Origin of the sequence: Saccharothrix deserti (assembly GCF_009769385.1) — a bacterium.
Lineage (GTDB): Bacteria > Actinomycetota > Actinomycetes > Mycobacteriales > Pseudonocardiaceae > Actinosynnema > Actinosynnema deserti.
This window is the reverse complement of record NZ_VKAB01000017.1, coordinates 229,014-285,243: the sequence shown is the minus strand read 5'-3', so window position 1 is coordinate 285,243 and position 56,230 is coordinate 229,014. Positions and strand designations below refer to the sequence as shown.

Sequence of the window (56,230 nt, the reverse complement as noted above, 5' to 3'; positions counted from 1 at the left end):
CCCGCCTGCCACACCGGCGCACCGCCGAGGAGCATCCCGACGAACGCGCCGGGCAGCGTGACCAGGCCGACCGTCCGGGTCTGGTCGAGTGCGGGGATCAGGGCTTCGGCGGCCGGGCGGCGCACCAGCTCGCGCACGGCGACCGGTTCGGTGAACCCGAGCGCCAGCGCGGCCTCGTACTCGCCGTGCCGGTCCCGCAACGTGTCGAGCGCACGCCGGACGGACAACGTGGTGGCGGTCATCGCGCCGCCGATGAGGATGCCGCCGACCGGCACCAGCGCGATGCCCCGCAACGGCACCAGACCGCTCGCCACCAGGCCCGCGATCGCCGGCACTGTCCCGGCGAGGATCGCGGCGGCCACCCAGATCCCACGCCTGCCGGTCTTGGTGCGCGCGGCGGACGTGCCCGTGGCCACGCCCGCCATCAGCACCAGGAACGCCGACGTCAGCGGCAACGACGCCAGCACCACCGTGATGACGGCCGACACGGCGGCCAGCTGTGCCGTCGCCCGCAAGGCGGCCCGGACCACCGGTTTCGGCGACGCCAGCCCGGCCCACCAGACGACCGCGGCCGCGACGGCGGTGAAGACCAGACAGACGACGAGCAGCCGGACCCAGTCCGTTGCGATGACCACCAGGCCATTGTCAGACGCGGGAGCGGCGGCGCAGAGCCAGGCGGTGCACCGGCAGCGCGAGGCCGCCCCGCCGGGCCAGCACGATCCCGCCGACCACGGCCGCCAGGATCGACACCACACCGCCCACGACCAGCGGCGACCGTGCGGTGAAGTGCTCGGCGAGCCAGCCCATCACCGGCCCGCCCACCGGGTTGCCGCCCAGGAAGACCAGCATGTACAGGCCCATCACCCGGCCGCGCATGGCGGGCGACACGGCCAGCTGCACGGTCGCGTTGGCCGTCGTCGTGAACGTCATCATCGCGATGCCGGTGGGGATCAGCGCCAGCCCGGACAGCCACATCGTGGGCATCAGACCGACCACGACCTCCAACGCGCCGAACGCCAGCGCACCCAGGATCAGCAGCCTCAACCGCGGCTTCCCGCGGGCGCTGCGCCGGGCCGCCAACGTCGCGCCTGCCAGCGTGCCGACCGCGAGCAACGTGGACAGCAGCCCGTACGCGGAGGCGTCGCCGCCGAACGTGTTGCGCGCCAGCACGGCCAGCGTGACGTAGAAGTTCAGCCCGAACGTGCTGATGAAGAACACCAGGAACAGCAGGATCACCAGGTCAGCGCGCTTGCGCACGTACCGCAGGCCCTCCCGCAGCTGGCCCTTCGAGCGCGGCACGGGGTCGCCGCGGTGCAGTTCGGCGGCCCGCATGAGCAGCAGCCCGGCGATCACGCCGAGGAAGCTGATCGCGTTGAGCAGGAACACCCAGCCGGTGCCGACCACGATGATCAGCACGCCCGCGACGGCCGGGCCGACCATCCGGGCCAGGTTGAACGTCATCGCGTTCAACGCGACCGCGTTGGTGAGCTGGTCGCGGCCGACCATCTCGACCACGAAGCTCTGCCGCACCGGCGTCTCCACCGCGGACACCGCGCCGAGCAGCAGGCACAGCAGGTAGACGTGCCAGAGCTGGACCACGCCGGTGACGTCGAGCAGGCCGAGGGTCAGCGCGCAGAGCCCGAGCCCGGTCTCCAGCACGAGGAGCAGCTTGCGCTTGTCCATCCGGTCCGCGAGCACGCCGGCCCACAACGACAGGAACAACGTCGGCGCGAACTGCAGCGCGGCGGCGATGCCGAGGGCGATCGGCGAACCGTCGGACAGCTCCAGGACCAGCCAGTCCTGGGCGACGCGCTGCATCCACAGCCCGACGAGGGAAACGACCTGGCCGGAGGCGTAGAGGCGGTAGTTGCGCACGCGCAGCGAACCGAACATGCGCCGGCGCGGCGGGGGTGCGGCTGTGTTGCGATCGCGTTGATCGGTCTCTGCCCCACCCGCGTACGCCGGCACGTCGTTACTGCCCCGCCATCCTGTCGATTATCTCGGCGGCGCGCGACAGCACGCCCCGTTCCTCCGGTGTCAGCTCGGCCAACCGCTTGTCCAGCCAGGCTTCCCGGGCGGACACCTCTTCGTTGATGTAGTTCAGCCCCGCCTCGCTCAGCTCCACGATGGCCTGCCGGCCGTCGGTGGGGTGGGGGCGGCGCGTGGCGAACCCGAACTCCTCCAGGGCGGCGATCACCCTGGTCATCGACGGTGGCTGGACGCCTTCCTTGGCGGCCAGCTCGCCCGGCGTCAGGGGTCCGCACTTGTGCAACGTGGACAGCGCGGACACCTGGGTGAGCGAGATCGCGGAGTTCACCCGCTGCGCGCGGAGCCGACGGGTCAACCGGACCACGGCCAGCCGCAACCGGCTCGCCAATCCCGCTTCCGCCTCGGTCTCCACCACGTAGTTAGCATACCTCACGATCTCTGCGCCCATCATGTGAACTTGCCCATCACCCGGCCAGAGCAGCCTGGATGGGGCCGATCGCGAAGTAGACGACGAACGCCGCCGCCACGATCCACATGAGCGGGTGCACGCTGCGCGCCCGCCCGGTGAGCGCGCGCAGCACCACGTAGCTGACGAAGCCCGCGCCGATGCCGTTCGCGATCGAGTAGGTGAACGGCATGACCACGATGGTGAGGAACGCGGGCAGGCCGATGGAGAAGTCGGTGAAGTCGATCTCCTTGATCTGGACGATCATCAGGGCGCCGACGATGACCAGCGCGGGCGCCGCCGCCTCGACCGGCACGACCGCGTACAGCGGGGTGAGGAACATGGCGGCGAGGAACAGCAGACCGGTGACGATGTTCGCCAACCCGGTCCGCGCGCCCTCCGCGATGCCGGACGCCGATTCGATGTAGACGGTGTTGGACGACGAGGACGCCGCACCGCCCGCGACCGCGCCGAGACCGTCGACGAACAGCGCCTTCGACACGCCGGGCAGCTGGCCGTCCTTGCCGATGAGCCCGGCTTCCTTGCCCAGGCCGGTCATCGTGCCGACGGTGTCGAAGAAGTCCGTGAGCACCAGCGTGAACACCAGCAGCGCGGCCGTCAGCGCGGGCACCCTGGTCCACGCGCCGAACGAGACGTCACCCAGCAGGGAGAGGTCGGGCAGCCCGAACACCTGCTCCGGCAGCGCGGGGTAGCCGAGGTTCCACCCGGCGGGGTTGACGCCGCGGGACGGGCCCGCCTTGACGATCGCCTCGATCACGATGGACAGCACCGTCGCCGACAGCACGCCGATCAGGATCGCGCCCTTGACCCTGCGGGCGACCAGGATGCCGGTGACGACCAGCCCGACCACGAACACGAGCGTCGGCCACGACGCGATCGACCCGTTGATGCCGAGTCCGACCGGCACGGTCGTGCCCGCCGCGTCCGGCAGCCGCCGCACGAACCCGGCGTCGACCAGCCCGATGAAGCAGATGAACAGGCCGATGCCGACCGCGATGGCCGCCTTCAGCTCCGCCGGCACCGCGTTGAACACCGCCGTGCGGACACCCGTGACGACGAGCAGCAGCACCACCAGCCCGTTGACCACGACGAGGCCCATCGCCTCGGGCCACGACATCTGCGGCACGATCGTGACCGCCACGAACGAGTTGATGCCGAGGCCGGTGGCCAGCGCGAACGGGTAGTTGGCGACGAGTCCGAACAGGATCGTCATGACGCCCGCGACCAGCGCCGTCACCGCCGCCACCTGCGGGATGGTGAGGATGTTGCCGAGCACGTCGACCTTCGCGTTCGGGTCGTCGGCCGCGAAGCTGCCCAGGATCAGGGGGTTCAGCACGACGATGTAGGCCATGGTCACGAACGTGACCAGCCCACCGCGCACCTCCCGCCCGACCGAGGAGCCGCGTTCGGAGATCTTGAAGAAGCCGTCCAACTTGGAGCGCGGCGGGCCGGGCTTCTGAGTGGCTGGTGTGTCGGCGGTGGCCATCTCATCTCCTTGATCGGTGTGGCGGGGCAGGCAGAGCGTGCCCCACCTGTGTTTCGGGCAGGTAGCCTGCCCGACGTGGCCGAACAGGACGCGACACCCCTCCCAGCCCCGCCGCCGCTACCGCCGAGGCTGGCCGATCCCGTGCCCGCGATCGTGGTGGGGACGGCCCTGTGGCTCGTGGCGTTGGCGGGCGTGCTGGTGTTCGGGGACGACACGATCCTGGTGTGGACGTGCCTGTCCGGCGGCCTGCTGGGGATCATCGGCTACGGCATCTTCAAGTGGCAACGCTCCGCCGCGCGCCGAGGCAGCCGCACCGCCCAACGCGGGCTGGACTGAGCGGTACCGCGGACCACCCCGGCAGCCGCACCGCCCGATGCGGGCTGGACTGAGCGGTACCGCGGGCCGCCCTCGGCTGGTGGTCCCTCGGCTGAAGGTGGGGGCCGGGGCGCCGCGCCTTCATTTTTCCGGCAACAAATCCGGGGTTTCCATTCATCCCCGGATCCGGCCGGTTCGCGCGTTCGGGTGATCTTGGCGGCGCGGGTCCGGGGCTGTGATCCAGCCGGTCATCCGTAGGTCAGCCGAGCAGGACCGACGGTGTCGGGTCGGCGATCAGGGCGGCGAACGTGTGCCGGTCGCCCCAGCGTCCCGTCGTCCACGCCAGAGCGCGCGCCAGCCCTTCGGGGGTGTCGGCGGCGTGCACGACCGAGTCCTCCACCCACCACGACACCGAGTGCTCGGCGCCCTCGGCGGCCACGACCAGGTCGTCGTGCACGGTCAGCGAACCGTCCGGCAATTCGACACCGAGCAGGTCGCACGCCAGCCGCACCGCGCCCAGCTCCGACCAGACCACCTCGTCGCCCTCGCCGACCACCGAGCCGGACACCTCCTCGGAGGCGAGCGGCAGGGCCAGGAGTTCGGCCAGGTCGGACGCCGAACCCGACGCGGCCAGCACCTGGGACGGCGGCAGCACGCCGAGCAGCCAGGGCAGGTCCAGCACCAGCACGTCGTCCGCCGACTCGGCCGCACCGGTCAGCACCCGCACGCGGTCCGGTGGTTCGACGCTCACCGAGTCCGCCACCTCGGCCAACAGCGCGTGCACGCGCAGCACCAGGGCGTCGGACAGCTTGCGCGCCGGGTCGCCCAGGCGGGCCAGCAGGTCGGTGACGTCGTCCTCGTCCACCACGCTCAACGACGTGCGCACACCCGCGGCGGCCAGCACGTGCGGCGGCAGGTCCACCGACGGCACCACGTCGTACAGGCCGTCCAGAGCGTCCGCGTCGGGCAGCCGCCACGACCCGAGCGGCACGCCCTCGATCGTCGCGTACCGGGCCAGCCACCAGGCCGTGTAGCCGTCCGGCTCGGCCACCGCCCGCCACACCACGGGGTCGGCGGCCATCATCGCCAGCGCCTCGGGCCACTTGTCCCGCGCCACCAGGTCCAGGTCGCGGATGCCGAGCACCCGCGTCGGCGGCACGTCGAACGCGTCCCACCAGTAGCCCTCGTCGGCCAGGTCGTGGTCGGGCTCGGTGGGCGAGTCGTCCTCGACCACGGTGAACCCGTCGATCACGCCGACGTCGGTGAGCACCTGCCGCGGCCACTCCTCGGCCACCGACGCGTCCAGCACCCCGAACGGCGCGTCCGCCTCCAGCACCGACAGCAGCGCCGAGTCGGGCAGCACGAGTTCGTCCGCGCGCCGCCACTCGCCGTCCGCCGACGGCAACGCCAGCTCCGCCAGCCACGGCCGGCCACCGGCCCGCGACACCAGCCGCAGCACGGTCCGCACCAGCTCCGGCCCGTCCAGCGCGGGGTCGTCCAGGCTGCGGTGCACGGCCTCGCGCACCGCGTCGGAGTCCAGCAGCTCCGCCGGACCGGCCTCGGTCGCGCCGAGGCGCAGCAGCAGCGGGTGGGCCGCCTCGGGGTGCGCGATCCGCAGACCGGACACCGAGAACAGCTCCGAGTCCGTGCCCACCAGCACACCGCGCGGGCTGCTCACCAGCCGCCCGTCCACCAGCGGCACGGGCAGGCTGCCCATCTCCTCGCGCGCCGTCGAGTCGACGTCCGCGATCGGCGACAGGGCGGCGTACACCTGGTGCCACCACGACGGGTCGCCGCCGACACCGGCCAGCGCGGCGACCACTTCGGACACACCCAGCCTGGGCACTTCCAGCGCCGCGAGCGCCTTCGCGTGCGGCGGGAGCGTCAGCTCGTAGTCGAGCAGGCCGGGGATCACGTCCTCCAGCAGCTCGACCAGCTCGAACGACGCGAGGTCCAGCACCTTCGCGGTCGACGGCGCGGCCCACTCGCCGTCCGCCAGCGGCAGCCAGGGTGCCGTCCGCAGCGCCTTGAGGATGCCCGTCCGCAGCCGGTCGTCCACTTCGGACAAGGGGAACCCTGGCAGCGGCACCAGCGAGGTCCGCTCGATCGCGGGCAGCGAGGCGACCAGCTCCGGGTACGCCAGGGTGGCCTGCTCCAGCACGAACGACGCCGCCGCACCGGCCAGCACCCGTCGCCGGGACGGCTCGACCGGCAGGGTCGCGATCAGCCGCGCGGGCAGCGACAGCTTCTCGTCCGTCGGCGTCGGCGCGTGCAGGACGTCACCGGACAGCGGCTCGTCCATCGGCCACGCCCAGCACACCGACCACTGCGGGCGGGACTCCACGCCCGCGACCAGCGACGCAGGCAGCTCGCCGCCGACCCGGTGCACCAGCCACCGCTGCGCGCCGGACGGCCCGGTCAGCACCACGACCCCGTCGGACTCGGACCGCTCCCACGCGTCCGACCCGACCTCGATCCGCCGCAGGCCGGGCAGCGCCAGCAGCAGGTCCGGCACCTCCGCCGCGAACTCCGGAAGCAAGGACGCCGCGGCATCTGTCCGGTTGTCGGCTCCGCCGACGGCCTTCAACGGCAGCCGCACCTCGGTGTCGAACCCGTCCGGCAGATCCGCCTCATCGGAGGGCCACACCAGCCGCAACACCGGCACGTCACCGCCGCGGGCGGACGCCAGCGACGGCACCGCCTCACGCGTGCGGGCGGCGGAGAACGCCACCGAGCCGGACCGGGACACCACCCGCGGCTCGTCGGTCACCGCCAGCACGGCCGCGAAACCCACGCCGAACTGCCCGACCGTGTCCGCGGCCTTCGACGACGCCCGCAACGACGCCAGCGCCGCCACACCGGCCGCGTCCAGCGGCGCGCCGGTGTTCGCCGCCCGCAGCTCACCGTCCACAACGGACAGCCGCAGCACGCCGGGCGTGGCGCCGGCCGCGTCGGACGCGTTCTGCGCCAGCTCCACCAGCAGCCGGTCGCGGTACCCGCCGAGCCTCAGGTCCTCTTCGGCGTTGGCGTCCTCGCGGAACCGCGTCGGCGAGCCGCGCCACGCGGCCAGCACCGACTCACGCAGCGCCTCGGTGCCGAACGGGTCCACCGGGTCCGCGCTCACTTCCCGCTCTCGTCAGCCGACGTCTCACCCGACGGGTTCGCCTCCACGTCCAGCACCGCGTCGTCGTAGACGACCTCGGCGACCGGCACCAGCGGCCCGCCCTCGACCTCGACCTCGGAGTGCGCGCCGCACCCGTACTCCACGTGCACGACGTGGCCGTCCGCCGGCGTCAGCTCGTTCGCGCACACCCCGAAGGCGGCGCCCAGCGAACCGGCGACCCGGACGTAGAACCCGCACGTCCCGCAGGTGGCGGGCGCGCTGCGGGCCATCTCGCTGCGTGGCCCGAAGTCGCCGCCGTGCCAGCGCTGGGCGGCGTCGAGGACGCCCTCGCGGGACAGCACCCGCACCCGGCCCAGGCCGATCTCCATGGCGACCTCTTCGACCGCCGGGTCGTCCGAGCCCACGTACCCGGGCGCCAGGCGCGGGTCGTCCTCGGGCGTGGGCAGCAGGTCGCCGACACCGAGGTCGCCCGCGCGGACCCGCTCGTGCCACGGCACCCAGTCCGGCGCGACCAGCGCGTGGTCGCCGGGCAGGAGCACGACCTCGCTCACCGACAGCGGCGTGCCCTCGCCCGCGAAGGCGACGGTGACGGCCCAGTTCCAGCCGCGGTAGCCCGCGTGCTCGGCCTCGAACAGGTGGGTGACCGACGCCTCGTCCTCGGCGACCGTGCCCACGTGGTCGCCCACGCGGTCCTCGCCCGCCTCCTCCTGCGCGGCCGTCCGGGCGAGCCGGATCGCGGCGGGGTCGGCGAGGGCTGGATCGGGCTGCTGGGTCGGCGTGGCGGTCACAGGTGGATTGTGCCGCACGGCTTCGCGGCGCCGCGCACACGTGCCACCCTTACAGGTGGATTGTGCCGCACAGCTTCGCGGCGCCGCGCACACGTGCCACCCTTTCGGACATGCGGTGGCTCCTGATAGCAGTGCTCTTCGTCCTGTCGGCGGCTTGCGCGACCCCGCCCGACCCGCCGGCGGCGGCGTCGCCGGCCGGACCGACGCGGGTCGAAGTGCTCGGCACGGTGCCCCACGACCCCGAGGCGTTCACCCAGGGGTTGGAGCTGGTGGACGGCGTGCTGTACGAGGGCACGGGCCTGGAGGGGCAGTCGTCGCTGCGCCGAGTGAACCCGCGGACGGGCGAGGTGGAGCGACGCGTCGACCTGCCGGACTCGCTGTTCGGCGAGGGCATCACGGTGGTCGGCGACCGGATCTGGCAGATCACCTGGCGGAACGGCGTGGCCATGGAGCGGGACCGGACCACGCTCGAAGAAGTGAGGCGCGTCACCTATGAGGGTGAAGGCTGGGGGCTGTGCCATGACGGCGACCGGCTGGTGATGAGCGACGGGTCGGACCGGCTGACGTTCCGCGACCCGGAGTCGTTCGCCGAGACCGGCACGGTGGCCGTGCGCCGCGGCGGGCAGCCGGTCACCCGCCTGAACGAACTGGAGTGCGTCGGCGGCCAGGTGTGGGCGAACGTCTGGCAGACCGACAAGGTGGTGCGCATCGACCCCGCCAACGGCAAGGTCACCGACACCGTCGACCTGAGCGGGGTCCGGCCGGCCGACGTGCCGAAGAGCGACGTGCTCAACGGCATCGCCGCCGTGCCGGGCACCGACGAGTTCCTGATCACCGGCAAGAACTGGCCGACGATGTTCCGGGTCAGGTTCCCCGGGAGCTGATCCGCGGTGCTCACCGGCCCCAATGTGTGCGACAGCCCGCACCCGGTGAGGCAGGATTGGGGTGTGACGCCCCCTCGGCCGGAAGATCAGTCGCGGCGGTACCCGTGGGAGGACGACGAGTACAAGCCGCGCACCCGGCCGTACCCGACACCGGGACCACCGCCGACACCGCCGCGCGGTCAGCAGGCGCCCCCGCCACCACCTCGAAACCCCCGAAACCGGCCGCGTGACGACCGCGAGTCCGCGCGCTTCACGCCACGGCCGGACGACGACAAGCCGACCGTGCCGACGCTGCCGAAGAAGCTCACCGTCACCCGGGTCGTCTGGTTCCGGACCAAGCAGCTCAGCAGCCAGGCACTGGCCGCGTTCCGCAAGGCCGCGCACGCCGACGGCGCCAAGCAGTCCGGCCTGTCGTCGCTGACCTACGCGGTGATGCTCAACTACGCGGCCGACGCGGCGATGGCGGTCGCGCTGGCCAACACCCTGTTCTTCTCCGCCGCTTCGGGCGAGAGCCGCGGCAAGGTCGCGCTCTACCTGCTGATCACGGTGGCGCCGTTCGCGCTGGTCGCGCCGGTCATCGGGCCGGCGCTGGACCGCATCCAGCACGGCAGGCGGGTGGCGTTGGCGGCGGCCTGCGTGCTGCGGATCTTCCTGTCCATCGCGATGGCGCTGAACTTCGACAACTGGGGCCTGTACCCGGCGGCGCTGGGCAGCATGGTGCTGTCCAAGTCGTTCACCGTGCTCAAGGCCGCGATCACACCGCGCGTCCTGCCGCGTGACATCACGCTGTCCAAGACCAACGCCCGGATGACGGTGTTCGGCCTGGCCGCGGGCGGTGTGTTCGGCGCGGTCGCGGCCGGGTTCGCGAACCTGTTCGGCTCGCCGGGCGCGCTGTGGTTCACCGCCGTGCTGTGCCTGGCCAACGCCTACTACTGCCTGCGCATCCCGTCGTGGGTGGAGGTCACCGAGGGCGAGGTGCCCGCGTCGCTGCGGGCGAAGCCGAAGCCGAAGCGGCAGCCGTTGGGGCGCACGGTCGTGGTAGCGCTGTGGGGCAACGGCTCGATCCGGATGCTGACCGGGTTCCTGATGCTGTTCGCCGCGTTCGTGGTGCGCGCCCAGACCGAGGGCGACGCGTTGATGCAGGTGCTGCTGCTCGGCGTGATCGCGGCGGCGGCCGGTGTCGGCAGCTTCCTCGGCAACGCGGTGGGCGCGCGACTGCACTTCGGGTCACCCGATCAGGTGGTTATCGGGTGCCTGATCGCGGCGCTGACGTCGGTGGTCCTGGCGGCCGTGCTGCCGGGGCTGGTGACGGCGGCGGTGGTCGGGCTGGTCGGCGCGACCGCGAGCTCGCTGGCCAAGGTGTCGCTGGACGCGGTCATCCAGGACGACGTGCCGGACGAGTCGCGGGCCTCGGCGTTCGGCCGGTCGGAGACGATCCTGCAGCTCGGCTGGGTGTTCGGCGGCGCGCTCGGCGTGCTGCTGCCGACCGAGTACTGGATCGGGTTCACCGTGCTGTCGGTGCTGCTCGCGGTGGGGCTGGCGCAGACGGTCCAGACCCGGCGCGGCGCGACGCTCATCCCCGGCCTGGGCGGCGACCGCCCACTGCGCACCGCTCCCGTCGTGCCCCGGCCGGGCACGTAGGCTCGACCGCCGTGCGCCGAATCCTGCTCGCCCTCTCGCTGCTGGTCCTGACGACGGCCTGCGCCGCTCCGGCACCTCCCGAGGTGACCTTCTACGCCAACGGCAGGACGATCAACCTCACGCCGGTGGACGACTGCGACCTGGACGTGGAGAACTGCCGCAAGGACCCGCAGGCGGAAGGCACGTTGCGAGTGCCGCCGGGCAAGCCGGTCCAGATCTCCGTGCCGGGCGAGGTGGCCGAGTCGGCCTGGGGCGTGAAGTTCCGGTACGTCGACGCCAACGGCGTGGAGCAGGAACCCGGGCGTGGCGAGGTGTTCACCGTGCGGGACCCGAAGTACGCCTACACGCTGGTGCTGCCGAACCCGGACGACCGCTTGCTGTGGATCGAGGTCCACCAGCTCAGCAGGCGCATCGAGTCCAGCGGCACCAGCGCGTTCGACTTCGTCGCCCGCCGGGTGTGGGCGGTCGACGTCACGAGCTGACCTACGGGTCGAGCTCCCTGGCGACGGCCCGGACCACCTCGGCGATCAGCTTGGTGTTCTTCCGGTCCGGGTACCGGCCCCGGCGCAGCTCGGGCTGCACCTTGTTCTCCAGCAGCTTGATCATGTCCTCGATCAGGCCGTGCAGCTCCTCCGCCGGCCGGCGGCGGGCCTCCGCCACCGAGGGCGCCGGGTCGATCAGCCGCACCGACAGCGCCTGCGGGCCGCGCCTGCCCTCGGCCATGCCGAACTCGATCCGCTGACCGGCTTTCAGGCCCTCGACACCCGGAGGCAGCGCGGATTTCCGCACGTATACGTCTTCGCCACCGTCCTGTGTGACGAAGCCGAAGCCCTTCTCCGAGTCGTACCACTTGACCTTGCCGGTCGGCACCGCGCTCACCAATCCTTAAGCAATCACACGACGAACGCGCCCGGGGCGTGCCCAGGGCGCGTCCCTCCAGACTAGCCAGAACACCGCCACCGGGGCACCTCCGATCGCGCGACTAGGCTCCCCCTCATGTCGAACTCGAAACTGATGCCACTGGCAGTGGCGTTGTTCGCGCTCGGCGTGGTGGCCATCGTCGCGTTGTTCATCGCGGGCGAACGCGGCCTTCCCGCCTGGGTGTTCGCGATGGGCTGGCTGCTCGCGCCCGCGGGGCTCGCGCTGGGCGTGCTCAGCGCCGTGAAGAGCTCCCGGCCCCGGCGCTGAGCCGGTCCGCGTTCGCCCGCAGCCAGTCCGGGAACGCGGTCAGGTCCGGCAGCACCACGTCCGCGCCCTCGTCGGCCAGCTCGTCCGCGCTGCACGGCCCGCTGACCACGCCGACGGACACCGCACCGGCGGCCTTCGCGCCCCGCACGTCACCCACGTGGTCGCCCACGTACACGGCCGCGCCGTGCGCCTTCAACGCCTCGGCCTTGCCGGTCGACCACAGCTCGCCGAACAGGTGGTCGACCTCCCAGTCCAGCGCGGCCAGGTGCAGCGCCGCGTTGGCCCGGTACTTGCCGGTGACCACGATCGTGGTCCCGCCCAGCTCACGCACCACCGCAAGCGCTTGCGCCGCGCCCGGCAGGGCGACCGTGGCCGGGATGACGACCTCCGGGTACAGCGCGCGGAACCGGGTGATCAGGTCCGGGATGTCCGCCTCGGCCACGCCGAAATCGCGGTAGATCATGTCCAGCGGCGGGCCCAGGTTGGCCGCGAAGTGCGCCCCGTCCAGCGGGTAGCCGCTCTCGGCCGCCACCGCGTCCATCACCGCCGCCATGCCCGGCCGGGGGTCGATCAGGGTCATGTCCAGGTCGAATCCGACGGTCAGCGGCACGAATCGCACTTTATGCGCTGTGCCAAGCTTTGCGCCGTGACGGAACTCACCCGGTCCCTGCTCGACGCGGCCGCGGAGTTGCTGGCGGCACACGGTTCCCGCGGCCTGCGCATGGCGGAGGTCGCCGCCAAGGCGGGTGTGAGCAGGCAGACCGTCTACAACGAGTTCGGCAACAAGGAACGGCTCGTGCAGGCCGTGGCGCTGCACAAGACGGCCGAGTTCGTGGCCGGCGTCCGCGAGCGGCTGCTCGGCACGCCCGACCCGGTGGAGGGGCTGCGGCTGGGCGTCGAGTTCGCGTTCGACCTGGCCGAGCGGGACGTGCTGGCCAGGTCCGTCCTGACCGGCGCGAACGCCGAGGACATGCTCCCGCTGCTCACCACCAGGGGACGACCGGTGCTGACGCTCGCCACCTCGGTGATCGTCCAGCACCTCCGCCGGCACCGGCCCGAGCTGCCCGACGCGCGCGTGCACCTGATCGCGGACACGATCGTGCGGGTGGCGTTGAGCCACCTGCTGACGCCGGACAGCCGCCGGGTCGAGGCGGTCGTGCACGTGGCGGAGGCGTTGCTGGGCGCCGGTGACCGCTAGCCGGGCGTCACGTCGTCGTAGGTCAGGCCCACCTGCTCGGCGGCCCTGGTCATGGTGCGCAGGATCGCCAGCGACTCGGCGTGCCGCATGGACGGGCTCTCCGTCTCACCCGCCCGCACCCGGTTCACCACCTCGCGCAGCTGCGGCACGTAGCCCGCGCCCTCCTGCTCGTGCCGGTGCTCCACCCCGTTCACGACGATCCGGCTCGGGTTGAAGAGGGCTTCCGGCAGCTCGACCAGGCCACGCGTGCCGTACACGACCGCCCCCGACCTCAGGGGGCTGACCAGCGACGCCCCGAGCAGCGCGTGCGCGCCGTCCGAGTAGCCGAGCAGCATGCCGATCTCGGCGTCCACGCCCTCGACCATCGAGCCGTGCGCGGCGACCGTCGCCGGCTCGCCGAGCAGCAGGTGGGCGAACGACACCGGGTAGATGCCCAGGTCGAACAGGGCGCCGCCGCCCAGGGCCTTGCTCCACAGCCGGTGCGCCGGGTCGTGGTCGAGGGTGAAGCCGAAGTCCGCGTGGATCGACCGGACGTCACCGATCTCACCGGCCGCGATCAGCTCGCCCAGCCGCACGATGAGCGGGTTGAAGCGGGTCCAGATGGCCTCCATGAAGAACAGGCCGCGCTCGCGCGCCAAGTCCACCACGTCCTGCAGGTCCGGCAGGGTGAGCGTGGCGGGCTTCTCGCACAGCACGTGCTTGCCCGCCTCCAACGCCGCACGCGTCACCGCGTGGTGCTGGGCGTGCGGCGTGGCCACGTAGACGACGTCCACGTCGGGGTCCGCGAGCAGGTCGGTGTAGTCGCCGTAGGCGCGCGGGATCTCGTGCTTGGCCGCGAACGCCTCGGCCTTGGGCAGCGCGCGGGACGACACCGCGAGCACTTCGACGTCGGGCAGCAGGCGGAGGTCACCGGTGACGACGTCGGCGATCCAGCCGGTCGCCACGACACCCCAGCGGAGTTTGTTCGACACGGGACGGCAGCCTAATCGCCGAGCCGATCGGGCAAGATGAACCGGTGAGGATCCTGCTGAACCTGATCTGGCTGGTCCTGAGCGGCTTCTGGCTGGCCGTCGGGTACGTGGTCGCGGGCATCGTGTGCTGCGTGCTGATCGTCACCATCCCGTGGGGGCTGGCGGCGTTCCGGATCGCGAACTACGCGCTGTGGCCGTTCGGGCGCACGGTCGTGGACCGGCCCGGCGCGGGCGCGCCTTCCCTGCTCGGCAACATCGTGTGGATCGTGGTCGCGGGTGTCTGGCTCGCCATCGGCCACGTCGTCACCGGTGTCCTGCTGTGCGTGACGATCATCGGCATCCCACTCGGCATCGCGAACTTCAAGCTGGTGCCGGTGTCGCTGATGCCGTTGGGCAAGGAGATCGTCGCGCTGCCCTGAGCGTCGGGCGGTGACGGTCAGCGGACGGAGCCGCCCTCGTGCAGGCAGAGGATGTTGCCCTCGCTGTCGTGGAACCAGGCGGCCTTCTCCGAGCCCATCACGGCGATGTGGTTCTCCGTCTTCAGCTCGGGGAGGTCGTAGTCGTCGAACCGGACGCCGCGCCGCTCGAGTTCGCGGATCTCGGCCGCCACGTCGTCGACCTCGAAGCTGAGCACGGTGTGCTCGGTCTGCGCGCCCGCCTCGGCGGGCATCAGGCCGAGCGCGTCACCCTGGCCGAGTTGGAACGTGAGGGTGCCGTCCGCCTCGCGGCCGAGCGGGGTGAGGCCGAGTTGCTCGGTGTAGAAACGGCTGGCCCGCTCCGGGTTGGACACGGGCAGGATCGTCGTCGTTCTGGTCGCTGTCAGCACGGTGTGCCTCCTCACTTTCACGGTGAGGTCATGCTGCGCCTACTCCGATTGCTTCGCCAGTCGGACTACCAGGCACGGGCCGCCGCTGTAGAGGCCCGCGTCGACGGCCAGCACCTTGCCCTCGGCGTACCTCAGCGGGCCGTCGATCTCCTCCGGCGGCACGCCGAGCTGGTCGGCGATGACGCTGTGGCCGTGCACCACCTCGTGGCCGCCGAGCACGTCGAGCAGTTCGGCCGCCACCTCCGCGCCGTCCGGGCCGCGGAAGGCGTAGCGGGTGGTCATCTTGCGCCAGCACTCCCACCAGTGCTCCAGGTCGTCGCCCTTGAGCACGTCCCGGACGGCGTCGTTGACCTCGTCGATCGTGGCGCCCCACTCCAGGTAGGCGAGGGTGTCGGAGTGCATCAGCAGGTGGCCGTCGACCTCGGTGAGGACGGGGCGGGTGGTCAGCCACTCGATGTGGGCGTCGGTGAGGCGGTCCTGGTCGCTGCGTCTGCCGCCGTTGAGCAGCCAGCTGCGGGCGAAGCTGCGCGGGGTCGGCGCACCCGGAACGTTCCGGTCTCCGAACCGGTGCATGCCCAGCAGCAGGACCTCGTGGTTGCCGACGAGGGCGTCGACCCGGCCGCCGCTCTGCTCGGCCAGGCGCATGACGAACTCGATCACGCCGATGCCGTCCGGGCCGCGGTCGACGAAGTCGCCGAGGAACCACAGCTCCGCGTCACCGCCGCACCAGTCACCGTCGGCGTCGACCAGGCCCGAGGCGTGCAGGGCGCGGGTCAGCTCGGCGAGGTGCCCGTGCACGTCGCCAACCACGAAGAGCGGTCGTTCCACACCCGCGACGATAAGCGACGCGGGGGTGTGGTGCGCAAAAGTCGATCAGCGCTTCGCGGTGCCCTTGGGCCGGCCGGCCCACGCGACTCCCCCGGCGGGGGGAGGCGGGTGGTCAGACCTCGTCCGGGAACGGGTTGGCCGAGTTGCCGACGAGGTCCGCGATCGACTTGACGACCCGCGTCGGCCGGTACGGGTACAGCTCGGCCGTCGACTCCGCCGAGATGCCGGTGAGCACCAGGATCGTGCGCAACCCGGCCTCCAGGCCCGACCGCACGTCGGTGTCCATCCGGTCGCCGATCATCAGCGTGTTCTCCGAGTGCGCCCCCAGCGCGCGCAGCGCCGACCGCATCATCAACGGGTTCGGCTTTCCCACGTAGTACGGCGCACGGCCGGTGGCGCGTTCGATCAGCGCGGCGATCGAGCCGGTGGCGGGCAGCGAACCCTCGCGGGACGGGCCGGTGGCGTCCGGGTTGGTCGCGATGAACCTCGCGCCCTCCTCCACCAGCCGGATCGCCTTGGTGATCGCGGTGAAGCTGTAGGTGCGGGTCTCGCCGAGCACCACGTAGTCCGGGTCGCGGTCGGTCAGCACGTACCCGATCTCGTGCAGCGCCGTGGTCAGGCCCGCCTCGCCGATCACGAACGCCGAACCGCCGGGCCGCTGGGAGTCCAGGAACCTCGCGGTGGCCAGCGCGGAGGTCCAGATCGCGGCCTCCGGCACGTCCAGGCCCGTGCGGACCAGCCTGGCCCGCAGGTCGCGCTGCGTGTAGATGGAGTTGTTCGTGAGCACCATGAACGGGATGGCGTTCGCGGTCAGCTCGGCGACGAACTCGCTCGACCCGGGGATCGGGTGCTCCTCGTGCACGAGCACGCCGTCCATGTCCATCAGGTAGTTCCACTGAGCGGCCATGGCGGACATGCTGCCGGCTCAGGCGTCGACGACGCGCCGGCGGAACGTTTCGATCAGGGCCCGGTTGTAGCGTTCCAGCACGTCACGCTCCTCGGGCGTGAAGCGCGACAGCACCTCGCGCAACGTCTCCTGGGCGCCGACGAACAGGTGCGCGAGCTTGTCCCCGTCGTCGATGGTGACCTCGACCAGCACCTTCCGCCGGTCGTGCGGGTCGCGCACCCGCCGCACGTACCCGGCGCGCTCCAGCCGGTCGATCACGCCGGTCACCGCGCCGGTGGACAGGCCGGACAGCTCGGCGATCCGACCTGCCGTGATCGGGCCGTCCGCGCGCATGGCGAGGTCGAGGCACTTCTCGTCGGTGGGCGACAGGCCCATCCGCTCGGCCACCCGGCTGTGGAACAGGACGGTGAGCGCGCTCGTCTCCCTCGCGTAGAGGCTGAACCGCTCCAGCACGTCGGCGGGCACCTCGTGCTCACTCGTCATGTCAGGCAATTTAGCGTCCGGGAGACCGGGGTCGGCATCCTCGTCCGACTCACCGCGCGCCGCCGGCCGCGATTTCCGTGAGCACCCACAAGTGTCAGCCGATTACCCTGGTTGGGGTGACAGCTGTCGAGTTGGGCCTACCCGTCGTGCGCGGCAACCCGGACGTCTCCGAACGTCCGGACTCACCGCTGCTGGTGGACCGTTTCGGCCGGATCGCCACCGATCTCCGCGTGTCGTTGACCGACCGCTGCAACCTCCGCTGCACCTACTGCATGCCCGCCGAGGGCCTGGACTGGCTGCCGAAGCCGGACCTGCTCACGGACGACGAGCTGACCAGGCTCATCGGCATCGCGGTGACCCGCCTGGGTGTGACGGACATCCGGTTCACCGGCGGCGAGCCGCTGCTGAGGCCCGGACTGGACGAGGTGATCGCGGCGACCGCGGCGCTGGAGCCCCGACCCCGCATCTCGATGACCACGAACGGGTTGACTTTGGCGCGGCGGGCGGCCGGGTTGGTGGCCGCGGGCCTCGATCGGGTGAACGTCTCGCTGGACACCCTCGACCCGAAGCGGTTCCTGGAGCTGACCCGGCGGAACCGGCTGTCGGACGTGTTCACGGGCCTGGAGGCGGCGCGGGAGGCCGGGTTGGCGCCGGTCAAGGTGAACACGGTGCTGATGCGCGGGGTGAACGAGGACGAGGCCGTCCCGCTGCTGCGCTACTGCCTGGAGCACGGCTACCAGCTGCGGTTCATCGAGCAGATGCCGCTGGACCCTCAGCACGGCTGGAACCGGGACGAGATGGTGACCGCCGAGGAGATCCTGGCCTCCCTGCGCACCGAGTTCACCCTGACGCCCGAGCCCGGTGAACGCGGCGGCGCGCCCGCCGAGCGGTGGCTGGTGAACGGCGGTCCGGCCGTGGTCGGCGTGATCGCGTCGGTGACGCGGCCGTTCTGCGCGGCGTGCGACCGGACCCGGCTCACCGCGGACGGCCAGGTGCGGAACTGCCTGTTCAGCCAGTCGGAGACGGATCTGAGGTCGCTGCTGCGCGGTGGCGCGTCGGACGAGGAGATCGCCGACCGGTGGCGCGGCAACTCGTGGGCGAAGGCGGCCGGGCACGGCATCAACTCGGCCGGGTTCAGCCAGCCGGACCGGCCCATGAGCGCGATCGGAGGGTGAGTTGCGGCTGACGGTGCGGTACTTCGCGGGGGCGCGTGCGGCGGCGGGGGTGACCGACGAGAGCTTCGAGTTGTCCGCTGACGCGGCGACGGTGGCGTCCGCGATCGAGGCGGTCCGGGAGCGGCACGGGGACCGGTTGGCGCGCGTGCTGCCCGCGTGCAGCTTCCTGTTGGACGGTGTGGCGGTCAGGAATCACGACACTCCCGTGTCGTCCGGAGCGCAACTGGACGTGTTGCCTCCGTTCGCCGGAGGGTGAGTGTGCCCCACTCGGACGGATTAGACACGTGAGCTAGCCCTCACTTACCGTGATAAATCTCGGCGGATCTCGGAACGGAAACAGACCGGTAACGGTGCCCTGAGCTGGCTAAACGCGAGGGTCGAAGTGTCACCCACCCGCGTTACAGTGACGTGCGTCACATGCGAGATCGTTTGGCCCCGACCCTCCCGGTTACGTACCGTCGCTCTTCGGTTGGCCCCGACCGACCAAGAGCACGACCGGGACGCCTCGCACCGAACCTGTCCACCGGCGCCCCGGAACGCCCCCGAGCGAGAGACAACCGCCGGACAGGAGAAGCTGGGCGACGTACCGGGCCCCGAACCCGAGTCGCTCGTGCAGGTGCGGGTGGCAGAGAGGGAAATGGCTTCTTACCGAGGCAAGCACCGCCCGACCACCAGTGCCACCGCCCGGAGCATCGCGAAGGTCGCCGTAGCGGGCGTCATCGTCGGAGCACCGCTGGCCATGGCCGCCGGCACTGCGAGCGCGCAGGGCTCCGGCGTCAACTGGGACGCGGTCGCCGCGTGCGAGAGTGGCGGCAACTGGAGCATCAACACCGGCAACGGCTACTACGGCGGCTTGCAGTTCCTGCCGTCCACATGGCGTGCCAACGGCGGCTCCGGAATGCCCCACCAGGCTTCCCGCGAGGAGCAGATCCGCGTGGCCGAGAACGTGCTGCGCACCCAGGGCATCGGCGCCTGGCCCGTCTGCGGGCCCAAGGGCCTCGGCGGCGCCCCGGCTCCCGCGAGGACCGCGCCTGCCCCCGCCCAGCCCCGCCAGGCCGCGCCGGCCCCGAAGCAGGCGCCGGTCCAGCAGGCGCCCGCTCCGGTGACCGTGGCGCTGCCGTCGACCAACCCGAACGGCGACTACGAGATCAAGGCGGGCGACAGCCTGTCGAAGATCGCGGAGGAGCTGAAGGTCGAGGGCGGCTGGGCCAAGCTGCACGAGCTCAACAAGGCGTTCATCCCGAACCCCGACCTCATCCTGCCGGGGCAGAAGATCGCCACCAAGTGATCCGTGGTCGGCGCGAGCCGGCGCACGACGGTAGAGGGACCCCGGACCGCCCCCCTCGGCGGACCGGGGTCCCCCACCCGCTTCAGGGCATGTTGACCCACTCGTCGGTGCCGTCGGTGAACACCTGCCGCTTCCACACCGGCAGCCGCCGCTTCACCTCGTCGACGAGTTCCGAGCACACCGCGAACGCCTCGCCCCGGTGCTCGGCGGACACCGCGCACGCCAGCGCCACGTCGCCGATCGTCAACGGCCCGACCCGGTGCGACACGGCGACCGCGCGCACGCCGTCGAACCGGCCCACCACGTCCGCCACCACCTCGGCCACCACCGCGCCGGCCGTCGGGTGCCCGACGTACTCCAGTTCGCGCACCGAACGCCCGTGGTCGTGGTCGCGGACCACCCCGGCGAACGTCACCACCGCGCCCGCCGCCGCGTGCTCCACGAGTTTGGCGTGCTCCTCCACCGACAGCGGCTGATCGCTGACGGTCGCGCGCAGGACCTCGGTCATGCGTGGTCACCTCCGGACACCTGGTCGACGGCGTGCTCCAACAGGGTCGCGAGCACCTCCAGCCCGTCGCGCACCCCGCCGGTCGAGCCGGGCAGGTTCACCACGAGCGTGCGGCCCGCGACACCCGCCACCCCGCGCGACAGCACGGCGGTGGGCACGCGTGGCCAGCCTGACATGCGGATCGCGTCCGCCACACCCGGCACCTCGAAGTCGAGCACCGAACGCGTCGCCTCCGGGGTGCGGTCGGTGGGGCTGATCCCCGTGCCACCGGTCGTGATCACCACCGCGACACCGTCCGCGACAGCCGCCCGCAGCGCCTCCGCGACCGGCTCGCCGTCCGGCACCACCACCGGGTCCGGCACGTCGTAGGACCGCTCCCGCAGCCACTGCACGACGATCGGCCCGCCGCGGTCGGCGTACACGCCGGCGGACGCCCGGTTCGACGCCGTGATCACCCGGGCTGTCCTCGGTGCCGCCTCCGCGGAGGGAAGTACGTCGGCGGGTTTCACGGGCGCACCCACAGGCCGGTCTTGCCACCTTCTTTGCGCTCGACCCGCACCGCGTCCAGGGACGCCGCCGGGTCGACCGCCTTCACCATGTCGTGCAGCGTCAGCCCGGCCACCGACACGGCCGTCAACGCCTCCATCTCCACACCCGTGCGGTCGGTCGTGCGGACGGTCGCCGTGATGCGCACCTCGCCGTCACCCAACTCCAGGTCGACCTTCACGCTCGACAACGCGATCGGGTGACACAGCGGCACCAGCTCCCAGGTGCGCTTGGCCGCCATGATCCCGGCGATCCGGGCGGTGGCCAGCGCGTCACCCTTCGGCAGCCCGTCGCCGGCCAACAGCGCCACCACCTCGTCCGTCGTGCGCAGCACACCGGAGGCAACCGCGGTCCGCGTGGTCGGCTCCTTCCCCGACACGTCGACCATGCGGGCCGCGCCGCTGGAGTCCAAGTGGGTGAACTGGTTGCTCATGCAGCGATGCTAGGCGGTGTTGGATTGCCGCTGCTCCGCAGACGGCGGGCGGCTAGGCGGACTCGGTGGCGGCTTTGCGGACCGCTTCCGCGACGGCCGGTGCTACCGACGTGTCGAACACGCTGGGCACGATGAACGACGCGTTGAGCCGGTCGCCGTCCACCACGTCGGCGATCGCCATGGCGGCGGCGATCAGCATCGAGTCGGTGATCGTCCGGGCGTGCGCGTCGAGCAGGCCCCGGAACACGCCGGGGAACGCCAGCACGTTGTTGATCTGGTTCGGGAAGTCGCTGCGCCCGGTGGCCACGACGGCGGCGTGCTTCTGCGCCTCCATCGGGTCGATCTCCGGGTCCGGGTTGGCCAGCGCGAACACGATGGCGTCGCTGTTCATCGTGGCGACCTGGTCGGCGCCGAACAGGTTCGGCGCGGACACGCCGATGAAGACGTCCGCGCCGACCAGCGCGTCGTGCAGCCGGCCGCTGACGTTGTCCTTGTTGGTGGACGCCGCGATGGACTTCAGGTTGTCGTCCAACCCGGGCCGGTCGCGGTGCACGATGCCGTCGACGTCGACCGCGACCACGTCACCGGGCTCCTGCTTGAGCAGCAGCCGGATGATCGCCGAACCGGCCGCGCCGACACCGCAGACCACGACCTTGCAGTCGGAGATCTTCTTGCCGACCACCCGGAGGGCGTTGCGCAGCGCGCCGACCACGACGATCGCGGTGCCGTGCTGGTCGTCGTGGAAGACCGGGATGTTCAGCTTCTCCCGCAGCCGCGCCTCGATCTCGAAGCAGCGGGGCGCGGCGATGTCCTCGAGGTTGATGCCGCCGTAGACCGGGGCGATCAGCTCGACGGCGCGGATGATCTCCTCGGTGTCCTGGGTGTCCAGGCACACCGGCCAGGCGTCGACGCCGGCGAACTTCTTGAACAGCGCGGCCTTGCCCTCCATCACCGGCAGCGCGGCGGCGGGGCCGAGGTTGCCCAGGCCGAGCACGGCCGAGCCGTCGGTGACCACGGCGACCGTGTTGCGCTTGATGGTGAGCCGGCGGGCGTCGTCCGGGTTCTCGAAGATGGCCTGGCAGACGCGGGCCACGCCGGGCGTGTAGGCGCGGGAGAGGTCGTCGCGGTTGCGCAGCGGCACCTTGGACGAGATCTCGATCTTGCCGCCGAGGTGGACCAGGAACGTCCGGTCGGACACCTTGCGGACCACGATCCCGGGCAGCAGCTCCAGGGTGTCGGTGATGTCCTTGGCGTGGTTGGCCGACAGCGCGTTGCAGGTGAGGTCGATGATCACCCGGTCGGTGTGCGACTCGACGACGTCGAAGGCGGTGATCACACCGCCGGCCCGACCGACCGCCGAGGTCAGGTCGCCGGCGGCCGACGCCGATGGCGGGGCCTCCAGCCGGACGGTGATCGAGTACCCAGGGCCGGGGACCGGCATCGAACCTCCCAGAACGGCACAGCTCAAGCAGGAGTCGAGCCTAGACCGCGCGGGTATACGGAACGCGCGCGGCTCGACCGCCGCGCGCGTCCGGGACTATCGGTTGATCTCGGTCACCGGGTGGTGGTAGCCGAGGTCCTCGACGGGGAGCGGGAAGGCGACCCCTCCGAACGGGGACATGGCGCCCTGCACGTCGCTGGCCAGCTCGGACACCGCGTACTTGCCGTCGGCCGGCGGCTCCGGCCAGTGCGGGTCGATGCGCTCGGGGCGGGCCTTGGCCACGGTTCCTCCTCGGTGATGCCTGCGTCGGGAACAAGTGTGCCTCATCCGTACCGGTGATGATTCGGGGTGGCCTGCCGGGAAAACCGAGAGCCACGTCACCGACGTGATCCTTATCGTTGTGGCGGTGGGCACTTCGGCGGGACTTCTCAACGTGGTCGACATCGAGGCGACGTGCTGGGAGGGCGACCCGCCTCCCGGTCAGGTGAGCGAGATCATCGAGATCGGGCTGACGACGGTCGACCTGGTCGCGGGCGAGCGGGTCGGCAAGCACCGCGTCCTCGTCCGGCCGCGGCGGTCCGCGGTCGGTTCTTTTTGCACGGAGTTGACCGGTCTGACGCAGGCGGAGGTCGACACCGGGGTGGAGTTCGCCGAGGCGTGCCGGCTGTTGGCGGTGGAGCACGAGGCGGGCGGGCGGTCGTGGGCGAGCTGGGGCGACTACGACCGCAAGCAGTTCACGCGGCAGTGCCGGGCCGCGGGGGTGCGGTACCCGTTCGGGCGGCGGCACTGGAACGCGAAGCTGGTGTTCACCGAGGCGCACGGGCTGCGCAAACGGCCGGGAATGGCGCAGGCACTGGAGATCGCCGGTCTGCCGCTGGAGGGCAGGCACCACCGGGGTGAGGACGATGCCTGGAACATCGCCGCCCTGGTCCTGCACCTGGCAGCGCGCGATGCCTGGCCACCGACCCCGACCACCCCGCCCGACGCCTACGCGTGAGGCCTACGAGTGAGGCCTCGGACCGCGCGAACTGCTTGGCTCCGCAAGGGTCCCCGCCCAGGGGAACCCTGTTTTTGATTTTACCGACGGGGTCCGACAATTCCGGGCGGCCGAGGCCCGCCACCACCGAAGGCCGGCCGGCACCGAGGGGTGGGGCCGTGGCTCGGAGCGGACGGGCTCAGGACCGCGGCCGGGGCGGGCGGGCGTCGCACCCGGGCGGGTTTCAGGGGCTGCTCAGCCCCGACTCGGTGGTCGGCATATACCGTGGTGGGGATGTCCGGCACGACCCTCGCCGAGTGGCTGCGGGCGCAGGACGATGCCGCGCTCGTGGCTCTGCTGCGCGCCCGGCCGGATCTCGCGACGCCCCCACCGGCGGACACGACTGTGCTCGCCACCCGCATCGGGTCGCGGGCGTCCGTGGCGCGGGCCTGTGAAGACCTCGACACGCTGACGTTGACCGCCCTCGAAGCGCTGCTCGTGCTGGACGCCGACCTCGCCCCGGTGCCCAAGGCCGCCGTGCAGGAGTTGTTCGGCACCACCGACATCGGCCCGGCCCTCGACGCCCTCCGCTCCCGCGCGCTGCTCTGGGGCGACGACGACGCGATCTCCACCCCGCCGGCCAGCCGGGACGCGGTCAACCCGTTCCCCTGCGGCCTGGGGCGCTCGGTCCCGCGCCTCGCCGACGCCGACCTGACCCCGCTGGAACCGGACGAACGCCGCGTCCTGCAGACCCTCGCGGCCGGCCCGCCGGTCGGGCAGACCAAGGACGCCGCGCACATCGTCTCCCTCGCCAACGCCCGCACGCCGATCCAGAAGCTGCTGGCCCGCGGCCTCCTCGTCCGCCGCGACGCGCTGACCGTCGAACTCCCCCGCGAGATCGGCCTGAAGATCCGGGGCGACCGCCCACTGGGCGCGATCCAGACCACCGAACCGCCGCTGACCACGTTCCGCCGCGACCCGTCGGACGTCGACCACACCGGCGGCGGTGAGGCGTTGGAGCTGTCCCGGCACGTGGAGACGCTGCTCAAGAGCTGGTCGGAGGACCCGCCGCCGGTGTTGCGGTCGGGTGGTGTCGGTGTCCGGGAGCTGCGCAAGCTCGCCAAGGACCTCGACGTGGACGACCGCCGGGCCGCGCTGCTGGTCGAACTGGTCGTCAACGCGGGCCTGGTCGCCGACACCGAGGGCGTCGAGCCGGAGTGGGTGCCGACCACGCAGACCGACGCCTGGCTGGTCGCCGCGCCCGAACACCGGTGGGCGACGCTGGCCCAGGCGTGGCTCGACCTGCCCCGCCTCCCCGGCCTGATCGGGCAGCGCGACGACCGCGACCGCCTGCTCAACCCGCTGGCCCCCGAGCTGAACCGGCCGGGCGCGCCCAGGGACCGCAAGCGCATCCTCGAAGCCCTGGCCGCGCTGGAACCGGGCACCGCCGTGACCGACCCGGACGAGCTGGCCGCCGTGCTGGCGTGGCGGGCGCCGCGGCGTGGCGGACGGCTGCGCGACGAGTTGGTGCGCTGGACCGTGGACGAGGGCACGCAGGTCGGCGTCCTGGCGCACAACGCGATCACCGCCCAGGGCCGCACCCTCCTCACCGAGGGCCCCGGCCCGGCGGCGAAACGGCTGGGTGACGCGTTGCCGGCCCCGGTCGACCACGTGCTGGTGCAGGCCGACCTGACGGTCGTGGCGCCCGGCCGGCTGGACCCCGAGCTGGCCGACGAGATCGCGCTGGTGGCGGACGTCGAGTCGTCCGGCAGCGCCACCGTCTACCGGGTGCGCGAGGGCTCGGTGCGGCGGGCGTTCGACGCGGGCCGGAGCGCCGCCGACCTGCACGAGCTGTTCAAGACCCGGTCGCGCACCCCGGTGCCGCAGTCGCTGACCTACCTGATCGACGACGCGGCCCGCAAGCACGGCCGGCTGCGGGGCGGTGCGGCCGGGTCGTTCCTGCGCTGCGACGACCCGGTGCTGATCACCGAGGTGCTGTCGCACGCGGCGGCGGAGCGGCTGGCGCTGCGCAAGATCGCGCCGACCGTGGTGGTGAGCCCGCTGCCGCTGGCCGAGGTGCTGGACGGGTTGCGCGCGGCCGGGTTCGCGCCCGCCGCCGAGGGCCCGGACGGTCACGTGCTGGACCTGCGGGCCGGTAGTGGCCGGCGGATCACCGGGAAGGGCCGTCGGAAGCCGGTCCAGCCGACCACGCCGTCCGACGAGCAGCTGGGCGAGTTGGTCCGGCTCGTGCGTGCGGGCGACCGCGCCGCGACGACCACGGGCGGTGCGCGGGTCTCGGTTCCGGGTCACCTGGGTGCGGGACCGTCGGCGACGCTCGCCCTGCTGCAACGGGCGGCGCGGGAGGGCCGCAGCGTCCTGGTCGACTTCGTGGACAGCCACGGCACCGCGGCCCGCCGCGTCATCACGCCGCACGTCGTGGGCGGTGGCGTGCTGGAGGGCGTGGACGTCAGCTACGGCGAGGTGCGCCGTTTCCCGCTGCACCGGATCACGTCGGCGGCCCTCGTCGAGGACGACAGAGCGTAGTCACCGGACCGTGGCGCGCTAACACCCGTCGGTGTCGTAACGGCGACCTAGCGTCGAGGCAGGGCGTTTCCCGGACGCCCCTCAGGACGCCGAAGGAGCACCAGGATGGGGATTCTCCGCAAGGGCGCGATCGTCGCCGCCGCGGCCGTGCTGACCACCGGCGGTGCCGCGGCCGCCTTCGCACCCGCCGACGCACCCACCGACAGCGGCACGACCACCACGGCTGCCGCCCATGACGAGGAGTGGGACCCACTGGACGACTGGGACCCGCTCGACGATTGGGACCCCTTGGACGACTGGGACCCGCTGGACGACTGGGACCCGCTGGACGACTGGGACCCGTTGGACTAGCCGGCCTGACAACCCGCCGGGTCGGGCACGCCGAAGGGCGGCCTCCCACGAGGAGACCGCCCTTCGGCGTGAAGTCCGTCGGATCGGACGGGGTGGATCAGCCCACGTGGGGGCTGATCAGCCCGCGCGGACCGACATCCATTGGCGCATGGCGTGCTCGACCAGCGTGATCAGCGTCTGCTTGGTCGACTGCCGGTTGCGCGCGTCGCAAGTCACTATCGGCACTGACTGGTCGATCGTGAGCGCTTCGCGGACGTCCTCGATGCGGTGGTGCAGCAGGCCGTCGAAGCAGTTGACGCCGACGACGTAGGGCAGCTGCCGGTCGTCGAAGAAGTCGATCGACGCGAACGCGTCGGCCAGTCGACGGGTGTCGACCAGCACGATCGCGCCGATGGCGCCGCGCACCAGGTCGTCCCACATGAACCAGAACCTGTGCTGGCCCGGTGTGCCGAACAGGTACAGGATCAGGTCCTGGTCCAGCGACACCCGGCCGAAGTCCATGGCCACCGTGGTCGTGACCTTGTTCGGCGTGGCCGAGAGGTCGTCGACCCCTGCGCTCGCCTCGGTCATCACCGCTTCGGTGGTCAGCGGAACGATCTCCGACACGGAACCGACGAACGTCGTCTTGCCCACGCCGAAGCCACCGGCCACCACGATCTTCGCGGAGGTCGTCGGCTTCTTGGCGCCTTCGGCCGCGTTGGGGCTAGAGCCTGCGAAGCCCACTGAGCACCCTCTCAAGGAATTCAATGGACGGCCGGTCCCCCACGACCAAGCCACCCTGGTGAATCAAAACCAAACCCATGCTCGCCATGTCGCCGATCAACACCCGCACCACGCCGAGCGGGAGCCGGAGGTGAGCGGCGACTTCGGCCACCGACCTGGTGTCGGTGCACAACCCGCAGATCGAACGGTGCTCGGGGAGCACCGCCGCGTCGCGTTCGAGACCGCGTTCGCTGGTGGAGACCAGCGCCTCGATCGCGAGGTCGTAATCGGGCCGGGTGCGGCCACCGGTCCGCGTGTACGGGCGGACCAGCGACCCCGACTCGGCCGCCGGGTTCTCCTCCCGCCGCACGACCGGCTGCGGACCGGTCGTGTAAGGCACCTGTTCCGGCACGCTGTCGGGCAAGCCGTGGGCACCGAACAGATCGGCCCCGGGTCCACCGAACAGCCCGCTGCCGTACCCGTCGATGTCGAACCGGTTGGGAACGTCGTCGTAGTCGTACGACGAGTCGTCAACCTCACGCTGAGACATATCGTCTTGCCCCTGCCCTGTGCCTTCGACTCGTGGTCCCGGCGCCTGCTCCGCCCGGCGGCCCGACCACGAGTTGGGTGCGTCCTCGGCTTCCTCGTCCTGTGCGGGGTCGGCATCCGGCTCAGCGAATTGGAAGCCACCGACCGCCCACTCCTGGTAGTTGAAGTTCCTACCGAAGCGTCGGCCGCCGGCGCCAGATCGTTCAGCCATTTACCTTCACCCCCACGATCTCATGAGGATCTACCGCCGAACCACACCCTGGAGCTGCGCGCGCAGCTCCGGGGTGAGCTGCTGGCCCACGCGCTCGACCAGAAGCGTCATCTCGTACGCGACCAGGCCGATGTCGCAGTTCGGGGCCGCGAGCACGGCGAGGCACGAACCGTCGCTGATCGACATCAGGAACAGGTAGCCCCGCTCCATCTCGACCACGGTCTGGTTGACCGTGCCCGCCTCGAAGCACCGCGCCGCGCCCGCCGTGAGGCTGACGAGCCCGGATGCCACGGCGGACAGCTGCTCGGCGCGGTCGCGGGGCAGGCCCTGCGAGCCGGCGAGCAGTAGCCCGTCCGCCGACACGACCACGGAATGTGCCACACCGGGAACCCGGCGCACGAAGTCGGTGATAAGCCAACCAAAGCTGCCTGGCTGAGCTGCGGTCGTCACTCCTGCTCCTCGTCTTGCCGGCTCGACATGTCACCAGCGTAAGCGTCGATCAAAGCGTGTCGCCCTCGACGGACGCCCTGCTGAAGACTCGACATGCGTCCACGGATCGCGTCAGCCGATCGTGGTGGCAGCGGGGGCCGCTGCGGTTGCCGCTCCGAGGCCTGCGGCTTCGGTGCGGCGGATCCCGGCACAAGCTGAGCCTTGGGCGTCCGTTTGGGCAACCCTGCCTGTGTCGTGGTCTCGGGTGCCTTGCTGAGCAAGGCCTGTGCTGCCTGCCAACCCTCGTCGGCGGGGGACTCCCACACCGACTCGGCGGCGGGTGCGGCCGGCTCGGGTTCGGCGACCGGTTCGGGCTCGGTCACGCGGGGCACCTCCGCGGCGCGCTTGGGCAGGTTGTTGGGCGAACCGGGCTGCCGCTTGGGCAGCCCGCCCTCGGTCAGACTAGTGCCCTCGTTGCGGCCGACCTGAGCCTCGCCCCGCTGGGGCAGGCCGCTGTCGGTCTCGCGCCTGGGCAGTCCGCTGTCGCCCGCGTCGAGCGTGCCGCGCTGCGGCAACGCGTCGTCGGACGTGGTGGGCGCGACCGGCGGCACGGGACGCGGCCTGCGGGTCGGCAGCACCGGCTCATCCCGCACGACGGGCTCCGGTTCGGGCGCGGGCGGCACCGCCTGGGCGGTCGCCGCCGACGTCTCGCTGCCCACGGCCTGGAACCACTGCGAGAGGACCGCCTCGTAGATCGGCAGCCGCTCGGTCGGGGCGTCCAGCTCGTGGTCGGGCGGCCTGGCCGAGACGGGCGCGGCGTGCGGGACCGAGCCGTTGCGGTGCGCGGGCTCGGGTTCGGGTTCGGGTTCCGGGTCGACCAGGAAGCCGCTGTCCAGCGCCGGGGCGAACTGGGTCGTCTCGAAGCCGTGCTCGTAGGCCGCGTCGTGCTCGTCGCGGTCCTCGTAGGCGGTGAACAGGGTCGGTTCGCCGAAGGAGCCCTCGGGCTCGCGTTCGACGTCGCGGTCCTCGCCCACCGGCAGCCACGGCTGCGACATCTCGCCGGACGTCTCGGCGGGCGTCTCACCGAACGTCGGCGTCTCGCCGAAGGACGGCACGCGCGCCGCGTCGTGGTCGCCCTGGCCCTGCACGAAGCTCACCGGGAACGCCGGCTCGTCCTCGACGCGGGGCATGCTCGGGAAGCTCAGGCCTTCATCCGGGTGGGACGCGTCGTCCAGGCGGGACAGGGTGCCGGTGCCGAACGCGCCGGCGATACCGGACGCGCGCTGCGCCGTGTTCGTGTAGCCCGGGTCCCCGAACGGCGAGTCGCCGAACGCGGGCGCGGGCTCGCCGCCCATCGGGGAAGCCACCGCGCCGGGCGACGCGACCAGCGTCTCGGGCACGAGCACGAGTGCGGTGGTGCCGCCCTCGATGTCCTCGTTGGCGCGCAGCCGGACCTTGATGTCGTGCCGCTTGGCCAGCCGCGCGACCACGTACAGGCCCATCCGGCGGGACACGGCGACGTCCACGTCCGGCGGGTCGGCCAGCCGGTCGTTGGCGTCGTTGATCTCCTGCTCGCCCATGCCGACGCCGCGGTCCTGGATCTCGATCGCCAGCTCGCCCTTGCGGGTGCGGGCGGTGCGCACGGTGACCTTGGTCACCGGGTCGGAGAACGCGGTGGCGTTGTCCAGCAGCTCCGCGATCAGGTGCACGAGGTCGTTGACCGCGCGGCCCTGGACGGTGAGCTCCGGGGTCTGGCCGACCTGCACGCGGGCGTACTGCTCGACCTCGGACACCGCGGCGCCGAGCACCTCGGCCGCCGGGACCGGGCGGGTCAGCCGCCGGGACAGGTCCGTGCCGGACAGGACCAGCAGGTTCTCGCTGTTGCGCCGCATGCGGGTGGCGAGGTGGTCCAGCTCGAACAGGCTGGCCAGCTGGTCGGGGTCCTGCTCGTCCTGCTCCAGCCGGTCGATCAGGTTCAGCTGGCGCTCGACCAGGGCCTGCGAGCGGCGGGACAGGTTGACGAACATCGAGTTGACGTTGTCGCGCAGCAGGGCCTGTTCGGCGGCCAGCCGCACCGCCTCGCCGTGCACCGCGTCGAACGCCCGCGCCACCTGGCCGACCTCTTCGCGGGTGGTGACCGGCACCGGCGCGATGGCCGTCTTCGCCGCTTCCTGCGGGTTCGGGTCCGCCAGGATCCGGTTGACCGCCTCCGGCAGGCCGTGGTCGGCCACTTCCAGCGCGGTGCGGCGCAGGACGCGCAGCGGGTTGAGGATCGAGCGGGCCACGAACAGCGCCATGACGATGGCCAGCAGCAACGCGCCCAGCACGATGCCGGAGTCGCGGAACGCCGCGGCACGCGCCGCGCCGGTCAGCTCGTCGGTCCGGTTCTGCAGCTGCTCCAGGAGCAGGTTCTCCACGTCCCGGGTCAGGTTCACCGTGAGCGTGGACGCGATGTCCCACTTCTCCGGGCGCAACGACGTGAGGGGCTGGCCGGCCGAGGCCAGGTTCAGCGCCGTCTCCTGCATGTCGTTCGCGGTGTCGACGATCAGACCCGTGACGGTGTCGTCGTAGATCTTGGCCTGGTCGGCGGTCGCGTTCTTGCGGAAGTCGTTGCGGGCCGCGTCCAGCTCGGCGTTCGCGGCCAGCAGCTGGCGCTCCTGACCCGGTCCGAAGCCTTCGCGCTGGAAGACGTCGAGCATGATGCCGCGCTTGCGCGACTCCTGCTCCTTGATGCGGGCGATCGCGTTGGTGGCCAGGTGCAGCCGCACCAGCTCCGGCTCGTTGATGTCGGCGATGGCCTGGTCACCGAGGTCGAGCAGGCCTTCGACGGACTCGGAGTAGGTGCGCATCACGGCGTCGGACGGGTACTGGGTCTCGCGGACCGCGTTGCGCAGGCTGTTGAGCCGGTCCAGCTGGTCGCGCGCCCGGTTGAACCGGGTCACCACCTCGTCGTCCAGGTCGGCGCTGAGCTCGGTGATCTTGGCGCTGAGCGCCTGCACGGTGTCCTGGACGCGGCGCAGCTGGCGGTCCAGCACGACGCGGTCGAGCTGCTTGCCCGACGCGACGTGGCTCACGCTCAGGTCCCGTTCGCGCTGCAACTGCTGCACCAGGTCGGCGACCGCCGACTCCAGCTGGACCTGGTTCGCCAGCCGGTTCAGGTCGGCGGCGTCGGCGAGGTCGGTGTTGACCCGCAGGCCGCCGAGGACGACCGCGGCGACGGTGGGGATCAGCAGTACGGCGGTCAGCTTGGTGGGCAGCCGCCAGTTGCGCAGCCGCCATCCCGCCGAGCGGGGCTTGCGCTCCCGCCCGGCCGCGGTCGATCCAGCCGTGTCAGGCCCGGCACTACCCGTTGATTCGGTCACAGTTCCATCACTCAACGCAGCCAGTTCGTCACCCGTTCCGGGCCTTTCGGAGCGCGGTGTAATCCCCACGCCTGACTGGCTGGGACCTCTCTCTCGACGGGCCACCCTGGGCTTCCTCTTCCGGCAGCAGTGTTCCCCGGCCTCTCCCCCGCGGACCGAAGCATGGACTCGAAATCGGGCCGAATTGCAGCACAGGAGCGACGGTGCCGGCTAGGCACCCCACCCCGCGCGGGGACACGACGGTCTGCGACGACCTGTGCCACCAGGCGGGGAGCGTAGTGCTCGATCCCGGCCCGGGGAAGACTCCGGAAGCACTCACCGTATCGGAGCAGGGCTGTCGTTTCATACCTCTGGGTGGTTACGATCCCCCGCATCGACAACTGAGTCGAGAAATTCGTTGATCATATAGACCGCTCTGAAGGTCATCCCGGCGAGAGGTGCCATGCCTACCCCAGCGCGTGTTCTGCGACGTGCGGCAGCGTTGTTCGCTTGTGCCATCAGCTTGACGGCGTGCGGACTGCTGCCCGGCACCGACGGGACCGATCGGCCCGAAGTGGAACGCAACACACTGCGCATCGGCGTGCTGCCAGTGGTGGACGTCGCACCCCTCCGCCTGGCCTACAACAACAAGTTGTTCGAGAAGGCCGGCCTCCAGGTGCAGCTCGTCCCGCTGAACAGCGAAAGCGAGGGCATCAAGCAGCTCGACACCACGCTCGACCTGACCTGGTCGACCCACGTCACCCTGTTCCGCAGCTTCGCCGAAGGCACCGAGCTGCAGCTCCAGGGCGAGGCGTACCAGGCGGGCGCGAACACGATGGCGCTGGTCACGCTCGACCCGGCGTACGACAGCCCCGGCAAGCTGCCCAGCCCGCGCATCGCCGTGCCGTCGACCGAGGACGTCGGCGCGCTGACCACCAAGGCCGTGCTCAAGACGGCGGGTGTGGAGAAGCAGCGGATCAAGCCGGTCGAGATGCCGTTCGGGGAGATGATCAACGCGATGCGGGCCGGGCAGGTCGACGCGGCGTGGATGACCGAGCCGTTCATCACCCAGGCGCAGCGCAACACCGGCGCCCGGATCCTCACCGACACGGCGGTCGGCCCGACCAAGGACTTCCCCATGTCCGGGTACGCGTCGAGCAAGAAGTTCGCCGACGGCAACCCGCGCACGCTGGCCCTGTTCCGGCAGGTCCTGCGGGACGCGCAGGAGGCGGCGTCGAACGACAAGCTGTCCGTGCAGAACGCGCTGACCGGCTACATGGACGTCGACCAGCAGACCGCGGCGCTGGTGTCGGTGGGCACGTTCCCGCTGTCGCTCAACCCCGTCCGGCTGCAGCGGGTCGCGGACATGATGGACACCGAAGAGGTGCTCCGGGAGCGGTTGGACGTCGGCGGGATGTTGCCGCCCGGAACCACGAACTGACTCGCTGTCAGTGATCGCGGTGATCGCGGTGATCGCATAAGCGACAGGGGGCCTTCCCAATGCGGGAAGGCCCCCTGATTTTCTGCATTCAGGTGTCGATCCGAACTCGATCGGGACTCGGATCGGGAGTCGGATCGGGAGTCGACTCAGGCCTCGGTCAGACAGATCGTCGTGGCGGGCTGTGAGTAAACCGACACGGTGTCGCCGCTCTCGCACTCGTTCTCGTCGGCACGGCCTTCGACGACCTTGCCCACCTTGTACGTGGCACTCGAATCGCAGGTCACCTTGGTGGTTTTGGCCGCGACAATCGTGCCCTCCTGCTTGAAGCAGTCGCCCTCGGCGGCGTTGAGCATGAGGCACAGCTTGAACCCGTTGCTCCGCCTGCCGCCCCGGTCGGAGTACTCGGCGTAATCGCCGTCGGGGCACGAGTCGGTGCTGCTGTCCAGGTTGGCGGCGACCTTGAACGCGGCCTCGTTCGAGGAGCAGTCGATCTTCTCCACGTCGGCGTCGCTGACGCTGACCGAGATGATCTTGATGCACTCGCCGGGCTCGGCGCCCGACGGGCCGGTGACGCTCGCGATGATGCCGGCGACCACGATGCCCACGATGCCCAGCGCCACCACGGCGATCAGCGCCTTCGCGCCGCGTGACGTGCGCTTGGCGGGCGGGGGCGGGAACTGCTGCGGGTAGCCGGGCCGGCCCTGCTGCGGGTAACCGGGCTGTCCGGGTTGGCCCGGCTGTCCGGGCTGGTACTGGGGCTGCTGCGGGTACTGGGGCGGCTGGCCCTGGTAGCCGGGCATCGGCTGGTAGCCGGGCTGTGCCTGCTGGTCGTACGGCTGCTGGCCGTATTGCGGCTGGCCGGGCTGCGGCTGGCCGGGCTGCTGGTCGTACGGCGGCGTGCCGGGCTGCTGACCGGGCTGCTGGGCCGGGAATCCCTGCGGCGACGACGGCGGTCCCCAGTCCGGCTGCTGGGGTGGCGGGTAGCCCTGCGGCTGGCCGTAGGGCGGCGGCTGGTTGGGGGGCGTGGTCACCTGGTGTTCCTCTCGAATCGGGCGAGCGGAACGTACCCCCGTGCGCTGTCCGGGCGCAGGGAATTCGGGGCAGCGGATTCAGCGCTTGTCCGCGGCGCGGACCAGGCAGAACGTGACGGCGGGCTCCGGGTAGGTCAGTTTTTGGCCGTTCGGGCAGTCCTCGGGTTCCGGAGCGGCACTCGCCACGCGGACCGCCTCGGCGGTCGTGCAGTCGACCTTCCGCATGCCGGCGTTCCGGTCGCCCTGGTAGCAGGCGCCAACGACGAAGTTGGGGATCAGGCACAGCGTGGACGAGCGGGTGAAGACGGTGTACGGCGCGCCGCCCTTGGGGCACTGGGAGGCGTCGTCGACGACCTTGGCGACCCTCACGTTGGCGTGCTCGGACGCGCAGTCCAGCGCGCGGTACCTGGTGCCCTCGTCCGCCCGTTCGATGCTCCCGCAGACGCCCGGCTCAGGGCTCCTGGGACCGCCGTCGAGCAGCGTGTACGCGAACGCGCCCGCCACCACCACCGCGACCGCGCCGACACCCCATCCGATCTTCCGCATGGAACAGGGCATCGGCACGGCCGCGCGAGGGGTTGAGCCGGTTCACCCGCGTGGGTTCACTTCCGGGTAGGGCTCACGGGCCGGGCAGGACTCACAACCGGGCAGGACTCACAGCCGGACAGGGTTCACATCTCGGCGGGTGCCAGGCAGTACGTGACGGGCGGTTCCGGGTAGGACATGCCGGCGCCGTCCGGGCAGGCCTCCAGGTCGGTGGAGCCCTGGACGACCTTGGTGACCTTGATGGTCTCGGGGCCGGTGCACTCGGTCTTGACGAACCCGGTGCCCTCGTCGGGCTTGTAGCAGGCGCCCTCGGCCATGTTCGGCAGCAGGCACAGCTTGTAGCCGTCGCCGACGCTGCCGGCCGGGGCGATCTCGGTGTACAGGCCCTCTTCGGGGCAGGTGGCGTCGGTCGCATCGAGGACCTTGCCGACCTTGAACGAGGCCTTGTCGGCGGAGCAGTCGTGGGTGTCGACCTCGGCGCGGTTGTCGGTCTCGGCGGTGACGCTGACGCAGTCGCCGACCTCGGCGTTGGCGGGACCACTGGTGAGCTGGCGCACGCCGTAGGCGACGACGCCGGCCATCAGGACGGCCAGCACGGCGATGAGGATCTGCCTCGAGCTCGGGCCACTCCGCTTGGCCTGGGGCTCGCCGGGGGCCGCGGTGGAGCCGGACAAGGGTCCCGCGGGCTGTGGCGGCTGGGCCGGCTGCTCGACGGCGGGCGTCGCCTCGGTCGCACCAGCCGCCTCGGTCGGCGTGGTCGGCTTGGTCGGCTTGTCGGCGGCCTCGGGCTGTGCCCCGTCAGGCTGGGGCGCGTCGGGTTGGGGCTTCTCGTCGGGCTCGGGCACGTCGCCGGCGGGGCGGTTCGACTCGTTGCTCATGGATCATCCTCGCTGGACGGGTGCGCGTGACAGTCCCCAGAAAGTACTGGCACAGAAGGTAGCGCCACGCGCACCCGCGAGGTCGGTCAGGCGTTCTCGCCCGGCGCGAAGCAGAGCGTCATCTTCGGCTCCGGGTAGGTCAGCGGGGCGCTCTCCGTGCACAGGGCCTCGTCCGCGGTGCCCTTCACCTGCTTGACCAGCTTGAACGCACTGGACGTGCCGCAGTCGACGACCGGGTAGCCCATCTGGTTGCCCTCGAGCACGTAGCAGCTGCCCTCGACCAGGTTCGGCACCAGGCACAGCTTCGAGTCCGGGCCGCGGCGGGCGGTCTCGGTGTACTCGTCGTACCCGTCGCCACCACAGGCCTCGCCGGGGCCGCCGAGGACCTTGCCGATGGTGTAGTTCGCCTCGGCCGAGCCGCAGTCGACCGTCTTGAACTCCGGTTTGGTGGTGGTGCCGGTGAGGCTGGCGCAGTCGCCGGCCTTGGACTGGGCGGCGTCACTGGTGAAGTAGTTGACGCCGTAGATGACGACACCCGCCACCACGAGGCCGATGATCGCGGTGAGGATGCGGGCGATGACGCCCTTCTTCTTCTTCGGCGGCTCCGGCGGAACCTGCGCGGCCTGCGGTGCGTTCTGGTACTGCGGGGCAGACGCGGGCATGTCCGTGCTCATTAATGACCTTCGTTCATCCGGGTAACCCCTGAACGTCCACGCTTGGTCGCGTGGCGGGGCGCAGGGAAGTTATCGGCTGCGTCACACCGCCGTGTGCGGCTTTACCGAACCGAGTCCGTAAGCGTCGGGTGCGCGCACAGACACCCTCCGCTACCCACTTGCGCGAGGTAGGCACACTGGAGGGACCCCAAGCGACAGGAGCACGTACCAGTGACTGACGGCCCTTTGATCGTCCAGTCGGACAAGACCCTGCTGCTGGAGGTGGAGCACCCGCTGTCGGACGACGCGCGCACCGCCATCGCGCCGTTCGCCGAGCTCGAACGCGCCCCCGAGCACATCCACACCTACCGGGTGACGCCGCTGGCGCTGTGGAACGCGCGCGCCGCCGGCCACGACGCCGAGCAGGTGGTCGACGCGCTGGTCCGGTTCTCCCGCTACCCCGTGCCGCAGCCGTTGCTGGTGGACGTGGTCGACACGATGGGGCGGTTCGGCCGGCTCCAGCTGGCCAACGACCCGGCGCACGGCCTGGTGCTGAACTCGCTGGACCGCGCGGTGCTGGAAGAGGTGCTCCGGCACAAGAAGGTCAAGCCGATGCTGGGCGCGCGGGTCGATGACGACACCGTCGTCGTGCACCCGAGCGAACGCGGCCGGCTCAAGCAGCTGCTGCTCAAGATCGGCTGGCCGGCGGAGGACCTGGCCGGGTACGTCGACGGCGAGGCGCACCCGATCGACCTGGTCGAGGACGGCTGGAAGCTGCGCGACTACCAGCGGCTGGCCGCGCAGGCGTTCTGGGCGGGCGGTTCGGGCGTGGTCGTGCTGCCGTGCGGCGCGGGCAAGACGCTGGTCGGCGCGGCGGCGATGGCCGAGGCCGGTGCGACCACGTTGATCCTGGTGACGAACACCGTCGCGGGTCGGCAGTGGAAGCGCGAGCTGGTCGCGCGCACGTCGTTGACCGAGGACGAGATCGGCGAGTACTCCGGCGAGCGCAAGGAGATCCGGCCGGTCACGATCGCCACCTACCAGGTGATCACCCGGAAGTCGAAGGGCGAGTACCGGCACCTGGAGCTGTTCGACTCGCGGGACTGGGGCCTGATCGTCTACGACGAGGTGCACCTGCTGCCCGCGCCGGTGTTCCGGATGACCGCCGACCTCCAGTCGCGGCGGCGGCTCGGCCTCACCGCGACGCTGGTGCGCGAGGACGGTCAGGAAGGCGACGTGTTCTCGTTGATCGGGCCGAAGCGGTACGACGTCCCGTGGCGGGACATCGAGGCGCAGGGCTGGATCGCGCCCGCCGAGTGCACCGAGGTGCGGGTGACGTTGACCGACAACGAGCGGCTGGAGTACGCGACGGCCGAGCCGGAGGAGCGGTACAAGCTGTGCTCCACGGCGCGGACGAAGCTGCCGGTGGTGCGGGCGATCCTCGACCAGCACCCGGACGAGCCGACGTTGGTGATCGGGGCTTACCTGGACCAGCTGGAGTCGCTGGGTGAGGCGCTGGACGCGCCGATCATCCAGGGTTCGACGAAGAACAAGGAGCGCGAGGCGCTGTTCGACCAGTTCCGGCGCGGTGAGCTGCGGACGTTGGTGGTGTCGAAGGTGGCGAACTTCTCCATCGACCTGCCCGAGGCGTCGGTGGCCGTCCAGGTGTCGGGCACGTTCGGCTCGCGTCAGGAGGAGGCGCAGCGGCTGGGCCGGTTGCTGCGGCCGAAGGGTGACGGGCGGCAGGCGCACTTCTACTCGGTCGTGTCGCGCGACACGCTGGACACCGACTACGCCGCGCACCGCCAGCGTTTCCTCGCCGAACAGGGCTACGCGTACCGGATCGTGGACGCGGACGACCTGCTCGGCCCCAAGCTGCCCGAAATCGGCTGAACCGGCCTCGTCTGATCGACCTCGTCTGATCCGACCTCGGCTGCCCGGAGCTGGTCGAGCGCTCGCCGGTAGTGCTCGACCACCTTCTCCGGGCCGGTCGCGTCGAGATCGCCTCCGGCCTGGCCGTGGTCGGCGTCGGGTGACGGGCGCTGAGCTTCACCCGGAAGGCGTTCGCGTCGTTCGGGGCGTTTCTCGCGGCGCGCTGAGGTGCGCGGATAAGTTGGACTCGTTCTGCGGTCCGACGATCGGGTGGTCATGAACCGGGTGGTGCCGTTACCGCGGTGGTGGATGTGGCGTCCGGGAATGGACGTCGGGCCTGTTCGGCGCGCTGCCGCACGGCGGGCGAGGCGCGAGCGGGTGCGGCCTCTCGCGGCGCTGGCGGTCGTCATGGCGGGGGCGTTGGGGGTGCTCGCGCCGACGTTGTGGTGGGCGGTCGGCCTGGCCTGCGTGCCGGTGCTGGTGGTGGCGTTGGTCGCCGCCCTGCCGGTGCGGTTGGTCGAGTGGGACGTGGTGTCCGCTGCCGAGGCCCGGGATGTCGTGCACTGCGAGCAGTTCACCGACCCGGTGCAACGGCGGCGGGCGGGGCGGTTGTGCGCGCACTTCGATGCCGTTCGTGCGCTGGAGGCCCGACGGGTGGAGCGGGTGGAGCGGCTGCTGTGGCGGGCGCTGGTGGCGTTGCGGGACAGCCAGGCGGTGCGGGAGGCGTTGCGGCGCGCCGAGAACCGGCCCGGTCTGGCGGCCGCGATCGCCGAGCCGACCCGGGAGTTGGCCGAGCTGGACCGCCGCCTCGACCAGTTCGAGGACGCGCTGCGGATCGTCGTGGAGGAGTTGGACCCGGAGCTGACGGACAGCGCGCTGCGCCGGGTCGCCGCGTTGGACCCGCTCTAGGCTGTGCCGGCTCTGGGCTGTGCCGACCCTAGGCTGGTCCGGTGCTGGTCTACTCGATCCCGATGCGCAACCGGTTCCGCGGCATCACGGTGCGCGAAGGCGTGCTGCTGGAAGGGCCCGCCGGGTGGGGTGAGTTCTGCGCGTTCCTCGACTACTCGGACGAGGAGTGCGCGTCCTGGTTGGCGTGTGCGCTGGAGTCCGCGAACGACGGCTGGCCCGCGCCGGTCCGCTCGAAGATCCCGGTGAACTGCACGGTTCCCGTGGTGACGCCGGAGCGTGCGTACGAGATCGTCGCCAAGTCCGGCTGCTCCACGGCGAAGGTGAAGGTGGCCGATCCGGGTGCGCCGCTCGGTGAGGATCTGGAGCGCGTCACGGCGGTGCGGGACGCCCTCGGGCCTTCGGGCGCGATCCGGGTGGACGCGAACATGGCGTGGGACGTCGACACGGCCGTGAAGGCGATCCGCGAGCTGGAGCGTGCGGCGGGCGGGTTGGAGTACGTCGAGCAGCCGTGCCCGTCGATCGAGGAGTTGGCGGCGGTGCGGCGGCGGGTCGACGTGCGGATCGCGGCGGACGAGTCGATCCGGCGCGCCGAGGACCCGTTGAAGGTGGCGGTGGCCGGTGCGGCGGACGTGGCGGTGATCAAGGTCGCGCCGCTGGGCGGGGTGCGGCGGGCGTTGGCGGTGGCGGAGGCGTGCGGGCTGCCGTGCGTGGTGTCGTCGGCGGTGGAGACGTCGGTCGGGATGGCCGCCGGTCTGGCGTTGGCGGGCGCGTTGCCGGAACTGGACTTCGCGTGCGGGCTGGGGACGTTGTCGCTGCTCGACGGTGACGTGGCCACCGAATCCCTGCGCCCCGTGGACGGCTGGCTGCCCGTGCCGGAGCACGCCCCGACCCCCGACCGGTTCGCCTCCTTCGCCGCCGACGAGGACACGACTACCCGCTGGCTCGCCCGACTGGACCGGGTCCGGGGTGCGCTCGAACGTTCGGCTCCGGGCTCCTGAACGTAGAACTCAAGGGTCCTGAGTGTTCGACTCTCGGGTCCTGAGTGTTCGACTCTCGAGGGCTGGAGGTTCGACTCTCGGGGGCTGGAGGTTCGGCTCGCTCGGCGGAGGACTCGGTCAGGGGTGTGCGATGGTCGATCCGAGGCTGCGGACGACGCCGTCGGTGCGGTTCAGGGCTTCCGTGCGGCGTGGGGTGGCGGGGACTCGGGTCAGGTCGACCACGCGGATCGGCGGGCCGAACTCGACCAGGGTCGGCACGTACGACGCCTCCTGCACCGCCCACCCGGACGGTCCCTTCACGAACTTGAACCGGGTGACGATGCCCTCCTCGGTGATGCCGCGCGGCTCGGAGTGGCGGGCCACCTCGTTGCCCATGCCGTAGACGACCCACTTGCCGCCGATCTGCTCGATCGGCTGCACGGCGTGCACGTGCGTGCCGATGATCAGGTCCACCGCCGGGTCGGCGAGCACGGCCCGCGCCATCTCGCGCTGCTGCGGCGTCGCCTCGTGCTGGTACTCGTTGCCCCAGTGCAGGCTCGCGACGACGACTTCCGCGCCGGCCGCCTTCGCCGCACGTGCCGCCGCCAGCACACCTTCGGTCGACAGCTGGTTCGCCATCCACGGCTGCGGCAGCGGGATGCCGTTGAACCCGTACGTGAACGCGATGTGCCCGACCTTCACCCCGCGCACGTCCAGCAGCAGCGGTGTGGCGGACTCCTCCGGCGAGCGGAACGAGCCGGTGTGCTTCAGGCCGGCCGCGTCCATCATGTCCAGGGTCGTCTTGATCGCGGGTGAACCGCGGTCGAGGGTGTGGTTGGACGCGGTGGAGCAGCTGTCGTAGCCGATCTCCTTCAACGCGGACGCGACCTCGGGCGGCGCGCTGAACGCCGGGTAGCCGAACGTCGGCGCGCCGGGCGCGGACAGCGGTGTCTCCAGGTGGCAGATCGACACGTCGGCGTCGATCGCCTCGCGCAGGCCGTCCAGCAGCGGCACGAAGTTCCGCGCGCCGTCCTGGTCGGCCTGCTCGGTCAACGCCGGGTGGATCAGGATGTCACCGCCCGCGGCCAGCGTGAACGACGGCGGCTCCGGTTCCGCCGACGTGGTCGTGGCGGGCGTGGGCCGGGGCGAGGTGATCACCACCGGTGACCCCGTGCACGCCACGAGCAGGCTGAGGCAGGCGACCAGCCCGAGGACCGGCCGCCTGCCGCGCGCGTTCAGCGGTGCCGCCCGCGGAGCCTGCGGACCAGCAGCACCAGCACCAGCAGCCCGGCGGCGATCGGCAGCACCCGCTTGAGCACGGGCACACCGGCGGTGTCGAGCAGGTCGATCGGCTCGTCCGGCACGGCGTGCAGCCGGGGCCGGGTTTCCGGAGAAGTCACCTCCTCAGCTTCCGCCGGCGCGAGCCGCGTCGCCAGGCATTCGGCGAACTCGTTGATGATCCGGCCGCTGACCTCGCTGATCAGTCCCCGGCCGAGCTGGGCCGGACGGCCGGTGATGTTCATGTCCGTGACCACGTACACCTCGGTGCCCGCCGAACCGGACGGGTCCGCGGCGGACGTCAGCGCCACGGACACGGTCGCGGACGCGGTGCCGTTGCCCCTGGTGTCCTTGCCGGACGCCTTCATCACGGCCGCGTGCACCCGTTCGTCGACGGACGTGAACTCGCCGGTCCCCTTGTAGAGCAGCGTGACGGGGCCGAGTTTGACCTTGACCGTGCCGGTGAAGCTCTGCCCTTCGACGCCGGTGAGGGTGGCGCCGGGCATGCAGGGCGCCACCTTCTCCGGGTCGAGCAGCGCCGCCCACACGTCCGGCACGGGCGCGGGCACGGTGAACCGGTGTTCGAGCTTCATGTGCTCACCGCGGCGGTCACCGCCCGTTCGGTGAGCACGCGGGCCAGGTGCGCCCGGTACTCGGCGTCGGCGTTGCCGTCGCTCGGCGGGTCGGCGCCCTCGGCGGCACGGTTCGCCGCCGTGGTGATCGCCTCGGCCGTCGCCGGCTGCCCGACCAGCGCCTCCTCCACCCCGCGCGCCCGCACCGGGGTCGGGCCCATGTTGGTCAGGCCGACCCTGGCCTCGGCGATCCTGCCGTCGGACACCCGCAGCGCGGCGGCGACCGCCACGATCGACCAGGCCTGGGCGACCCGGTTGAACTTCTCGTAGTGCGCGCCCCAGCCGGTCAGCTTGGGCACCTTCACGTGGGTGAGCAGTTCGTCGGGCGCCAACGCGGTGGTGAAGTAGTCGACGAAGAACTCCGCCGCGGGAATCTCCCGCGTCCCGGAAGGCCCGACGCACACCATCACCGCGTCCAGCGCCAACGCGGGCGCGAGCAGGTCACCGGCCGGGTCGGCGTGGGCGAGCGAGCCGCCGAACGTGCCCCGGTGCCGGACCTGCGGGTCGGCGACGGTGTCCGTGGCCAGGCACAGCAGCCGGGCGTGCTCGCGCACCACCGGGTCGCGCTGCACCTCGTAGTGCGTGGTCATGGCGCCGATGCGGAGCGAGTCGCCGTCGTCGTGCACCCCGGACAGCTCGGTCAGCCCGGACACGTCGACCACCAGGGTCGGCGCGGCCAGCCGCATCCGCAGCACCGGGATGAGGCTCTGCCCGCCGGCCATCACCTTGGCGTCCTCACCGCCCGCGGCCAGGGCGCGCACCGCCTCGTCCACGGTGGTGGGCGCGACGTAGTCGAACGCGGCCGGGATCATTCCGCACCTCCCCGCTCGTCGATCGAACCGAGCCCGCCGCCCGCGCCCGGCGTGGTGGGCACGCCCGACGTGGTGCCGCGGTGGATCGCTTTCCACACCCGCATCGGGGTGCACGGCATCTCGATGTCGGAGACGCCCATGTGCCGCACGGCGTCCACGACCGCGTTGACCACGGCGGGGGTGGAGGCGATCGTGCCCGCCTCGCCGACGCCCTTCACGCCGAGCGGGTTGGTCGACGCCGGTGTCTCGGTGCGGTCGGTGGTGAAGTGCGGCAGGTCGACCGCGGACGGCACCAGGTAGTCGGCGAGGGTGGCGGTGGTGAGGGTGCCGCTCTCGTCGTGCACCGCCTCCTCGTACAGGGCCTGCGCGATGCCCTGCGCCAGGCCGCCGTGCACCTGGCCCTCCACGATCACCGGGTTGACCACCTTGCCGACGTCGTCCACGCACACGTAGGAGCGGATCTTCACCTGCCCGGTCTGCGTGTCGACCTCGGCGGCGCACAGGTGCGTGCCGTGCGGGAAGGACAGGTTCTCCGGGTCGAACGTGGCCTCGGCGTCCAGGCCGGGTTCCACGCCGTCGGGCAGGTTGTGCGCGGCGTTCGCGGCGGTCACGACCTCGCCGAGGGTCGTGGTGGTGGCCGTGCCGCGCACGGAGAACGCGCCGTTGGTGAACTCGACGTCGTCCTCGCCGACCTCCATCAGGTGCGCGGCGACCGTGCGGGCCTTGGCCAGCACCTTGTCCGCGGCCAGCACGACGGCCGTGCCGCCGACGGCCAGCGACCGGGAGCCGTAGCTGTCCAGGCCCCGGTGCGAGATCCGGGTGTCGCCGTGCAGCACCTCGACGTCCTCGAACGGCACGCCGAGCCGGTCGGCGACGATCTGGCTCCACGCCGTCTCGTGGCCCTGGCCGTGCGGTGAGGTGCCGGTGACCAGCTCGACCTTGCCGGTGGGCAGCATGCGGATCGCCGCGGTCTCCCAGCCGCCCGCCGCGTACCGCAGGGCGCCCAGCACGCGTGACGGGGCCCACCCGCACATCTCCGTGTACGTGGAGATGCCGATGCCGAGCTGGACCGGGTCGCCGTTCGCGCGCCGCTCGGCCTGCTCGGCGCGCAGCGCGTCGTACCCGAACAGCTCGGTCGCGCGGTCGGTGGCGGCCTCGTAGTGGCCGGAGTCGTAGGTGAGTCCCGCGACGGTGTCGAACGGGAACTCCTCGTGCCTGATCCAGTTGCGTCGGCGCAGGTCGAGCGGGTCGACGCCGAGTTCGGCGGCCAGCTCGTCCATCATCCGCTCGATGCCGAACGTGGCCTCGGGCCGTCCCGCGCCCCGGTACGCGTCGGTCGGCGTCTTGTTGGTGAACACGTTCGTGCAGGTGAAACGGTAGGCCGGGAACTTGTAGATGCCGTTGAACATGAACGCGCCGAGGATCGGCACGCCCGGCGCGATCAGCCGCAGGTAGGCGCCCATGTCGGCGAGCAGGTCGACCTTGAGGCCGGTGACCGTGCCGTCGCGGCGGGCCGCGAGGGTCAGCCGTTGGAGCTGGTCGCGGCCGTGGTGGCCGGACAGCATCGACTCGGTGCGCGTCTCGGTCCACTTCACCGGCTTGCCGATCCGGCGCGCGACCAGCATGGTCAGCACCTCTTCCGGCGTGACCTGGAGCTTGCCGCCGAACCCGCCGCCGACGTCCGGCGCGACGACGCGGATCCGCTGCTCGGGGATGCCGAGCACGGCGGACAGCATCCAGCGCAGGATGTGCGGCACCTGGGTGGACGACCACATGGTCACCGAATCGGGCGACGGGTCGACCACGACCGAGCGGGGCTCCATGAACGCCGGGATCAGCCGCTGCTGGCGGAACGTGCGCTCGACCAGCACCTCGGCGTCGGCGATCGCCTGGTCGACGTCGGACCCGGTGCCCGCCTCGGCGGAGTCGAGCACCCACGTCGCGCTCTTGTTCGTGCCCAGGTCGGGGTGCACGAGGTCGGCGCCGTCCTCGACCGCGCGTGCCATGTCGAGCACGACCGGCAGGTCCTCGTAGTCGACGTCGATCGCGGACAGCGCGTCGTGGGCCTCCGCCGCGCTCCGGGCGACGACGAGCGCGACCGCCTCGCCGGCGAAGTTCACCCGGTCGACGGCGAGCGACGGCGCGGGCGGGGCCAGCATGTCCTCGGTGATCGGCCACACGCACGGCAGGCTGCCCTGCTCGGCGGCCACGTCCTGGCCGGTGAGCACCATGAGCACACCGGGCATCCGCACGGCCCCGGTGACGTCGATCGAGGTGATCCGGCCGTGTGCCACGGGGCTGCGCAGCAGCGCCATGTGCAGCATGCCGGTGAGCTGCATGTTGTCGGTCCACCGGGTCGCGCCGGTGATCAGCCGGGCGTCCTCCTTGCGCCTGCGGGCCTTGCCGATCTCGGGTTCCGCGGTGGCGGTCATTCCCCACCGCCCGTGCGCATCGGGGTGCGGTCGACCAGCGCGGCCTCGTCGACCCGTTCGGCGTCGGGGCCGGCGCCGGGACTCATCCGCCGCGCGGCGTCCCGGACCGCGTTGACGATGTTCTGGTAGCCGGTGCAGCGGCAGAGGTTGCCCTCCAGGCCGTGCCGCACCTGGTCCTCGTCGGGGTCGGGGTTGTCCGCGAGCAGGTCGATGGCCTGCATGATCATGCCGGGGGTGCAGAACCCGCACTGGAGCGCGTGGTTCTGGTGGAACGCCTCCTGCACGGGGTGCAGCCGCCCGTCCCGGGCCAGCCCCTCGACGGTGGTGACCTCGCGGCCGTTCGCCTGCACCGCGAGCACCGCGCACGATTTCACGCTGTGGCCGTCGAGGTGCACCGTGCACGCGCCGCAGTTGCTGGTGTCGCACCCCACGACCGTGCCGGTCTTGCCGAGTCGTTCGCGAAGGTAGTGGACCAGCAGCGTGCGCGGTTCGACTTCGTCGCTGTAGTCCACACCGTCGACGCTGACGGTGATCCTCATTGGCACTCCAGACGTGGTGGCGGTGATGGGGGTCACATGCGAGCCTGCTCCTGGTCGCCCGGCCGGACAACCGTTGTTCGGATGGTCCAATTGTCGAACGGCTGTTCGATCAACGGCAAGATCACTTTCGAGTGAAGCGGATCTTCACTTGTGGATCGAGCCATCGGTCCTGGTCAGGCGCTCACCTCCCCCGCCCCACCGCAGCGCGATGATCTCGGCCGCGATCGACACCGCCGTCTCCTCGGGCGTGCGGGCGCCGAGGTCCAAGCCGATCGGGGACGCCAACCTGGTCAACTCGCTCTCGGTCATGCCCGCCTCGCGGAGCCGTCGCAGCCGGTCGTCGTGCGTGCGGCGGGAGCCCATCGCGCCGACGTAGCCGAGCTTCAGCCTCAGGGCGATTTCCAGCAGCGGCACGTCGAACTTCGGGTCGTGGGTGAGCACGGCGACCACCGTCCGCTCGTCCACCTTCCCGGCGTCGGCCTGCGCGGCGAGGTAGCGGTGCGGCCAGTCCACGATCACCTCGTCCGCCTCCGGGAACCGGCTCTTGGTGGCGAACACCGGGCGCGCGTCGCACACCGTGACGCGGTAGCCGAGGAACGCGCCGAGCTTGGCCATGGCGGCGGCGAAGTCGATCGCGCCGAACACCAGCAGTCGCGGCGGCGGTTCGAACGAGTTCACGAACACCGCCATGCCCTCGCCGCGCCGCTGCCCGTCCGGCCCGTAGTGCAGCGTGCCGCTGCGACCGGTGGCGAGCAGGCCGCGCGCGTCGTCGGCGATCGCGTCCCGCGCCCTGGCCGACGGGATGTCCCCGGTGGCGCGGTCGGGCCAGACGACCAGGCGGCGGCCGACCCACTCGGGGTGTTCCACGATCGTGGCGACGGCCACCGGTTGTTCGGCTTCCACCGTCTCCAGGACTTCGGGCAGTTCGGGGAAGGTGTCGCGGTTGATCGGCTCCACGTACACGTCGATGATCCCGCCGCAGGTCAGGCCGACGGCGAACGCGTCGTCGTCGCTCACCCCGTACCGCTGGAGGACCGGCCGGTCGGTGCGCACGACCTCCTGGGCCAACTCGTAGACCGCGCCCTCGACGCAGCCGCCGGAGACGCTGCCGACGACGGCGTCGTCCGCGCCGACGAGCATCGACGCGCCGGGTGGGCGGGGCGCGGAGCTGAACGTGGCGACCACCGTGCCGACGCCGACCGTCTCTCCACGGTCGACGCGACGGGCCAGTTCGGCCAGGACATCACGCAAGTCGGACCTCCTCAAGCAGGGCGTGCAGGGTGTCGAGGCTGTGACCGGCCAGCAGCCGGTCCAGGTGCGGGAGGGCGGCGACGATGCCGGACTGCACCGGCCGGTACCCGTCGTGGCCCGCGTGCGGGTTGACCCAGACGACCTTGTGCGCCAGACGCCGCAGCCGGTGCACCTGCTCGGCGAGCAGGGCCGTGTCGCCGCGTTCCCAGCCGTCGGAGCAGATGACCACGACGGCGCGGCGGGCGGCGCCGCGTTGTCCCCAGCGGTCCAGGAAGACCTTGATCGTCTCGCCGAGCCGGGTGCCGCCCTCGTAGTCGGGCACGGCGCGTGCGGCGGCGGCCACGGCCTGCTCGGGGTCGCGGTGGCGGAGTTGGCGGGTGACGCGGGTCAGGCGGGTGCCGAGCGTGCAGACCTCGACGGGCATGTGGCGTGCGACGACGTGCGCGAACCGGAGGAGCGCGTCGGCGTAGGGCTTCATCGAGCCGGACACGTCGATCAGCAGCACGACCTTGCGCGGACGGGTGGTCCGGCGGCGGTGTCGGGGACGGGTCGGTTCGCCGGTGGCCAGCATGCTCTTGAGGGTCCGGCGCGGGTCGATCTCACCCCTTCGGGCGGGTGTGCGGCGCAGGGCTCGACGGGTCGGCGGGACGGGCTCGAGAACGGCCAGCAGCTCCCGCAGGTGCCGTTTCTCGGCGGGGCTCAGCGTCGCGATGTCCTTGCGGCGCAACACTTCCACGTCGCTCGCGGCGACCTTGAGCGTGGGCGCCCGCCCGTTGCGCTTCGCCGCACCGTTGCCGAGCGCGGCCAGGTGGCTGGTCTGCGTGGGCCGCGCACCCGGCCTGGTTCGCGGGGGCGTCCCGCCGAACCAGGCCGCGAACGCCGCGTCGTACCGGGGCAGGTCGTCCGGTTCGGAGCACAGCGTCAACCGGCCCGCCCAGTAGACGTGATCGCGTTGCGCGAGGTCGAGGTGGTCGACGGCGGCGACGAACGCCTGCACCCGTTCGGGCCCGCACGCGACGCCGCCGTGCCGGAGCGCGCGGGCGAACCCCACGAGCCCGGTCGACGCGCCGGCTCCGGTCATCCCACGATTGTGCTCCCGGTCATGCCGGTCAGCACACCGGCTGAAAGGGCGCGCCGGCCGTCCTCCCGGTACTTGAGGACGGCACCGAGCGTGGTGGCCGCCGTTTCCGCGTCCAGTTCGGTGCGGCCCAGGGCGAGCAGGGCTTCCGCCCAGTCGAGCGACTCGGCGACGCCCGGCGGCTTGAGCAGGTCCAGCTCGCGCAGGCGGCGCACGGCCGTCGCGACCTGGTGCGCGAGGCGTTCGGTGACGCCCGGCAGGCGGCGGCGCAGGATGGCGACCTCGCGCGCCAGGTCGGGGTGCTCCAGCCAGTGGTAGAGGCAGCGGCGCTTGAGCGCGTCGTGCACCTCGCGGGTGCGGTTGGAGGTGAGCACGACCAGCGGCGGGGTCTTCGCGGTGACGCGGCCGAGTTCGGGGATCGTCACCGAGTTCTCGCTCAGCACCTCCAGCAGGAACGCCTCGAACTCGTCGTCCGCCCGGTCCACCTCGTCGACCAGCAGCACGCACGGCGCGTCCTCGAGGGCTTGCAGGAGCGGCCGGGCGAGGAGGAAACGGCGGGTGTAGAGGGAGGCCTCGGCTTCGTCGGCGTCCACCGGTCCGGCCGCTTCGAGGGCTCTGAGGTGCAGGAGTTGCCGGGGGAAGTCCCAGTCGTAGAGGGCCTGGGTGGCGTCGATGCCCTCGTGGCACTGGAGCCGGATCAACGGCAGGTCCAGGGCCTGGCTCAACGCCACCGCGAGGGACGTCTTGCCGGTGCCCGGCTCGCCCTCGCAGAACAGCGGGCGGTGCATCCGCAGCGCCAGGTAGGCCGCCGTCGCGATGCCCGCGTCGGGCAGGTAGCCGACGCGGTCCAGCTCCCCGGCGAGCTCCTCAGGCGTCATGGTCCCGAGAGTAAGCGTCGGTGGCGGCCTGGGGCTGTGCCGGAGGTCCACCGCCGCGCCGAAGCCGGCGACCTCAGGGGCAAAGTCCTGGTGAAACCCTGAGGAGAGGGCTCCGGGGGAAGTCAGGGTGCGTCCCCGATGTCCCGAACGGCCTGGCAGAGCACTCTTGGGATATGACGAACGACGTGCTCAACCAGGCCACCGACAAGGTCAAGAAGCTCCGCCGCAGCCGGAACGACAAGATGGTCGCGGGCGTGTGCGGCGGCGTCGCCAAGCTCCTCGGCGTGGACGCGGCGCTGCTGCGCATCCTGCTGGTCGCCGCCACCCTCTTCGGGTTCGGCGCCGGCGCCGTCCTCTACCTCGCGGCGTGGATCCTCATGCCCGAAGAGGACTGAAACCACTGTGGAACCACTGGTCTAACGGGGAAAGCCGGGCACTCCCGGAAGCGCCTGCCACGGCCGGGGGCCGTCGAGGGGGCGGTACTCGACGCCGAGCGCGTCGAGCCGCGGCAGGTGGTGCCCGGCCAGCCGGGTCAGGAACTCCGCCTCGTCACGTCCGGCGGGGCTCCACACGACCTCGGCGAACGCGCTCAACCGGGGGAAGGCGGCGTAGTCGAGCCGCCTCGGCGAGTCGAGGTGTTCGGTCCACAGGTTCGCCTGCGCGCCGAGCACCCGGTCCGCCGCCGCGGGCTCGTACCGGTACACGTCCTCCAGCGTGGTGACCGTGCCGACGGGGATGGGCTCGTCGGGGTGGTCGGACTGGCGGTAGTCCAGGTAGACGTGCTCCTCCGGGCACATCACCACGTCGTGGCCGCGTTCCAGCGCGGTCAACCCGGCCTCCTCGCCCCGCCACGAGGCGACAATGGTCCGGGCGGGCAGCGGTCCGACGTCCAACACCTCGTCCCACCCGAACGGCCGCCGTCCGCGTTGGCGCAGGTACTGCGCGATCCGGCGCACGAACCGGCCGTCGCCGGCCTCGGCCTCGTCACCGCCCAACCCGACGACCTCGCCGGGGAAGACGTCCAGCACCTCGTCGAACACCCGGCGGTAGAAGTCCACAGTGGACTCGTCGGCCTTCAGCACGTTGGGGTTGATGCCCCAGTCCGTCCACACGCCTCCGCCGGACGCGCCGAGTTCCGGGTACGCCGCGATGGCCGCCTGGCTGTGCCCCGGCACGTCGATCTCGGGCACCACCGTGATGTGCCGCTGTGCCGCGTACGCGACGACTTCACGCAGGTCGTCCTGGGTGTAGTAGCCGCCGTGCGGACGTCCGGCCATGCCGCCGGACCGCCGGTCGCCGAACCGCGAGTCGGGCCGCCAGCCGCCGATCTCGTGCAGCCGCGGGAACCGGCGCGACTCGAACCGCCAGCCCTGGTCGTCGGTGAGGTGCAGGTGCAGCACGTTCAGCTTGTGCACGGCGAGCAGGTCGACGTACCGCAGCAGGTCGTGCTTGGGCAGGAAGTGCCGCGCCACGTCGAGCATCACACCGCGCCACGCGAACCGCGGGTGGTCCTCCACCTCGCACACCGGCAACGTCACCGTCGCGGGCGCGACGGCGCGGAACGCCGCCGGCCCGCTCAGCTGCCGCACCGTCTGCCGCGCGTAGAACTCCCCGGCGTCGTCGGACGCCCGGACCAGCACGCCGTCGGGCGTCACCGACAACCGGTAGCCCTCCGCCGGCCCGTCCACCCGCTCGACCAGCACCGAACCGTCGAACTCGAGCTCGCCGCCACCGGGCGTGAACGACACCGGACGGGGCAGGATCACGACTTCACCGCCCCGGCCAGCCCCGCGACCAGGCGCCGCTGCACCAGGATGAAGAACACCAGCACCGGAATGGTCATCAACGTCGAACCGGCCATGATCGCACCCCAGTCGTTCTGATCGGGTTTCACGAACACCTGCAACGCCAACGGCAGCGTCTGGTTCTCCGCCGCCGAGATGATGAACGTTTTCGCGAACAGGAAGTCGTTCCACGCGTGGATGAACGACAACACGCTCGTCGCCACCAGACCCGGCGCCACCAGCGGGAACAGCACCTGCCACAGGAACCGGAACCGGGACGCGCCGTCCAGCGTCGCCGCCTCCTCCAACTCCACCGGCACGGCCGCGACGAACCCGCGCAGCATCCAGATCGCGAACGGCAGGCTGAACGCCAGGTGCACCAGCACCAGCGAACCCAGGTGGTTCAGCCCGAACACCGGCGCCACGTCCCGCACCGACTGCATGACGAAGAACAGCGGGATGGTCAACGCCTCGACCGGCACCATCTGCACCACCAGCAGCATGATCAGCAACGTGGTGCGGCTGCGGAACTCGAACCGGGTCAGCGCGGTGGCCGCCAGGAACGAGATCAGCAGGCTCAGCAGCACCACCGCGACCGCCACCACGATGCTGTTGAGCAGGTAGCGCCCGAAGCTCTGCACGGTCAGCGCCCGCACGAAGCTGTCGAGCGTCGGCGCGAGCGTCCACGGACGCGGGTCGGCCGAGATCACCTCCGCCGCCGGCTTCAACGCCGTCAGCACCATCCAGTACAGCGGGAACGCCACGACGGCCGCGATGACGACCGTGACGCCTTCCGCGATACCCCGTGACACCCGCCGGTTCACAGTGCCGTTCACAGGGCCTCCCCGCTCCGCCGCAACGCCCGCAGGTATGCGGCGGTGACGACCAGCAACAGCACCGTCGTCACGACACCGATGCTCGCGCCCAGCCCGTACTCGGAGGCGGCGAACGCCTGCTGGTACGCGTAGACGTTGAGCACCAGGTTCCGCCCGGCGATGCCGCCGCCGCTGGTCATGATGTAGATCTGGGTGAACACCTTGAAGTCCCAGATGATCGACTGGATGGTCACCACGATCAGCAGCGGTCGCAGCAGGGGCAGCATCACGCTGGTGGCGGTCTTCGCGGTGCTCGCGCCGTCCAGCGCGGCGGCCTCCAGCACCTCGCCGGGGATCGCCTTGATGCCCGCGTACAGCGTCACCATGACGAACGGGAACGAGCACCAGATCACCTGCGCCGCGACCAGCCCGAACGCCACCCACTTGTCGTAGGTCCAGGAGAACCCGGTGGTGCCCAGGACCTCGTTGACGAACCCGAAGTTGGCGTCGAACAGGAACAGCCAGATCGTCGACCCGGCCACCGCCGGCGTCGCCCAGGCGCCGAGGGCGGCCAGGAACAACGTCATCCGGGCCCACGTGCGCACCCTGCTGGCCAGGACCGCCAGAGCGGTCCCGACCAGCAGGGTCCCCACCACGCACACCGCCGCGAACGCGACCGTCTGCCCGAGCACGGCCCAGAACCTGGCGTCCGCCAGCAGGGTCGTGTAGTTCCCGAGCCCCAGGAAGGTCAGCGGCGCGCCACCGCTGACCTGCTCCTGGCCGTAGTCGAACAGGGAGATCAGCACGAGCTGGTAGATCGGGTAGCCCATCAGCCCGACCAGCACGAGCAGCGCGGGAGCGAGGTAGGCGAACGCGATCCGCCCGTCGCCCCTCCTCATCGACATCACGAGGCGAAGGCGGCGTTCATCTCGTCGGCGGCGGCCTTGGCGGCCGTGTCGACGTCTTCCCCGGCGGCGGCGATCTTCTGCAGCAGGTTCGGCAGCACGGCCTGGGCGTCGACCTTGGCCCAGTTCGGGGTGACCGGTACGAACCTCGTGCCCGCGTTCAGGGTCTTGATGAACGGCTCCAGCACCGGGTTGGCCTTCGCGACCTCGTCCTGCACGTCGCCGAACGTCGGCATGTTGCCCATCGCGTCGAACATCTTGCGCTGGTACACCTTGCCGCCGAGGAGCTGGACGAACTGGTTGGCCAGCGTCTTGCGCTCGCTGCCCTTCATCACGCCGAGCAGGTTGCCGCCCGCGAACGCCGGCGCGATCTCACCGGCCTTCTTGCCCGGCAGCGGCACGACCGCGTACTTGCCCGCGGCGGTGGAGGCGTCGACCGACTTGCGGTTGAAGTCGCCGCCGACGACCATCGCCGCCTTGCCCGCGCGGAACGCCTCGACGCTCGCGTCACCGCCGTTGGCCGCGCACTGGGCCGGCGGGCAGATGTCGTCCGCGATCAGCTCGGTGTACTGCCTCAGACCGGCCTTCGACTCGGCGCTGTCGATCGCGGAGACGTACTTGTCGCCGTCCTTCTTGGCGATGTCGCCGCCGTTGGCCCACACGAACGGCATCGCGCCGTAGGTGTACTTGCCGCCCGCCGAGATGCCGAGCAGGTCCGGCTTGGCGGCGCGGATCTTCCGGGCGAGCGGGGCGATCTCGTCGAGCGTGGCCGGTGGTTGGAGGTTCAGCTCCTGGAAGATGTCGGTGCGGTAGTAGAGCGCGCGCACGCCGACGTACCAGGGGACGCCGTAGACCTTGCCGTCCACCTTGCCCGTGTCGACGACCGCGGGGAGCAGGTCCTTCGAGTCGGCCCACTGGCCGAGGTCGAGCTCGGCGAACCCGCCGCCCGCGACGTAGCCGGCCAGGTCGGTGTTGCCGAACTCGGCGACGTCCGGTGCGCTCTTGGGGTCGCTGAACGCGGCCTTGAACCGTTCGGCGCGGGTCTGGACCTGGATGTACTGGACGTCGACGGTGACGCCTTGGTGGGCCTGCTGGAATTCGGTGATCGCCTCCTTGACGACCGCTTCCTTCGGGCCTCTGTTGACCTCGTCGAACAGCCACACCCGGAGCTGCCCGGTCTGCTCGTCACCGGCGGTGGGTGCCGTGCCGCCGGACTGGACCGGGGCACACCCGGCCAGCACGGCGGCGCCCACGACTGCTGCCACTACGAACCGCATCCTCGCCCACCCTTCAGGGTTGTTGCGCTTCAGGGGTTGTTGCGCTTCAGGGTTGTTGCGCTGTTGCACCCAAGGACGTCGCTTGTTACTTATTGCGTAATCTGCAACGTCCATTTCGCAGGAAGCAACGCGGATGCTAATCCCCGGACCGGCAATCGGTCTAGACCAGATTTGCCCAGGTCCGGACGGCGTCGGCGGAGAGCGGAGCACCCCACCCGCCGGGTCGCACGGCACTGCCGACGTGGAACCCGGTGACCCCGACGGCCTTCAACGGCGCGACGTGATCCACCTTGAGCCCACCCCCGACCAACAACCGCACGGTGTCCTGCCGAGCGGCCAACCGCTCCAACACCGGGAACCCGTCCCCGACCCCACTCGGACTACCGGCCGCGAGCACCGTGTCGCACCCCAGGTTTCCCACCACGGTCCACGCCGCCTCGGGATCGGCGGAGTTGTCGAGCGCCCGGTGGAACGTCCACGCACACCCCTCCAGTTCCGCGATCAACGCCGCACAAGCCGCCTCGTCCACCCACCCCTTGGCGTCCAGGAACCCGAACACGAACTCGGACGCCCCCGCCTCCCGCAACACCCCGGCATCCCGCCGCAGCCGGCCCAGGTCGCCGGGCGCGAACCCGGGCGCGTCCCGCAACATGACCCGCACCGGCAGGTCGGTCGCGGACAACACGTCCCGCAGCACGGAAACCGGCGGCGTCAACCCGTCCGCGGCCATGTCGACAGTGAGTTCCAACCGATCCGCCCCACCGGCCTGCACGGCCTCGGCGTCAACGGCATCCAGAGCAATGACCTCAAGCATGGTCTAGACCATACCCACCCACCCCGGCCAGCGGGACCAGCAGTTTCCCCCCATCCACCCCACCCCACCCATCCCATCCCAGCCCAGCAGCGCACCCGCCGCCTCCACACTCCCCACAACCCAATCCCTGCGACTGGCGCGGGGTCCGTGCGGCTGGCGCGAGCAGTGCGCCGATGCGACCGACGGTGGGTGCCGGGCGCGGCGGTGGGTGCCGGGCACGAGTGCCGGGCGCGGGCGGCGGAGCGGGCGGGCGGCGGCGGGTGCGGGCAGGGGCTGGCGCGACTGACCGGCGGCCCCGCGCAGGCGGCGGCTGGTGCGAGGGCTGCGGCACGTGGCGGTGGGCTACTGCTTGCGAGAGCTTGCGAGAGGTCCGTGGGTTCGTGATGCGGTCCGTGGTCTCGTGAGACTGCTCCGCCGTGCGCCGCGCCTCCTTCTTTCCCGGCAACGAAATCGGCGGGCGAAAAGTTGCCGATCGACGCTCGGTTAGCACGTCCGGGTGATCTTGAGCGCCCGCCGGCCGAGCCGCCGTTCGGCCCGCCCCCTATCCGGCGCCCAAGCTACTCAGGACCACCGACAAGTACGCCCACCCGCACCAGCCGTGCCCCCGACCAGCGACGACAAGTTTCCCACTCCACTGTGAACTGTTAAATCGCCACCATGTATCCAGCGTAGAACTACTCACTCCTTATCTGATGACCGGTCCGCAACCCCGACTGAGGAGGCCCGCATGAGAGCCACTCCGCCTGGCGCGGACCAGCTCGACCCCGCGAGGCTCGACACCGACGAGCTGGAGAAGCAGCTCGCGGAGCCGAGCGGGGAGATCGGGCGACGGATGTCCCGGAGTTTCCGGACACGCCGCCGGTCACGCCGGAGGGCCACCACCAGGCGCACAGCGTGCCGGTGGACGCCAACAGCGGGCCCGTGACCGACAACTGAGACTTCTGGGGGGAAGGGGTGACGGTCGGTCGGCTTCGAGGGGTGCCGATCGGACGTCGCCCGTAGGGGGGAGGCGGTCCGCGGTGCGAGGGGGGCATCGCGGACCGCCGCCGCACCGGTGACGGTGGTGTGTGACGATCAGCTTCGGCTGGGGGACGCCGAGAAGGAGGTGACGACGTGGGAGAACTGCGCACGGCCGGTGAGCGCCCACCGTGGGAAGGTCTGGACGGCACGGACCGGCACGCGGCTTGCGTCGTTGCCGCGCGCGACGGCGACCGCCGAGCCCTGGACGTGCTGGTCGCCGACCTGACGCCGCTGGTGTGGCACGTCGCGCGCGGACACGGGTTGGACCGCAGCACCGCGGAGGACGTGGTGCAGACGGTCTGGCTCGCGCTGCTGCGTCACCTCGACCGGCTGGTCGAGCCGCGCGCGTTGGCCGGGTGGCTCGTCGTCGCGACGCGCCGCGAGGCCCAACGGACCTGGACGCCCGCTCGGAGGGAAGCCGCGCTGAGCGACGAGCTGGCGGAACAACTGGAAAGCGAATACGGGCTGCCGGAGGACGCCGCCCTGGTCGACGACCGGGATCACCGGTTGTGGCGGGCGTTCGGTCGCCTGTCGCAGAAGTGTCAGGAGCTTCTGCGGCTCACCGTGCTGGCCGGGCGGGCGGAGTACCGCGCGGTCGCCGAAGCACTGTCCATGCCACGCGGCAGCATCGGCCCGACCAGGGGCCGGTGTCTGACCATGTTGCGCGCACATCTCGACGCGGAAGGAGGATCGCGGTGAACGACATCGACCCGCGCGATGACCGCAGAGGCCAAGAGGACACCGCTGTCCTCACTGAACTGAACCGCCTGGTGTACGAGTTGGACGCGCCCCCTGCGGGGCTCGTCGAACGAATCCAGTT

59 protein-coding genes (2 of these 59 only partly in view) are annotated in these 56,230 nt (G+C 71.4%); 20 read left to right on the top strand and 39 right to left on the bottom strand.

Annotation, left to right across the window (positions count from 1 at the left end; translation table 11 throughout):
* The 4 genes in view from FM051_RS28085 to FM051_RS28070 are tightly spaced (at most 16 nt apart) and all read right to left on the bottom strand, a layout consistent with a single transcriptional unit that may run on beyond the window.
* Nucleotides 1–635, bottom strand: partial view of an ABC transporter permease gene (locus FM051_RS28085; RefSeq protein ID WP_202919053.1) — the 5' portion only. The gene continues 130 nt to the left of window position 1, outside the view; the window shows 635 of its 765 coding nt (coding positions 1–635); the start codon lies at nt 633–635; its stop codon lies off the left edge, out of view.
* 10 nt (nt 636–645) lie between these two features.
* Nucleotides 646–1,968, bottom strand: a complete 1,323-nt coding sequence (locus tag FM051_RS28080; protein WP_158848473.1) for an MFS transporter — start codon at nt 1,966–1,968, stop codon at nt 646–648.
* 4 nt (nt 1,969–1,972) lie between these two features.
* Nucleotides 1,973–2,437 (bottom strand): MarR family winged helix-turn-helix transcriptional regulator, encoded by a 465-nt coding sequence (locus tag FM051_RS28075; protein ID WP_158848471.1) that lies wholly within the window; start codon nt 2,435–2,437, stop codon nt 1,973–1,975.
* A 16-nt stretch (nt 2,438–2,453) separates the two neighbouring features.
* Entirely contained in the window at nt 2,454–3,941 is a 1,488-nt protein-coding gene (locus tag FM051_RS28070; RefSeq protein WP_158848469.1) for an NCS2 family permease, read from the bottom strand.
* A gap of 75 nt (nt 3,942–4,016) precedes the next feature.
* Here FM051_RS28070 and FM051_RS28065 point away from each other — a divergent pair, with 75 nt between their 5' ends.
* Nucleotides 4,017–4,277, top strand: a complete 261-nt coding sequence (locus FM051_RS28065; protein ID WP_158848467.1) for a DUF2530 domain-containing protein — start codon at nt 4,017–4,019, stop codon at nt 4,275–4,277.
* 238 nt (nt 4,278–4,515) lie between these two features.
* Here the strand turns inward: FM051_RS28065 and FM051_RS28060 are convergent, their stop codons facing one another.
* Together FM051_RS28060 and FM051_RS28055 are read right to left on the bottom strand one after the other, a co-directional pair.
* Entirely contained in the window at nt 4,516–7,380 is a 2,865-nt protein-coding gene (locus FM051_RS28060) for a sacsin N-terminal ATP-binding-like domain-containing protein (protein WP_202919052.1), read from the bottom strand.
* Nucleotides 7,377–8,168 (bottom strand): DUF3027 domain-containing protein, encoded by a 792-nt coding sequence (locus FM051_RS28055; RefSeq protein WP_238412690.1) that lies wholly within the window; start codon nt 8,166–8,168, stop codon nt 7,377–7,379. The genes FM051_RS28060 and FM051_RS28055 overlap by 4 nt, the downstream gene beginning before the upstream one ends.
* Before the next feature lie 110 nt (nt 8,169–8,278).
* Between FM051_RS28055 and FM051_RS28050 the strand changes: the two genes are divergently transcribed.
* From FM051_RS28050 to FM051_RS28040, 3 genes are all read left to right on the top strand, one after another.
* Nucleotides 8,279–9,052: a glutaminyl-peptide cyclotransferase gene (locus FM051_RS28050; protein WP_158848462.1), complete on the top strand. Its 774-nt coding sequence runs from the start codon at nt 8,279–8,281 to the stop codon at nt 9,050–9,052.
* Nucleotides 9,053–9,115: 63 nt separating this feature from the next.
* On the top strand, nt 9,116–10,693 hold the full coding sequence (locus FM051_RS28045) for an MFS transporter (RefSeq protein ID WP_158848460.1): 1,578 nt from the start codon (nt 9,116–9,118) through the stop codon (nt 10,691–10,693).
* Between the two features lie 11 nt (nt 10,694–10,704).
* Nucleotides 10,705–11,175, top strand: coding sequence for a DUF2771 family protein (locus FM051_RS28040; protein WP_158848459.1), 471 nt, complete (start codon nt 10,705–10,707; stop codon nt 11,173–11,175).
* 1 nt (nt 11,176) lies between these two features.
* On the opposite strand, the gene FM051_RS28035 is transcribed toward FM051_RS28040, so the two are convergent.
* A complete protein-coding gene (locus FM051_RS28035) occupies nt 11,177–11,563 on the bottom strand; it encodes a cold-shock protein (RefSeq protein WP_158848580.1) in 387 nt (128 codons plus the stop codon).
* 126 nt (nt 11,564–11,689) lie between these two features.
* Between FM051_RS28035 and FM051_RS28030 the strand changes: the two genes are divergently transcribed.
* Nucleotides 11,690–11,881 carry a hypothetical protein gene (locus FM051_RS28030; protein WP_158848457.1) on the top strand — a complete coding sequence of 64 codons (192 nt, stop codon included), beginning with the start codon at nt 11,690–11,692 and terminating at the stop codon, nt 11,879–11,881.
* On the opposite strand, the gene FM051_RS28025 is transcribed toward FM051_RS28030, so the two are convergent.
* Nucleotides 11,847–12,491, bottom strand: a complete 645-nt coding sequence (locus FM051_RS28025) for an HAD family hydrolase (RefSeq protein ID WP_158848455.1) — start codon at nt 12,489–12,491, stop codon at nt 11,847–11,849. The genes FM051_RS28030 and FM051_RS28025 overlap by 35 nt on opposite strands.
* A gap of 36 nt (nt 12,492–12,527) precedes the next feature.
* Here FM051_RS28025 and FM051_RS28020 point away from each other — a divergent pair, with 36 nt between their 5' ends.
* Nucleotides 12,528–13,079: a TetR/AcrR family transcriptional regulator gene (locus tag FM051_RS28020; RefSeq protein WP_158848453.1), complete on the top strand. Its 552-nt coding sequence runs from the start codon at nt 12,528–12,530 to the stop codon at nt 13,077–13,079.
* Here FM051_RS28020 and FM051_RS28015 read toward each other — a convergent pair.
* The gene (locus FM051_RS28015; RefSeq protein WP_158848451.1) at nt 13,076–14,050 is read right to left on the bottom strand and encodes a Gfo/Idh/MocA family protein; all 975 of its coding nucleotides are present in this window, start codon (nt 14,048–14,050) and stop codon (nt 13,076–13,078) included. The two genes, FM051_RS28020 and FM051_RS28015, sit on opposite strands and share 4 nt — an antisense overlap.
* A 44-nt stretch (nt 14,051–14,094) precedes the next feature.
* On the opposite strand from FM051_RS28015, the gene FM051_RS28010 reads away from it, so the two are divergent.
* Nucleotides 14,095–14,469, top strand: a complete 375-nt coding sequence (locus FM051_RS28010) for a YccF domain-containing protein (protein WP_158848449.1) — start codon at nt 14,095–14,097, stop codon at nt 14,467–14,469.
* Nucleotides 14,470–14,486: 17 nt separating this feature from the next.
* Here the strand turns inward: FM051_RS28010 and FM051_RS28005 are convergent, their stop codons facing one another.
* From FM051_RS28005 to FM051_RS27990, 4 genes are all read right to left on the bottom strand, one after another.
* Nucleotides 14,487–14,876, bottom strand: coding sequence for a VOC family protein (locus tag FM051_RS28005; protein WP_158848447.1), 390 nt, complete (start codon nt 14,874–14,876; stop codon nt 14,487–14,489).
* Between the two features lie 39 nt (nt 14,877–14,915).
* Nucleotides 14,916–15,704, bottom strand: coding sequence for a metallophosphoesterase (locus FM051_RS28000; RefSeq protein WP_158848445.1), 789 nt, complete (start codon nt 15,702–15,704; stop codon nt 14,916–14,918).
* Between the two features lie 112 nt (nt 15,705–15,816).
* On the bottom strand, nt 15,817–16,611 hold the full coding sequence (locus tag FM051_RS27995) for an HAD-IIA family hydrolase (protein WP_158848443.1): 795 nt from the start codon (nt 16,609–16,611) through the stop codon (nt 15,817–15,819).
* An 18-nt stretch (nt 16,612–16,629) separates the two neighbouring features.
* Nucleotides 16,630–17,094 (bottom strand): MarR family winged helix-turn-helix transcriptional regulator, encoded by a 465-nt coding sequence (locus FM051_RS27990; protein ID WP_158848441.1) that lies wholly within the window; start codon nt 17,092–17,094, stop codon nt 16,630–16,632.
* Nucleotides 17,095–17,210: 116 nt separating this feature from the next.
* Between FM051_RS27990 and moaA the strand changes: the two genes are divergently transcribed.
* The 3 genes from moaA (at nt 17,211) to FM051_RS27975 (ending at nt 19,557) form a co-directional block, all read left to right on the top strand.
* Nucleotides 17,211–18,269, top strand: a complete 1,059-nt coding sequence (moaA, locus tag FM051_RS27985) for a GTP 3',8-cyclase MoaA (protein ID WP_162470746.1) — start codon at nt 17,211–17,213, stop codon at nt 18,267–18,269.
* Nucleotide 18,270: 1 nt separating this feature from the next.
* A complete protein-coding gene (locus FM051_RS27980; protein WP_158848439.1) occupies nt 18,271–18,525 on the top strand; it encodes a MoaD/ThiS family protein in 255 nt (84 codons plus the stop codon).
* A 381-nt stretch (nt 18,526–18,906) separates the two neighbouring features.
* Nucleotides 18,907–19,557 carry a LysM peptidoglycan-binding domain-containing protein gene (locus FM051_RS27975; RefSeq protein ID WP_158848437.1) on the top strand — a complete coding sequence of 217 codons (651 nt, stop codon included), beginning with the start codon at nt 18,907–18,909 and terminating at the stop codon, nt 19,555–19,557.
* Between the two features lie 82 nt (nt 19,558–19,639).
* On the opposite strand, the gene FM051_RS27970 is transcribed toward FM051_RS27975, so the two are convergent.
* The 5 genes from FM051_RS27970 to FM051_RS27950 form a co-directional block, all read right to left on the bottom strand.
* Entirely contained in the window at nt 19,640–20,065 is a 426-nt protein-coding gene (locus FM051_RS27970; protein WP_158848435.1) for a molybdenum cofactor biosynthesis protein MoaE, read from the bottom strand.
* Nucleotides 20,062–20,520, bottom strand: a complete 459-nt coding sequence (locus FM051_RS27965; RefSeq protein WP_158848433.1) for a MogA/MoaB family molybdenum cofactor biosynthesis protein — start codon at nt 20,518–20,520, stop codon at nt 20,062–20,064. The genes FM051_RS27970 and FM051_RS27965 overlap by 4 nt, the downstream gene beginning before the upstream one ends.
* Before the next feature lie 50 nt (nt 20,521–20,570).
* Entirely contained in the window at nt 20,571–21,044 is a 474-nt protein-coding gene (moaC, locus tag FM051_RS27960; protein WP_158848431.1) for a cyclic pyranopterin monophosphate synthase MoaC, read from the bottom strand.
* 52 nt (nt 21,045–21,096) lie between these two features.
* The gene (locus FM051_RS27955; RefSeq protein WP_158848429.1) at nt 21,097–22,485 is read right to left on the bottom strand and encodes an NAD-dependent malic enzyme; all 1,389 of its coding nucleotides are present in this window, start codon (nt 22,483–22,485) and stop codon (nt 21,097–21,099) included.
* Nucleotides 22,486–22,581: 96 nt separating this feature from the next.
* The gene (locus FM051_RS27950; protein ID WP_158848427.1) at nt 22,582–22,767 is read right to left on the bottom strand and encodes a hypothetical protein; all 186 of its coding nucleotides are present in this window, start codon (nt 22,765–22,767) and stop codon (nt 22,582–22,584) included.
* 124 nt (nt 22,768–22,891) lie between these two features.
* Between FM051_RS27950 and FM051_RS27945 the strand changes: the two genes are divergently transcribed.
* The 3 genes from FM051_RS27945 (at nt 22,892) to FM051_RS27935 (ending at nt 26,356) form a co-directional block, all read left to right on the top strand.
* Nucleotides 22,892–23,482 (top strand): 3'-5' exonuclease, encoded by a 591-nt coding sequence (locus FM051_RS27945; RefSeq protein ID WP_158848425.1) that lies wholly within the window; start codon nt 22,892–22,894, stop codon nt 23,480–23,482.
* A 273-nt stretch (nt 23,483–23,755) separates the two neighbouring features.
* Nucleotides 23,756–26,005: a helicase-associated domain-containing protein gene (locus FM051_RS27940; protein WP_158848423.1), complete on the top strand. Its 2,250-nt coding sequence runs from the start codon at nt 23,756–23,758 to the stop codon at nt 26,003–26,005.
* A 105-nt stretch (nt 26,006–26,110) separates the two neighbouring features.
* Nucleotides 26,111–26,356: a hypothetical protein gene (locus FM051_RS27935; RefSeq protein ID WP_158848421.1), complete on the top strand. Its 246-nt coding sequence runs from the start codon at nt 26,111–26,113 to the stop codon at nt 26,354–26,356.
* Between the two features lie 117 nt (nt 26,357–26,473).
* Here the strand turns inward: FM051_RS27935 and FM051_RS27930 are convergent, their stop codons facing one another.
* Genes FM051_RS27930 through FM051_RS27915 form a run of 4 tightly spaced genes read right to left on the bottom strand, consistent with a single transcriptional unit; the run spans nt 26,474 to nt 31,609 of the window.
* Nucleotides 26,474–27,079 (bottom strand): GTP-binding protein, encoded by a 606-nt coding sequence (locus FM051_RS27930; protein WP_106617122.1) that lies wholly within the window; start codon nt 27,077–27,079, stop codon nt 26,474–26,476.
* The gene (locus FM051_RS27925) at nt 27,060–27,818 is read right to left on the bottom strand and encodes a DUF742 domain-containing protein (RefSeq protein ID WP_158848419.1); all 759 of its coding nucleotides are present in this window, start codon (nt 27,816–27,818) and stop codon (nt 27,060–27,062) included. The genes FM051_RS27930 and FM051_RS27925 overlap by 20 nt, the downstream gene beginning before the upstream one ends.
* Nucleotides 27,819–27,848: 30 nt before the next feature.
* Nucleotides 27,849–28,268, bottom strand: coding sequence for a roadblock/LC7 domain-containing protein (locus tag FM051_RS27920; protein ID WP_033442969.1), 420 nt, complete (start codon nt 28,266–28,268; stop codon nt 27,849–27,851).
* Entirely contained in the window at nt 28,265–31,609 is a 3,345-nt protein-coding gene (locus tag FM051_RS27915) for a sensor histidine kinase (RefSeq protein ID WP_238412689.1), read from the bottom strand. Before FM051_RS27915 ends, FM051_RS27920 begins: the two co-directional genes overlap by 4 nt.
* A 553-nt stretch (nt 31,610–32,162) precedes the next feature.
* On the opposite strand from FM051_RS27915, the gene FM051_RS27910 reads away from it, so the two are divergent.
* Entirely contained in the window at nt 32,163–33,029 is an 867-nt protein-coding gene (locus FM051_RS27910; RefSeq protein ID WP_238412688.1) for an ABC transporter substrate-binding protein, read from the top strand.
* A gap of 146 nt (nt 33,030–33,175) precedes the next feature.
* Here the strand turns inward: FM051_RS27910 and FM051_RS27905 are convergent, their stop codons facing one another.
* The 4 genes from FM051_RS27905 to FM051_RS27890 form a co-directional block, all read right to left on the bottom strand.
* Nucleotides 33,176–34,060 carry an LppU/SCO3897 family protein gene (locus tag FM051_RS27905; protein ID WP_158848413.1) on the bottom strand — a complete coding sequence of 295 codons (885 nt, stop codon included), beginning with the start codon at nt 34,058–34,060 and terminating at the stop codon, nt 33,176–33,178.
* Between the two features lie 78 nt (nt 34,061–34,138).
* Complete coding sequence (locus tag FM051_RS27900; RefSeq protein ID WP_158848411.1) at nt 34,139–34,606, bottom strand: LppU/SCO3897 family protein; 468 nt, start codon at nt 34,604–34,606, stop codon at nt 34,139–34,141.
* Between the two features lie 125 nt (nt 34,607–34,731).
* Nucleotides 34,732–35,484, bottom strand: a complete 753-nt coding sequence (locus FM051_RS27895; RefSeq protein ID WP_158848409.1) for an LppU/SCO3897 family protein — start codon at nt 35,482–35,484, stop codon at nt 34,732–34,734.
* Between the two features lie 86 nt (nt 35,485–35,570).
* The gene (locus FM051_RS27890; protein ID WP_158848407.1) at nt 35,571–36,146 is read right to left on the bottom strand and encodes an LppU/SCO3897 family protein; all 576 of its coding nucleotides are present in this window, start codon (nt 36,144–36,146) and stop codon (nt 35,571–35,573) included.
* A 222-nt stretch (nt 36,147–36,368) separates the two neighbouring features.
* On the opposite strand from FM051_RS27890, the gene FM051_RS27885 reads away from it, so the two are divergent.
* From FM051_RS27885 to FM051_RS27875, 3 genes are all read left to right on the top strand, one after another.
* Nucleotides 36,369–38,030 (top strand): DNA repair helicase XPB, encoded by a 1,662-nt coding sequence (locus FM051_RS27885; RefSeq protein WP_158848405.1) that lies wholly within the window; start codon nt 36,369–36,371, stop codon nt 38,028–38,030.
* A 357-nt stretch (nt 38,031–38,387) separates the two neighbouring features.
* The gene (locus tag FM051_RS27880; protein ID WP_158848403.1) at nt 38,388–38,918 is read left to right on the top strand and encodes a hypothetical protein; all 531 of its coding nucleotides are present in this window, start codon (nt 38,388–38,390) and stop codon (nt 38,916–38,918) included.
* 41 nt (nt 38,919–38,959) lie between these two features.
* The gene (locus FM051_RS27875) at nt 38,960–39,916 is read left to right on the top strand and encodes an o-succinylbenzoate synthase (protein WP_158848401.1); all 957 of its coding nucleotides are present in this window, start codon (nt 38,960–38,962) and stop codon (nt 39,914–39,916) included.
* 117 nt (nt 39,917–40,033) lie between these two features.
* Here the strand turns inward: FM051_RS27875 and FM051_RS27870 are convergent, their stop codons facing one another.
* The 8 genes from FM051_RS27870 to FM051_RS27835 all read right to left on the bottom strand — a co-directional run bounded on the left by FM051_RS27870 (nt 40,034) and on the right by FM051_RS27835 (nt 48,795).
* Nucleotides 40,034–41,056, bottom strand: coding sequence for a CapA family protein (locus tag FM051_RS27870; protein WP_420803629.1), 1,023 nt, complete (start codon nt 41,054–41,056; stop codon nt 40,034–40,036).
* 74 nt (nt 41,057–41,130) lie between these two features.
* Complete coding sequence (locus FM051_RS27865) at nt 41,131–41,766, bottom strand: SRPBCC family protein (RefSeq protein ID WP_158848399.1); 636 nt, start codon at nt 41,764–41,766, stop codon at nt 41,131–41,133.
* Nucleotides 41,763–42,617: an FAD binding domain-containing protein gene (locus tag FM051_RS27860; protein WP_158848397.1), complete on the bottom strand. Its 855-nt coding sequence runs from the start codon at nt 42,615–42,617 to the stop codon at nt 41,763–41,765. The genes FM051_RS27865 and FM051_RS27860 overlap by 4 nt, the downstream gene beginning before the upstream one ends.
* Complete coding sequence (locus tag FM051_RS27855) at nt 42,614–45,049, bottom strand: xanthine dehydrogenase family protein molybdopterin-binding subunit (protein ID WP_158848395.1); 2,436 nt, start codon at nt 45,047–45,049, stop codon at nt 42,614–42,616. The genes FM051_RS27860 and FM051_RS27855 overlap by 4 nt, the downstream gene beginning before the upstream one ends.
* Entirely contained in the window at nt 45,046–45,588 is a 543-nt protein-coding gene (locus FM051_RS27850) for a (2Fe-2S)-binding protein (protein WP_158848393.1), read from the bottom strand. The genes FM051_RS27855 and FM051_RS27850 overlap by 4 nt, the downstream gene beginning before the upstream one ends.
* 144 nt (nt 45,589–45,732) lie before the next feature.
* On the bottom strand, nt 45,733–46,839 hold the full coding sequence (locus FM051_RS27845) for an XdhC family protein (RefSeq protein WP_158848391.1): 1,107 nt from the start codon (nt 46,837–46,839) through the stop codon (nt 45,733–45,735).
* Nucleotides 46,832–47,920, bottom strand: coding sequence for a vWA domain-containing protein (locus FM051_RS27840; RefSeq protein WP_158848389.1), 1,089 nt, complete (start codon nt 47,918–47,920; stop codon nt 46,832–46,834). Before FM051_RS27840 ends, FM051_RS27845 begins: the two co-directional genes overlap by 8 nt.
* Entirely contained in the window at nt 47,917–48,795 is an 879-nt protein-coding gene (locus FM051_RS27835) for an AAA family ATPase (RefSeq protein ID WP_158848387.1), read from the bottom strand. The genes FM051_RS27840 and FM051_RS27835 overlap by 4 nt, the downstream gene beginning before the upstream one ends.
* Before the next feature lie 173 nt (nt 48,796–48,968).
* Between FM051_RS27835 and FM051_RS27830 the strand changes: the two genes are divergently transcribed.
* Entirely contained in the window at nt 48,969–49,190 is a 222-nt protein-coding gene (locus tag FM051_RS27830) for a PspC domain-containing protein (RefSeq protein ID WP_158848385.1), read from the top strand.
* Nucleotides 49,191–49,211: 21 nt separating this feature from the next.
* Here FM051_RS27830 and FM051_RS27825 read toward each other — a convergent pair whose 3' ends face one another.
* The 5 genes from FM051_RS27825 to FM051_RS27805 all read right to left on the bottom strand — a co-directional run bounded on the left by FM051_RS27825 (nt 49,212) and on the right by FM051_RS27805 (nt 54,390).
* Nucleotides 49,212–50,561: a beta-N-acetylhexosaminidase gene (locus tag FM051_RS27825; RefSeq protein ID WP_158848383.1), complete on the bottom strand. Its 1,350-nt coding sequence runs from the start codon at nt 50,559–50,561 to the stop codon at nt 49,212–49,214.
* Nucleotides 50,558–51,415, bottom strand: coding sequence for a carbohydrate ABC transporter permease (locus FM051_RS27820; protein WP_238412686.1), 858 nt, complete (start codon nt 51,413–51,415; stop codon nt 50,558–50,560). Before FM051_RS27820 ends, FM051_RS27825 begins: the two co-directional genes overlap by 4 nt.
* Entirely contained in the window at nt 51,412–52,293 is an 882-nt protein-coding gene (locus FM051_RS27815; protein ID WP_420803628.1) for a carbohydrate ABC transporter permease, read from the bottom strand. The genes FM051_RS27820 and FM051_RS27815 overlap by 4 nt, the downstream gene beginning before the upstream one ends.
* A 5-nt stretch (nt 52,294–52,298) precedes the next feature.
* On the bottom strand, nt 52,299–53,576 hold the full coding sequence (locus tag FM051_RS27810; protein WP_158848379.1) for an extracellular solute-binding protein: 1,278 nt from the start codon (nt 53,574–53,576) through the stop codon (nt 52,299–52,301).
* A gap of 160 nt (nt 53,577–53,736) precedes the next feature.
* Nucleotides 53,737–54,390 (bottom strand): copper homeostasis protein CutC, encoded by a 654-nt coding sequence (locus FM051_RS27805; RefSeq protein ID WP_158848377.1) that lies wholly within the window; start codon nt 54,388–54,390, stop codon nt 53,737–53,739.
* Between the two features lie 1,113 nt (nt 54,391–55,503).
* On the opposite strand from FM051_RS27805, the gene FM051_RS27800 reads away from it, so the two are divergent.
* Together FM051_RS27800 and FM051_RS27795 are read left to right on the top strand one after the other, a co-directional pair.
* Nucleotides 55,504–56,109, top strand: a complete 606-nt coding sequence (locus tag FM051_RS27800) for an RNA polymerase sigma factor (protein ID WP_158848375.1) — start codon at nt 55,504–55,506, stop codon at nt 56,107–56,109.
* A 59-nt stretch (nt 56,110–56,168) separates the two neighbouring features.
* Nucleotides 56,169–56,230, top strand: the start of a protein-coding gene (locus FM051_RS27795) for a carboxypeptidase regulatory-like domain-containing protein (RefSeq protein ID WP_420803631.1). The gene runs 361 nt beyond the window's last position; only the first 62 of its 423 coding nucleotides appear in the window; it begins with the start codon at nt 56,169–56,171; its stop codon lies beyond the right edge, outside the window.

What these genes read in the sequence shown, in the direction of transcription:
- FM051_RS28075 (WP_158848471.1), bottom strand. Translation starts at nt 2,437, where the DNA reads ATGGGCGCAGAGATCGTGAGGTATGCTAACTACGTGGTGGAGACCGAG.
- FM051_RS28070 (WP_158848469.1), bottom strand. Translation starts at nt 3,941, where the DNA reads ATGGCCACCGCCGACACACCAGCCACTCAGAAGCCCGGCCCGCCGCGC.
- FM051_RS28050 (WP_158848462.1), top strand. Translation starts at nt 8,279, where the DNA reads ATGCGGTGGCTCCTGATAGCAGTGCTCTTCGTCCTGTCGGCGGCTTGC.
- FM051_RS28030 (WP_158848457.1), top strand. Translation starts at nt 11,690, where the DNA reads ATGTCGAACTCGAAACTGATGCCACTGGCAGTGGCGTTGTTCGCGCTC.
- FM051_RS27995 (WP_158848443.1), bottom strand. Translation starts at nt 16,611, where the DNA reads ATGGCCGCTCAGTGGAACTACCTGATGGACATGGACGGCGTGCTCGTG.
- FM051_RS27990 (WP_158848441.1), bottom strand. Translation starts at nt 17,094, where the DNA reads ATGACGAGTGAGCACGAGGTGCCCGCCGACGTGCTGGAGCGGTTCAGC.
- FM051_RS27975 (WP_158848437.1), top strand. Translation starts at nt 18,907, where the DNA reads ATGGCTTCTTACCGAGGCAAGCACCGCCCGACCACCAGTGCCACCGCC.
- FM051_RS27970 (WP_158848435.1), bottom strand. Translation starts at nt 20,065, where the DNA reads ATGACCGAGGTCCTGCGCGCGACCGTCAGCGATCAGCCGCTGTCGGTG.
- moaC (WP_158848431.1), bottom strand. Translation starts at nt 21,044, where the DNA reads ATGAGCAACCAGTTCACCCACTTGGACTCCAGCGGCGCGGCCCGCATG.
- FM051_RS27955 (WP_158848429.1), bottom strand. Translation starts at nt 22,485, where the DNA reads ATGCCGGTCCCCGGCCCTGGGTACTCGATCACCGTCCGGCTGGAGGCC.
- FM051_RS27940 (WP_158848423.1), top strand. Translation starts at nt 23,756, where the DNA reads ATGTCCGGCACGACCCTCGCCGAGTGGCTGCGGGCGCAGGACGATGCC.
- FM051_RS27935 (WP_158848421.1), top strand. Translation starts at nt 26,111, where the DNA reads ATGGGGATTCTCCGCAAGGGCGCGATCGTCGCCGCCGCGGCCGTGCTG.
- FM051_RS27925 (WP_158848419.1), bottom strand. Translation starts at nt 27,818, where the DNA reads ATGGCTGAACGATCTGGCGCCGGCGGCCGACGCTTCGGTAGGAACTTC.
- FM051_RS27900 (WP_158848411.1), bottom strand. Translation starts at nt 34,606, where the DNA reads ATGCGGAAGATCGGATGGGGTGTCGGCGCGGTCGCGGTGGTGGTGGCG.
- FM051_RS27895 (WP_158848409.1), bottom strand. Translation starts at nt 35,484, where the DNA reads ATGAGCAACGAGTCGAACCGCCCCGCCGGCGACGTGCCCGAGCCCGAC.
- FM051_RS27890 (WP_158848407.1), bottom strand. Translation starts at nt 36,146, where the DNA reads ATGCCCGCGTCTGCCCCGCAGTACCAGAACGCACCGCAGGCCGCGCAG.
- FM051_RS27865 (WP_158848399.1), bottom strand. Translation starts at nt 41,766, where the DNA reads ATGAAGCTCGAACACCGGTTCACCGTGCCCGCGCCCGTGCCGGACGTG.
- FM051_RS27860 (WP_158848397.1), bottom strand. Translation starts at nt 42,617, where the DNA reads ATGATCCCGGCCGCGTTCGACTACGTCGCGCCCACCACCGTGGACGAG.
- FM051_RS27855 (WP_158848395.1), bottom strand. Translation starts at nt 45,049, where the DNA reads ATGACCGCCACCGCGGAACCCGAGATCGGCAAGGCCCGCAGGCGCAAG.
- FM051_RS27850 (WP_158848393.1), bottom strand. Translation starts at nt 45,588, where the DNA reads ATGAGGATCACCGTCAGCGTCGACGGTGTGGACTACAGCGACGAAGTC.
- FM051_RS27840 (WP_158848389.1), bottom strand. Translation starts at nt 47,920, where the DNA reads ATGACCGGAGCCGGCGCGTCGACCGGGCTCGTGGGGTTCGCCCGCGCG.
- FM051_RS27835 (WP_158848387.1), bottom strand. Translation starts at nt 48,795, where the DNA reads ATGACGCCTGAGGAGCTCGCCGGGGAGCTGGACCGCGTCGGCTACCTG.
- FM051_RS27830 (WP_158848385.1), top strand. Translation starts at nt 48,969, where the DNA reads ATGACGAACGACGTGCTCAACCAGGCCACCGACAAGGTCAAGAAGCTC.
- FM051_RS27815 (WP_420803628.1), bottom strand. Translation starts at nt 52,293, where the DNA reads ATGAGGAGGGGCGACGGGCGGATCGCGTTCGCCTACCTCGCTCCCGCG.
- FM051_RS27810 (WP_158848379.1), bottom strand. Translation starts at nt 53,576, where the DNA reads ATGCGGTTCGTAGTGGCAGCAGTCGTGGGCGCCGCCGTGCTGGCCGGG.
- FM051_RS27805 (WP_158848377.1), bottom strand. Translation starts at nt 54,390, where the DNA reads ATGCTTGAGGTCATTGCTCTGGATGCCGTTGACGCCGAGGCCGTGCAG.